We start from the raw sequence: 54,875 nt of genomic DNA on the forward strand, positions 1-54,875 counted from the left end.
TGCTGCTCAAGCGGCTGGCTGAGGAGCGCGGCGGCCTCGTCATGGGCCCCGACTGCGGAACCGCGGTGATCGGCGGGGCGGGGCTGGGGTTCGCCAACGTGCTGCGACCAGGACCCGTCGGCGTGGTCGCCGCGTCGGGCACCGGGGCGCAGCACGTGACCTCGCTGCTCGACCTGGCGGGCGTCGGCGTGAGCCACGTGCTCGGCGTCGGAAGCAGGGACCTGTCCGCCCAGGTGGGCGGCCTCTCGGCGATCCGGGCGCTGCGCCGGCTCGACGACGATCCGGGGACCGAGCTGATCGTGCTGATCTCCAAGCCGCCCGCGCCCGAGGTGGCGCGGGCCGTACAGGAGGTCGTGGACAAGCTGCGGACGCCCGTGGTGTCGGCGCTGCTCGGCACCTCTGGCGGCGACCTGACCTCCGCCGCGGAGAGCGCGCTGGGCCGGCTCGGTCTCGACCCGCCCGAGTGGCCTTCCTGGAGCAGACCGATCGCGCGCGGCTCCGTCCGGGGGCTGTACTCGGGCGGCACGCTCTGCACCGAGGCGTCGCTGATCACGCCCGGCGGCTTCGTCGACTACGGCGACGACGTCTTCACCAGGGGCAGGGCGCACCCGATGATCGACCCGACGCTCAGACTCGAGGCCCTCACCAAGGTCGAGCCTGGCGAGGTGGCGCTGATGGACGTGGTGCTGGGCCACGGCGCCGACCCCGACCCGGCGTTGCGGCTCGCCCCCGCGATCGAGGCCGCGGTCGGCAGGGGCGTCCAGGTGGTGATCGCCCTGGTCGGCACCGATGGCGACCCGCAGGGGCTGCGCCGCCAGGCCGCGGAGCTGTACGAAGCGGGCGCGGCGGTCTTCACCTCCAACGCCCAGGCCGCCCGTCACGCCGCAGGGAGCGCCACGTGAGCCTTCTGCCCGTCGATCCGCACGTCATCACGGTCGGCGCCGACCTGCTCGGCGAGGCGCTGGACGCCCAGGCCGTCGCCAGGACCGCGGTCGACTGGCGGCCTCCGCTGCCCGGCACCGCGTCCGCCCTGGCCGCGGTGCTGGCCGACCCGCGCAGGACCGCCGCCAACGAGCTCGCCGTCGGCCGCCTGCTGAGCGCCCGCCCCCAGCTGGTGGACGTACGGCCGGCCGCCGACGCCCTCTGCCTCGACAGGGGGACGTTCCTGCACGCCGGGCCGCCGATCACCTGGGAGCGGGCCTCGGGCCCCATGCGCGGCGCGTTGATCGGCGCGATGCTCCTCGAAGGCCTGGCCGCCACGGTCGAGGAGGCCGAGCGCGCCCTGGCGGCAGGCGAGGTCTCGCTCGACTCCTGCCACCACCACCGCACGGTCGGCCCGATGGCGGGCGTGGTCAGCCCGTCCATGTGGCTGTTCGAGGTGCGCGACGCCGAGCACGGCGGCACCGCGTACTGCTCGCTCAACGAGGGCCTCGGCAAGGTGCTGCGCTACGGCGCCTACGGCCCCGAGGTGCTCGACCGGCTGCGCTGGATGGGCGAGGTGCTCGGCCCCGCCCTGCGCGACGCGCTGCGGATCAGCGGCCCGATCGACCTGCGCGCCCTGATCGCTCAGGCGCTGCAGATGGGCGACGAGCTGCACAACCGCAACCGCGCCGCCACCTCCCTGTTCCTTCGCGAGCTGGCTCCCGCGCTGGTCGAGGCGGCTCCCGGGCGCGCCGCCGAGGTGCTGCGCTTCGCCGGGGGCAACGACCACTTCTTCCTCAACCCCGCCATGGCCGCCGGCAAGGCCAGCACCGACGCCGCCCGCGGCGTGCCAGGCTCCTCCCTGGTCGTGGCCATGGCCCGCAACGGCACCGACTTCGGCGTGCAGGTCTCCGGCCTGGGCGACCGCTGGTTCACCGGGCCCGCGGGCGTCCCCGACGGCCTCTACCTCGGCGCGTACGGCCCCGGCGACGCCAATCCCGACATCGGCGACTCGACGATCACCGAGACGTCGGGGCTGGGCGGCTTCGCCATGGCCGCGGCGCCCGCCATCGTCAAGTTCGTCGGCGGCGAGGTCGGCGACGCGATCACGGCCACCCGCTCGATGTACGAGATCACGCTCGCCGAGCATCCCGCCTACCAGATTCCCGGGCTCGGCTTCCGCGGCACGCCCGTCGGCATCGACGTGGCCCTCGTCGCCAGGACGGGGCTGCTTCCCGTCGTCAACACCGGCATAGCGGGCAGGGTCCCAGGAACGGGACAAGTGGGTGCGGGACTGGTGAGTCCGCCCGCCGAGGCCTTCATTGCCGCGCTCAACGCGCTCGCATTCGATAAGTGATCAATTAGCAGTTTTCGCGTTCTCACACGTCAACCGCAAGTTGCCACTCGTTCGATTACGTTGATCGCGCGTCGACTTCCGTTTACTAATCGCATGCCGATATGGTGTCGAACCTCGCAATTCGGCATAGGGAATAGGGGGCGGGAGATGTCTGACCGCTTGCTCGGAAAGGTCCCTGCCGAGGGACCTGGCGTGCCGGGGGGCGCCGAGAGCCAGGGTCGTTTGATCGGACGCAGGTACAAGTTGTTGTCCCCTGTGGGCAGGGGCGGCATGGGCATGGTGTGGCACGCGCACGACGTGCTGCTCGACCGGCCCGTCGCGGTGAAGGAGCTGATCCTTCCCTACGGCCTCGACCACGCGGGCAAGCAGGTGGCGCACCGGCGCATGATGCGCGAGGCCCGCTCGGCCGCGCGCCTCGGCCACCCGGGGATCGTGACCGTCCACGACGTGGTCGAGGAGGACGGGCGGCCGTGGATCGTGATGGAGCTGGTCAGAGCGTGGTCCCTGGAGCAGGCCGTACGGCAGAGCGGACCGCTGCCTGTCGTCCAGGCCGCCGAGATCGGCGTCAGGGTGCTCGACGCGCTCAGGCACGCGCACGCGGCGGGCATACTCCACCGCGACGTCAAGCCGGGCAACGTCCTGCTCACCGCCGACAGGGTCGTGCTGACCGACTTCGGCATCGCGGCCATCGAGGGCGACGTCACGATCACGCAGACCGGGCTGCTGATGGGCTCGCCTGCCTACGTCCCGCCTGAGCGGCTGTCGGGACAGCCCATCACCCAGGCGGCCGACCTGTGGTCCTTCGGGGCGACTCTCTACGCGGCCGTGGAGGGGCGGCCGCCGTACGAGGGGCCTGACGCGATCGCCGTGCTCGGCGCGGTGCTGACGCAGGACCCGATCAGGCCGCAGCGGGCCGGGGCCATGCTTCCGGTCATCGAGGGACTGCTGCGCAAGAACCCCGCCGAGCGGATGAACGCGGCGCAGGTCGCCGACCTGCTCGAACGGGTACTGGCCAGCCACGGGGGCGGCTCGCCGCGGTCGACGGGGCCCATTCCGACGCCGTCGAACTCGACGCCCGCGCACCTGCTGCCGCCGCTCGACCCGCCGTCGGGGCCGCTGCCTTCGCGGATCGTGGAGACGCCTTCGGGCCCTGTGCGGGTGCCCTACGACCCGTTGACCAGCCCATCAGGCGGGATCGCGAGCCCGTCCGGCGCCCACCTGCCGCCCTCGCAGGGTTTCGACGCTTTCGGCAGCTCGTCGGGCGGCCTGACCAAGGGAGCTTCCGATGCGAAGGGCGGATCTGACGCGATGAGCGGCCCTGGCAGCTACGACTCACTCGGCGGACCTCGCAGCTACGACTCGGTGGGCGGCTACGACTCGGTCACCGGTCACGGCTCTGCCGCCGGTTACAACTCTGGCGCCGGTCACAGCTCGGCTGGCGGTTACGACTCTGCCGCCGGTTACGACTCGGCAGGCGGCTACAACTCGGTCGGCGGCCCTGACTCCGTCGGCGGCTATGACTCCCTGGGCGGGGCGTCTGGACCGCATGGCTACGACGCCCTGCGCAGCTCGTCGGACCCCCGAGGCTACGACGCGCTCCGCAGCTCCTCCGATCCCCGCGGATTCCCATCCGACCCGCTGGGACCTCCCTCATCGGATCCCGGCGCCTTCCACGCCGGATCCGGCGCTCCCCCACCCGGGCACGGCTCCTCTGCCAACCCCACGGGCCCCGGCGCCTTCCGGCCAGGACCAGGAGCTCCCCCACCAGGACCAGGCTCCTCCCCTGGGGGACCCGGCGCCTTCCGTTCGGGACCCGGCGCTCCCCCACCAGGACCGGGCTCCTCTGGCACCCCTGCGGGGCCCGGCTCCTACCCCGCCGCGCCCGGTGCCGGGCGGGGCATGCCCGAGCCGCAGCCGATCCTGCCGCTGACCGACAGCCTGCGCGCGGGCTCCCCCGCCCCCGCGCCATGGCCGCTGAGCCCCGACGGCGAGCCGAGGCCCGCCAACCGTGACGACCCCGCGGGCCCCGGACGCAGGCGGAACGCGGGAGACGGCAACGGGTGGACGCGCGATGGCCGTCCCACCCCGCGTCTGATCATCACCGTGGTCGCCGCCATCGGCGTCGCGGCGGCCGCGATCGTCTTCCTCACCACGGGCGGTTCCCCGTCCGAGCCGGGCGTCGTCGCCACCACCGCGGCCTCGTCCGAGCCGGTCAAGGAACCGCTGGCGGCGGTCGCCGTACCCGAGGGGTTCAAGGAGCACACCCCTGAGGGCTTCACCGCGGCCGTCCCCGCGGCGTGGAAGGTGTCCGGGTCCGGCGGAGAGGCGATCTTCACGGGCCCCAAGGACTCCGGCATGAAGATCACCGTTGAGCAGGTCTCACCGCAGAAGGACGGCGGGCTCGCCGAACTGAGCGGCAAGGAGGCGGACGGCGGGGTCGACGGGTACATCCAGGTCCAGCTTCAGGAGGTGAAGTACCGCTCCTGGAAGGCGGCGGACTGGGAGTACCAGTACACGCAGCCCAACGGCGTGCCGATGCAGACGCTGACCCGCTACGTCACGCTGGACGACAAGGACGCCTTCCAGATCACGTTCACGACGCCGCAGCTGCAGTGGGCCGACCAGGCCGAGACCCGCAAGGTCTTCCTGGACACCTTCCGCCCCACCTCCTGACGCCGCCCCCGCCACCCGCGATCCCACGCCCTGTGCCCCTCACCACCCACCGAGGGGCACAGGCCCCCGGCCACCTCGACGAATGAGCGTGACCCTCCACGACCCACCCGCCGAGCCTCCACAGCTCGCCGGCTCCCCCGCCCGACGCCGACGCCTCCCGCCTCGCCCACCGCCCGATGGCCTGGCCTCGCACACCGCCGATGAGAGTTGAGGAACATCTCTGCAGGATCGTGCGCTAAGCCGCGTCGTCCCTGGTCAGCTGGTGGCTGTCGTTGATCGGTGCGAGGTTCCTGAGGTCTTGGCGCAGATAACGGCCTCGGCCCCGTTATCTGCGGCAAGGGGGCGGCGTGGCCGAACTCGTGACGTTGCCGACCGGTGGCACGGCCGGGAGGAGCCTGACGGTGATCGCGTCGGCCGACGCGTTCCTCGGCTCGCTACGCAATCCGAACACCGTGCGCAACTACGGGATTGGGATCGGCAAGACCGTCGAGCGACTGGGCGAGACGCGGCCGCTGATGTCGGTGGCCGACGAGGAGATCGGCGAGGTGCTGGAGCTGCTGTGGGGCAGCGCCGCGGTCAACACCTGGAACGCGCGCCGGGCGTCGGTCGGTGCCTGGTTGGCGTGGTGCCGCGAGCGTGGACACGACGCTCCGGTCGTTCCGGTCTGGGTCAAGCGGCTGCCGTGCGTCTATCACACGTTGTGAGCGGGTGCCGGGGAGCCCGGGTCTACGGCGCCTCGACAGTGCCGGTGGTCGTGGTATCGCGCGTTCGGCGCTGTGCGCTCAGTACAGAGTCGAGCAGGCCGGGGAACAGTGCGTCGAGGTCCTCTCGCCGCAGCCGTACCAGCCGGGATCGGCCCTGCACCTTCGTCCACGTCACGCCGGCCTCGCGCAGCACCCGGTAGTGGTGCGACAGCGTCGTCTGATGCACGTCGATTTCGGCGCCGATCGCGTTGCAGAAGTCCTCGCCCATCCGGTCGAGCCGCAGGACTAGGTCCAGCCGCACCGGATCGGCCAGAGCGCGCAGCACCTCCACCAGCCGGATGGCCTCGGTCGCCGGTTGTGACACCTCACGCATCGCCGCCCCCTGTGTTCCGCACACCCGCCACGCTACCAACCTATGGATACATGGACAAGTATCCATATATTGCCTAGGGTTCCCCTCGGTACTTCTGAGGTTCCTCTGGAAAGGTGGCACCACCCGGTGTTGAAACGACTTCTTCCGCTGGCCCTGGCGACCTTCGCCGTCGGCACCGACAGCTACGTCATCGCGGGCCTGCTCCCGGCCATCGCCACCGACCTGCAGGTCTCCACTCCCGCCGCCGGGCAGTTGGTGACGGTGTTCGCCCTCGTGATGGCCCTGTCGGCGCCCGTAATGGGCGCGCTCACCAGTGGACTGGACAGGCGGACCGCGCTGCTGACCGCGTTGAGTATCTTCGTGGTCGGCAACGCTGTCACCGCCCTGGGCACCAGTTACGAGGTGGTGATGATCGCCCGCATCGTCACCGCGGTCGGGGCCGGAATGATCAACTCCGCCGCCTCCAGCACTGCGGGGGCTATCGCACCCCCCGAACGCCGAGGCAGGGCTCTGGCCTTCGTGATGGGCGGCCTCACGTTGGCGACGGCGTTGGGTCTTCCTCTCGGCACGCTGATCGGCCGTACCGACTGGCACATCACCCTGTGGGCCGTCGCCGGGATCGGCCTCGTCGCGGCCCTCGGGATCGCCGCCGGCCTGCCCAAGGTGACGCTCCCCGCTGCCTCACTGGGCGACCGGCTGCGCCCGCTCAAGCAGGGCCGGGTCCTCGCGCTGCTGGCCGTCACCACGCTGGTCTTCCTCGGCGCCTACACCCTCTACACCTACATCGGCCCGGCCCTACAGGATGCGACCGGCGGCTCCGAATCGCTGCTCGCCGTCATCCTGCTGGCCTGGGGAATCGGCGTCCTGGCCGGAAACATCATCGCCGGACGGCTGGTCGACCGGCACGACCCCGCGCACGTGTTGACCGGTCCCCTCACCATCGCCGCCGTCGCCCTTGCCCTCACTTCGATGGCGACCGCCACGCTCGTGTCCACCCTGGCATGGGCCGCGATCTGGGGCGCGGCCCTGGGCGTCATCGTCGTGCCCCAACAGCACCGACTCATCGCCCTCAACCCGGCCGCGGCACCGGTTCTGCTCGGCCTCAACTCCTCGGCCATCTACGTCGGGATAGCCCTCGGCGGCGGCCTGGGCGGACTGGCCCAGAAGTGGTTTGCCATCGTGCCCGCCGCGCTGGGGCTGCCAGCCGCCGGTGTCACGACCTTGGCGCTGCTCTACCACCTGACAACCGCACGCCACCATGCGCCCGCAGCACCTCAGCCGACTCCCTCCACCCCTGAGAAGGCCGAGGCGTAACGCCCCTGCTGGGGCCCGCCACGAGCCCCGGAGCGTTGCCGGTTCCGAGGCTCGTGCGCTACCGGTCTACTCACGGCACGGGACTTGGCGGGCGGAGCCCGCCGGGCATCTCCGGGATTCGCGTCGTCCACGCTCGCGCGTCCACCCACGCGCGCAACTCGTCCTCGGCCTCGGCGAAGTCCCGCCAGCCCCCAGCCTGCTGGATCTCCCAGGCATGCGTGCGGGCTGTGCCGTCCCGCTCCCCGTACAGCTTCAGGCGCGACGGGTCCTCGATCTCCAGCTGCTCGGCCAGGTCCTCGGCCACCTCCACCGGCACCTTCCGAGGATCGGGCAGGAACCGCCCCAAGAACCGCACGCTGGTCAGCTGGACCGCGAACCCGAGCAGGTTGTGCGCCCGCCGCTTGCCCTCCACCAGCTCCCGGTCCGCATCGAATGTTCCTCAACCACCGGCACGCCGCGACGGGGCACGCCGCGAGGCGCGCCCCGTCGGTGGAGCGGTTCGTGGGAGACCCGAGGTCAGGCGCTGGTGAGCCGGTCCGCCCCGGCTCCAGGACCGGCTGCCCCGGTCCCCCGCATGTCCCCGCCGCCAGTGTCCTGCGACGGCGGCGGCGGTGCGGCGGCCGCGGCCTGGAGCCTGCTCTTCTCGGTCCGGTACAGCAGGTAGGCGCCCCAGAAGCCCGTGAGAGCGATCACGATCATGACGGCGATCACCGGCCACTGCCACGGCTCGGGCACGTGGAGTGCGAGGAACCAGACCTTGGCCTGCGACCCACTGAGCTTGATGCCCAGCGGCGCCAGGCCCTGCGGGAACAGTCCGAGGATGCCCACTGCCATGGCGGACCACATGACGGTCTGACGTTTGCCCGACATCGTCGCGAACGGGGACTTGCCGGCGTCCTCGCCCAGCTCCTCGGCGGTGGACGTCGCCTTGCCCGACCGCATCAGGTGCAGCAGCTCGGGGCCCTTGTCCCTCAGCGTCCTCGCCGCCACCGAGCCGAGCTTCACATGGCAGAGCACACCCGTGAGCAGGGCGACCGGGACGCTCGCCCACAGCAGGGCGGGAAGGTCGAGGGCGTGGCCCGCCCAGGCGACCCCGAGCGCGGGGCACATCGCGAGGGCGACCAGGAAGAACACCAGGAACGACTGGCCGGTGACGTCACCGTGGTCCATCGGCGAGTTCTTGCTCTTGTGCGGGTCCGGGCCGGGCACCAGGGCGACGACGGACACCCACACCAGCAGACCTGAACCCCCGCCGAGCGCGGCGAGGGTGCCGGCCAGCGCCCACGGCACCAGGGAGGCGTCACCATGCAGCAGGCAGCCGACGAGCGTCAGCGCCAGCGTCAGCGGGCCGAAGACGGTCAGCCAGGCGAGCTGGCGGGCACGGACGTCGGCCTTCTCCTTGCCCGGCACCGTCAGGGTCAGCCAGAGCGCGGTGCCGTCTTGCCCGTAGAGGTTGGCGCAGGTCGCGGCGGCCATCAGCGCGCTGGCCGCGCCGACGAACGGGAATCCGGCGGTGAAGCCGAAGATCAGCGGGAACAGCGCGGTGATGATCGAGAAGGCCGGGCCCATCACGATGCCCTGGGTGCGCACCGGGTCACGCCACCAGGTGCGCAGTTCCTTGAGGTAGGCCGCCCCCTGATCGCCACGGAACAGCGGGCCCCGCCGGACGGCCTGCTGCGCGGAGGAACCGCGGACCACCGGGCGGGCGATCCGTTGCGGTCCGAGCAGAGCGCTCCACGCCAGGAACAGCGCGACCACCACCGCGGCCAGGGCGACCAGCGGTCCCACGGCCCACAGCCAGTCGCCGCGGCCGGCCGCCTCGACGGCGATCAGGCCCCAGCTGGACGGCAGCGCCCGCACCACCGTGGAGAAGGTGGGCGGGAATCCGTACTCCAGCAGTAGGGAGACCCCGATGATCAGGACCCAGGAGAACGAGCACAGCGAGACCATCGCGGCGGTGACGGTCGCGGTGACGACCCCTCCGAGGCGGGACTTGGCCAGCATGCGGAACAGCAGCGTGACCACTCGGGACAGCAGCACCACCAGCAGCAGGAGCAGCACCACTGCGGGCACCGACACCACGACGGCCACCCAGCTCAGCCGGACGGCGAAGACGATCAGCGCGCCGAAGGCCACCAGCGTGATGGCGGTGGTGGCGGCGACCAGGGCGGCGGCGAGCAGGCCCATGGCCAGGGTGCGGCGCGGGATCGGCTGGCGGTGGAAGTGCTCCCCGTTGAGCGCCGGTTCGCCCGCGAAGATCGGGCCGACCATCCAGCCCAGCGCCCACAGCGCGAAGGTCACCGCGAGCAGGTCCATCAGCAGCCGCGGGTGGGAGAAGTCGAAGGACGCCAGGACGAGGGTGGTGACGGCGAGGCAGATTCCGGCGGTCCAGCCCAGGCCGCTGAGGGCCATCTTGGCGTCAGTCGTGCTGTGGCGCAGCACGGCCAGTTTCATCCGGATCAGGACGCCAACCATGACAGTCCCTCCCCGCCGCCGATCTTGACGCCGACCAGGTCGACAAAGGTGTCCTCCAGCGAGCGGCTGCCGCGGACCTCGCCGAGGGGGCCTTCCGCGACGACGCGTCCCCGGGCCATCACGCCGACGGTGTCGCAGAGCTCCTCGACGAGTGCCATGACGTGGCTGGAGAGCAGCACCGAGCCGCCGCGTTCCACGAATCTCTTGAGGATCTTCTTGATGGTTGCGGCGGAGACCGGGTCGACGGCCTCCAAGGGTTCGTCGAGCACCAGTACTTTGGGGGCGTGCAGCAGCGTGGTTGCCAGGCCGATCTTCTTGCGCATGCCGGTGGAGTAGTCCACGACCAGGGTGCGTTCCGCGGAACCGTCGAGTTCCATGACGGCGAGCAGTTCGTCCGCCCGCCGGTCGACCTCCTCCACGCTCAGGCCGTGTAGCTGTCCGAGGTAGGTGAGGAGTTCACGGCCGGTGAGCCGCTCCGGCATGGCCAGCCCATCGGGCAAGACGCCCATCAGGCGGCGCGCCCGCAGCGGCTCCTCCCACACGTCGATCCCGTGGACCAGAGCGCGTCCCTCGTCCGGCCTGAGCAGACCGACGGCCATGGACAGCGTGGTGGTCTTGCCCGCTCCGTTCGGCCCGACCAGGCCGTAGAAGGATCCTTGGGGGACGGTGAGGTCGACGTGGTCGACGGCAATCTTCTCGCCGAACGTCTTGGCCAGGCCGGCGATCTGAAGTGCGGGGGTCATGGTGTCTTTCTGGCCGCGAGGGTGAAGAGGGTGGACAGTTCGGAGGCGTGACGCTGCAGGTCGAAGTCCCGATTTTTCAGAATCTCGGATGGTGTGGCGTCGATAGCCCCCCTGATGGCGATGGCCATGGTGCGCAGGTCGAAGTCGCGGAACTCGCCGGACTGCTGGCCCCAGGCCAGGACCTGCTCGAGGTCGGTGAGTGCCGTTTCGTTCTGCTCTGTGTAGGGGCTCGGCCCGCCGTCCTCAGCGCGGCCGTGAGAGATGATCTCCACCAGCGCCAGCAGGGGCTGCTGGTGGAGGCGCATGAACTCCAGGTTGGTCGTGAGGTAGGCCCGCAGAGCCTCGCTCGCCGTGGGCTGCGCGACGATCTGCGGGATCATCATGTCGACCGCGAGCTTGGTCACGTGGGCGACGATGGCCTTGATCAGCTCGTCCTTGTTCCCGAAGTGATAGGAGATGACCCCGGTGCTGATCTTGGCCAGCTTCGCGATCTTCGACATGGACGCCTGGCTGTAGCCGAGCGTCGCGATGGCCTGGATCGCGCACTCAATGATCTGCGCTCGGCGCGCTTCTTCGATGAACGTGCGATTTTCTGAAGGCACGTTCAAAATTTTAGATGCTTGTGTGAATTTGCGCAAAATGTCCACCTGGCAGACAAGGACGGCGGCCGGAGACGGCGGCATCACCCGCCGCCCGAAACGGTGCACGAGACCTTGGGCCCCCGAGATGCGGGCCTGGCGCAACGCATAGTCGTCGCCGCCCTCACCTGGGCTCCAAACCCCTCGCCACCAGCTGGGTCAATGGCGCCAGCGGCGAATCTCTCTCCGGCTCTTCCGTCTCCGAAGCCGCTCCGCTGCCGCACTATCACTCAGCCTGGTCGAACGCCGTCGGCGGGCCCCAGCGGATCACACCCAGAAGCTCGCGGCCGGGAGTCGGCTTGGAGGCAACATCCATCCGGTCCCGCCCGGGCAAGGGGTGGGACAGCAAACACAATCCCTGTTTCATGGACGGTCGCCTATGAGACACAGGGCACAGTCTCGATCGTCCTGGGCGGGATCTGTTTCATAGGTTGTTGCGTGCCCGTTCAGCCAGGAGATCTAGGGCGGGGCCAGGACCAGGTGGCACCGTCGCGTGCGCTACCGTCACGCCATGAGGTTGGCGAGCATCCATTTCTATCCGGTCAAGTCCACCGCAGGTCATGACGTCGCCGAGGCCGAGGTGGAGCCATGGGGGCTGAAGGACGACCGCCGCTACATGGTCGCCACCCCTGACGGCGAGATGGTGACCGCGAGGGAAGAGCCCAGACTGCTGGCCTGCAGGGCGGAGTTGTCCGACGGACGCCTGACGCTCACCGGCCCCCACCGCCCGCCGCTGCTCGTGACCCCCACCTCCGAGCTGAGCGACACTCAGGTGTGGCGCACGCGGGTGAAGCTCACCGACTGCGGCGACGACGCCGCCGAGTGGCTGTCCGCGCTGGTGGGCAGGCCCGTACGGCTGATGTGGCTCGACGACCCGACCCGCCGCCCGGTGAATCCCGAGTACGGCACGCCGGAGGACCGGGTGACCCTCGCCGACGGCTACCCGCTACTGCTCGCCTCCACCGCCTCCCTCCGCCAGCTGAACGACTGGATCGCCGAAGGAGCCGTCGAACGCGGCGAGGAACTGCCCGAGCCGCTGCCCATGCGCAGGTTCCGCCCGAACGTGGTCGTGTCGGGGGCCGAGGCGCCGTTCGTCGAGGACGGCTGGAAGCGGGTGCGCATCGGCGAGGTGAGCTTCCGCATGACCAAGCCGTGCGGCAGGTGCGTCCTGACCACGATCGACCCCGACACCCTCCAGAAGGGCAAGGAGCCGCTCCGCACGCTCGGCAAGCACCGCAGGATCGACAAGCAGCTGCTGTTCGCCATCAACCTCATCCCCGACGGCCCCGGCACCATCCGTGTCGGCGATCCCGTCACCGCCTCCTGACCGCCATCTCACCGACGCGACGCCACCCACCGCGCCCGGCCTGAGGCACTCACCCACACCCTGCGCTCTCCCGCGTGCACCCCGGGGTGACTCTTGGGCGTGCCCGCCGGCGCTCTCCCGCGTGCACGCCGGGGCGCTCTTGGGCGTGTACGCGGGCCCTCCCCCCGGTACACGCCGGGGCTCGCCCGTGCCCTGGTCCCACATCACCGACCCGGCCGCCACGTCCCGAACGCCTCACTTCTGGACCGGTCGGCGATCCCGTCAAATCGTCCGCGTACCGAGAACCAGAACCCCCGAACATCTCACCGGGGAGCACCCTTCGTCCGCTTTGGGGTGATGTTGGAGGCTATGCGAGACTTCACCGGTGACCACCAGCCCCACGAAGCCTGAAGTATCGTCAGTCGAGGGTGTGCAGCGCCGTACTCTCGCAGTCCTGTCCGCCGCCCAGATCACCGGCGGCGTCGGTGTGGCCGTCGGCTTGGCGCTCAGCTCCCTCGTCGTCTTCGAGCTGTCGGGCTCCGAGGCCATCAGCGGCCTGGCCGGCACGGCTACCGTGCTCGGGGCCGCGATCCTGGCGCTGCCCGCCGCGAAGGTCTCGGGCAGGGGCGGGCGCAGGGCCGGACTCGGCCTGACGTACGTGGCGGCGCTGACCGGATGCCTGATCTCGGTGCTGGCGATCACGATCGCCTCGTGGCCCCTGCTGCTGGCGGGGCTGGTGCTGGTCGGCGGCGGCAGCGCGGGCAACCTGGCCGCCCGCTACTCGGCCACGGACCTGTCGCCGAAAGGTCGCGCCGCCACGCACCTGTCGCTGGTGGTGTGGGCCGCGACGATCGGCTCGGTGGCAGGGCCCAACCTGGCCGCGCCCGCCGACAGGATCGGCGCCGATCTGGGGCTGGTGCCCACGGCGGGCCCCTTCGCGTTCGCCGCGATCTCTTTCGCCGTCGCCCTGCTCATCATCGTGGTCGGCCTCCGCCCCGACCCGCTCGTGCTCGCCAGGCAGCTCAGCGGCACCGCGGCCACGGCCGGCGCGGGGTCCAGGACGATCAGGGACGCCTGGGACACCCTGCGCGCCACCCCCGCCGCCCGCAGGGCGCTGCTCGCGATCGCGGTCAGCCACACCGCGATGGTGTCGGTCATGTCGATGACGCCCGTCCACCTGCACCATGAGGGCGCCGACCTGAAGATCATCGGACTGGTGCTCAGCCTGCACATCGCGGGCATGTTCGTGCTGTCGCCGGTGGTCGGGTGGGTCGCCGACAAACTGGGCAAGGTCCCCGTGCTGGTGCTCGGCATGGCGCTGCTGCTGGCGGCCGCCGCACTCGCCGGTACGGCGGGCGAGCACCACGTCGGCCAGGTGACGGCCGGGCTGATCCTGCTGGGCGTCGGCTGGTCGTGCGGCCTGGTCGCGGGCTCGGCCATGCTGTCGGAGTCGGTCGCCATCGAGCGCCGCCCCGCCGTCCAGGGCCTGTCGGACCTGCTGATGAACGTCTGCGGTGCGACCGGCACCATCGTCGCCGGCGCGATCGTGGGGGCTCTTTCGTACGGCACGCTCGGCCTGGTCGTGGGCATCATGGTCACGATCACCGGCCTGCGGCTGGCCTTCCGAGGCCGATCGGCCCACCTCCCCCAGACCCCCTGACCGGCCCCGCCCCCAGACCTCTCCACCGGACCCCCACCTCACGAACCCCGCCCTCGCCGAACCCCGGCCCCCGAGACCCTGAGGCCACCGACCCCGGAACCCCCGACCTGGACCTTCTTGACGCCGTACGGTTCGCGTAGTCACGTGAATCTCGTTCACCTGATCCGCTGATTCGGGCGGGAACGCAACCCGCGTGCTCCCGCGTCACCGCCGTGGGGTGCGGAGGTGGATGCGTTCGCCCTGCTTGCCGAAGAGGCTGAGTACTTCGACGCCGCCGCGTCCGGCGGCGCCGAACCAGTGCGGAATCTGGCAGTCGAACTCGGCTGCTTCGCCGGCTCCCATGACGAAGTCGTGGTCACCCAGTTTCACGCGGAGTTGTCCGCGGAGCACGTAGAGCCATTCGTAGCCCGCGTGGGTCCGCAGGTGGGGCTGTTCGTCGTGCGCTGGAATGGTCATCTTGTACGCGCGCGGCTCTCCCTGATGTCGCGACAACGGGATCAGCACCCGGCCGCCTTTTCTGGTGGGCTCCTGCGGGACGCGCGGATCGAGTATCCGGGGCGCGGCGACGATCTCGTCGAGGGGGACGCCCAGCGCTGCGGTGATCGGCAGGAGTAGCTCGAGGCTGGGCTTGCGCTGAGCTGATTCCAGTCGGGACAGCGTGCTGGTCGAGATGCCAGTGGCTCGCGCGAGGTCGGCCAGGCTGATGCCCTTCTTCTCGCGCGCGCGTCGCAGCCGAGGAGCGATCTGCTCTATCACGGCACCGACGCTCGGTTGCTCGTCCATGGGATGCAGTCAATCAATGTGTCCCGGAATCAGCAACGGAGTTTGTTGTTTGCGGGCAGGTCTCCCGATCCTCTCAGTGGAGGTGATCCGAATGGACGCGACAACGGATTCAACGAGCGGATCGGGGTCAGAGGTGCTGTGGGACGCGATCATCATCGGCGGTGGGGCCGCCGGTTTGTCGGCCGGGGTCGTGCTCGCGAGAGCACGGTTCGCGACTCTGGTCGTTGATGGCGGTGCGCCCCGGAACGGGCCCGCCGATCATATGCACGGGTACCTGACCCGGGACGGCATGGCGCCGAGAGAGTTCGTCGCGACCGGGCAGGACGAGCTCACCCGTTACGGCGGGACACGTACGCAGGCGTCGGTGATCGACGCGCGGCGCGCCTCGGACGGCACGTTCGAGCTGCGGCTCGACGACAACCGCGCCCTGCGCGCTCGGTCGGTGCTGGTCGCCACCGGGCTGACCGACGAACTACCCGACATCCCGGGACTGTCCGAGCGGTGGGCATCCGAGGTGCACCACTGCCCCCACTGCCATGGCTACGAGGTGCGGGGGCGCACCATCGTCGTGATCGGCAGCACGATGGCGGCGGCATCGACACATCTGGCCGCGCTGATGCGCCGCTACAGCTCCTCGGTGACGTTCTGCATCAACGGCGCCGAGGTCAGCACCGCCCAGCGGCAGCGCCTCACGGCCTACGGCGTGCGCCTGATCGACGCGCGCGTCACACGGGTCGCGACGAGTGCCGACACCGCGGGCGGGGACCCGGTCGCGATCGAGCTCGACAACGGCGAGACGGTCGCGTGTGAGGCCATCTTCGTGGCACCTTGCCCAGTGCCCCACGACGCGATCCTGACCGCGCTCGGCACGGGCAAGGACCCGGCGAGTGGACTCGTCGCCGTCGATTCCCAAGGTGCCACGAATGTCCCCGGGGTCTGGGCTGCCGGGAATGTGGTCAACCCCCGGGCGCAGGTCGTCGCCGCCGCGGGCGCGGGTTCCACCGCCGCCATCAACATGACCGGCTGGCTGCTCGAACGGGAGCTGTCCGCTGCCGTCTCTCCTGACGGACTCGACGTCGGGGGTGCGATCTGATGGCCGGCATCACCGCGGAGACGTCCCGGAACACCCCCTCCGACAGGTTGCCTGCCGGCGTGTACCTGCTCGGTTTCAGCCTGTTCGCGATGGGAAGCGCAGAGTTCCTGTTGGCCGGCGTACTGCCGGCGGTGGCCGCCGATCTGGACGTCACGCTCTCCTCAGCCGGGTTCCTGATCACCGCGTTCGCGCTGGGTGTCGTGATCGGCGGGCCACCGTTCGCCGTGCTCAGCCTGCGTTGGCCGCGCCGCACCGCGCTGGTGGCGACCCAGGTCCTCTTCGCGGCAGGCATCGTCGTCGGGCTGCTGGGCGACTACCAGGTCTTGCTGCTGACGAGAGTGGTTTCGGGTATCGCCTACGCGGGCTTCTTCGCTGTCGCGTCGGTGACCGCGATCAGCCTGGTGACGCCGGACCGGAACGCCCGCGCCTCCGGGGTCGTGGTCAGCGGGCTCAGCGTGGCAATGGTCGTCGGCGGTCCCGCGGGCACGCTGATCAGCCACTTCATCCAGTGGCGCGGCGGATTCTGGGCCGTCGTGGCACTGACGGTCGCCGGGGTCATCGGCTGCCTCCTCGGACTCCCCGCCGCCGACTCGGACAGCAAGCGGCCCACCGAGCCGAGTGTTGCGCGGGAGCTCGCCACCATACGGACGCCGATGCTCTGGGGCATCTACGCGATCACGATCCTGACCACTGCGGCGTACATGATCACGTTCAACTACCTGGCAGCCATGCTCGCCGACATCACCGCCATTCCCGAGGTCTGGATCCCGGCGATCCTCGCGCTCTTCGGGGTCGGGGCCTTCGTCGGTCTGTCCATCGGCGGCCGCGTCTCCGATCGGCGCCCTCACCTCGCACTCCTCACGGGCGCATGGGCGATCGTGATCCTGTCGGTCGTGATGGCTGTCGCGATCCAGCAGGTCTGGGCGGTGGTGCCAACGGTTTTCCTGATCGGCATCGCCGCGTTCGTGCTGAACCCCGCCCTCTACGGACGCGTCTTCGCCATCGCAGCCGACGCGCCGACCCTCGCCGGCGCCACCACCGTGTCGGCATTCCAGCTGGGCATCAGCATCACCCCCGTCCTGGCAGCCGCCTCACTCACACAAGGGGCCGCTCTCACATCGGTCAGCTTGATCGGGGCCGCCCTCGCCGCGGCTGCCGTACCCCTCATTCTCCTGGACCGGGCACGACAGGCCCGCCCAACGCGACGCGCGGCGGCTGAAACGACCTCGGCCGCCGTCCGCTCGGCTCACGACGAGGTCGCCACGGCCCGGGCGAATCGCACCAGCGGTGACCCATCTGAATGAACCTCGACCCCACACCACAGCCCGGACGACCCCCGCCCGGGTGATCGAACAGATCGATGCCTGGGGGCGCGAGCACAAGTGGTCCGCCCAACGGATCACCGCTACGCGCCCCCGAATCCCCGGGTGCCACGAACCGACCGGCTCCGGCCTCGGCCCGGACCACACCACGGCACGGAGGTCACACGCCGGAGCGACCGAACGCCCGGGGATCGCCGGGGCCGACGGGGCCGAAGATGGTCAACCGAGGGTCGGCGGTGGCGAGGGCAGGGGAGTCGAGCCGATCGGGCGCGGTGGCGTCACTTGGCGTCGGCGTAGCAGGAGACGGTTACCGCCTCCATCGGGAAGCGCACCGGCGTCGCCCCGAACAGCAGCCGCGTCGCCGACGTCGCCGCCGTGGCGATCGCGGCGGTCACCTGCTCGGCCTGGTCGAGCGGGCAGTGCACCATCACCTCATCGTGCTGGAAGAACACCAGCCTGGCAGGCTCGGGCAGCAGCCCCCGCAGCACCGCCATCAGCGCCAGCGCCCACTCCGCGGCCGTCGCCTGGACGACGAAGTTGCGGGTGAAGCGCCCCCTGTCGCGGGCCGCCCGAGCCCCGTCGGGCCCCGAGACCAGGTTCTTCCAGGACTGGGACGGCGGCGGGCTGGTACGGCCGAGCCACGACCTGACGAGCCTGCCCTCCTCCCCCGCCTTGGCCGCGTCCTCCACGAACCGGTAGGCGCGGGGGAAGCGCTCCCGCATCACGGCCAGCAGCTTGGGGGCGTCGCCGCTGGTCCCGCCGTACATGGCGGACAGCATCGCGATCTTGGCGTGGTCGCGCTCACCGCCGAAGGCCTTGGCCAGCGCGGAGTAGAGGTCGATCTCCCCTGCGGCGGTGGCCAGGCCCCTGTCGCCCGCCATGGCGGCCAGCACCCTCGGCTCCAGCTGGGCGGCGTCGGCCACGATGAGCGCCCAGCCCTCGTCGGCCACCACGACCTTGCGCATCACCTTCGGGATCTGCAGCGCCCCTCCACCGCTGGTCGCCCAGCGGCCCGAGACGACGCCGCCGACGACGTACTCCGCCCTGAACCGCCCCTCGCGCACCCACTGGTCGGCCCACACCCAGCCGTGGAAGCTGTAGAGCCTGGCCAGCTCCTTGTAGGCCAGCAGCGGCGCGACAGCCGGGTGGTCGATCTGCTCGAGCTCCCTCGACCTGGTGGTCTTCAGCGCCACCCCCGCCGACTTGAACGCCTTGACCAGCTGCTGCACGGAGTCGGGGTTGACGGGGTGGCCGAACGCCGCCGACACCTGGTCGGCCAGCGCCTGCAGCTTGGCGGGCCGCATGCCGTGGACGGGCCGCGGGCCGAGCAGCTCGGTGAGCAACTCCTCGTGGACGTCCCTGCGCCACGGCATGCCGTCGTGGCCCATCTCGGCGGCGATCAGCGCGCCCGCCGACTCGGCCGCGACGAGCAGCCTGAACCTGCCGGGGTCGGGCAGCGCCTCGATCCTGGCCAGCTGGTCGGCCAGCACCTCGGCCAGCGCGTCCGCGCCGAGCTCGACCCGTTCGGGCTCGAACAGCGTGTCCTGCCTGGCCGTCGGCTCGCCGCCGTCCTCGGGCACGGGCAGGCCGTGGAGCCTGGCGTGGGCGGCCTCTGCCGAGCGCGGCTCGCCGTACCTGCCCTCGTGGGCGAGCAGCAGCCCCTCGGTGAGCGCCAGGTCGTGGCAGCGCGCCACCCGCACGCCGGCCGCCAGCAGCACGGGGTAGACCTGCCGGGCGTCGGCCCAGACCCAGCGGGGACGGCGCGGCTCCAGCTCCTGTACGGCGGCGGCCAGGTCGTCGACGCGGCGGGCCTGGCCCTCGAGCGGGCGCAGTGTCCCGCCGCCCGAGGAGTCTGAGGTCAGGGCGACGTACACGCCTCCAGCCTGCCAGGCTCCACCGACATTTCCCCGGGGACGCCAGGTGGCCTCACGGGGTCAGGGAGATGGTCACCTCGTCCTCCAGCGGCGGGTCGAGCTCCTGCGGCAGGCAGCCCGTCGCCGCGAAGCACCGCAGGGTCACCGCCGCGGGCGTCACCTTCAGGTGCAGGAAGCTCTTGAAGAACGGCGGCGTGTCCCAGTCCGACAGCTCCGACAGGTACCGGTGGAAGACCCTCCCGACGGGTAGCCGCAGCGGCATCGGCCACGCGCCGAGCACGCGCGCCGCCCACCGCATCCTGCGGGTGATCGTCACGTTGGGGTCGACCTGGCGGATGGGGGTGTTCTTGATGCGGCCTGCCATGATGCACGCCGCCTCGCTCGGCGTCAGGTACAGCCACCGCATCCGCAACCGCTTGGCGTACAGCTGGCTGTAGAACGACAGCGAGTCGCCGCGCAGCGGGTAGCACTTGAAGTCGTCCTCGTGCACGCCCGCCACGTCCACCCGCTCGATCGTGTGCGTGGCGTGCATGAACGCGCCCGCCCCTCCCGAGACCACGTACTGGATCACCCGGTCCCCCACTCTGACCGGGTACCGCTGGTAGTTGTGCACGTCGCCGCCGATCGCCGCGACGTAGCGGTGCGCGGGGTCGCGGACGATGTCGTCGATCGTCCCTCCGCCCTCCAGCGGCGAGGGCTTGTAGACGTTGCGCGTGTAGATCGGCTTGCCGGTGACGAGGATCTTGGGCCTGGGGTCGAGCGAGGTACGGCGCAGCCACGCGGCCTGCTCGCTGTCGATCAGGCCGTCGATGCCGGTGTCGACCCCGACGATCAGCAGGCTCTCGCTCTCGATCGCCCAGTAGGAGGCGGGCTGGACGGCCCGCTGCGTCGGAGCGTCGCGTAACCTGCGGGCCTCGGCGAGCGCCGCCTCGTCGATCGGCTCGGGCCTGCGCCACAGCAGGCCGCGCAGTCCCCTGTCCGGCTTGGGCTTGAGCGGGGGCGCGTCGCAGAAGACGCGCATGAACCCGCCGAGCCCGTCGTACCAGTCGTGGTTGCCCGGGACGGCGTAGATGGGCGCCTGGTAGTCCTTGTACGGCCGGAAGAATTTGCGGGGGTAGTCGTCGCCCGCGCCCGTCGGGTAGATCACGTCGCTGGCGATCACCCCGAACGAGGTGTCCTCGCCGATCGCCAGCAGCCCGGGCACCACGGCGTACTGTGAGGCGTCGCCCTCGCCCGGGTCGCCCATGAGCAGGAAGCTGTAGCTCTTGCCGAGCCCCCGCCTGATCCTGAAGTCGCCGTCCACGCCACGCTCGCGCTGCGCCTCGACCCAGCGCCGCCGCACCTCTCCCGAGGGGTCGCCGAGCAGGCCGGAGAGGACCTCGTTGCGCGAGCGCCAGAGCGTGCGGGGATGGAACCAGGAGAAGGAGTCGCGGTCGGGCCGCAGCTCCCTGAAGCTCCCGATCTGCTGGCAGCGCCATCCGGCGCCCTCCTCCGAGGTGCGGGAGGAGGTCCGCTTTCCACGTTCCGCGGCGACTTCGACCATGACCATATCTTTACCTGATCTCTCGCCCCTGTCATCGAGCGACCACGTGCGGTAGCCTTCACCCCCAAGCAAGCGGTTGTCGATGCTGCGGGGGGCTGGGGATGGCCCGCACCGGTTCAGGGGATGGAATCAGCGCCGACGCCGTCGAGGGGCTGCTCGCCTATGCCGCGACGCAGCGGGGGTTCGACGGCGGGGCGATGAAGAGCGTTGAGAGGGCGATCGCGGACGCCCGCGTGCTGGCGGCCCGCGATCCGGTCACGCACGCGGGGCTGCTGGCCAGGGCGCTGCGGACGGGCGCCAGGCATCTGATGTCCCGCGGCAGGCCCGCGAGGGCGCTGCCGCTGGCGGAGGAGGCGCTCGGGCTGGCCAGGAGCATCGGCGGCGCGCCGCTCGTCATGGCGCTCGGCTGCACGGCGGAGGTGCTGACCGCCCTCGGCCGCGAGGAGGAGGCGCTCATGCTGCTGACGGAGGCGGAGAAGGAATGAGCACGCCGGGGTTCATGATCCCGGCGGGGTCGAGGCGCTCCTTGACCGCGCGCAGGATCTCGACGCCGAGCGGGCCGATCTCCTCCGCGTAGGCCTCCCTGTGGTCCCTGCCGACGCCGTGGTGGTGCGAGATCGTGCCGCCCGCGGCGACGATCGCGGCGTTGACCGCCCGCTTGGCGCTCTCCCACTCCTCCAGACCCCGCTCGGTCACCACGGTGAAGTACAGGGACGCGCCCGTCTCGTAGACGTGCGAGATGTGGCACATGACCAGCGGCGTGCCGAGCGCGCCGAGCAGCGCCAGCCGTACCGCGTCGTAGAGCCTGGGCAGGTTCGCCCAGAAGCCCGCGGTCTCCAGCGTCTCGACCGTGGCCCCCGCGGCGAGCAGGGAGTCTCGCAGGTACGGCGCGGCGAACCTGCCGTGCTCCCACGCCTGCCCCGGCTCGGTCCCCAGGTAGGTGCCGCCCGACTGGGCCAGCACGGCGGCCGCGCCCTGGCGGTCCTTCTCGTGGCCGGCGATCAGCAGGCAGCCGGAGTCGCCCGAGCCGATGGCCTCGGGCTTGGCCAGGCCGATCATCGTCTCGGTCTCGTCGGACAACCGCAGTACGGCGGGCAGCAGCCCCGACTGCGCGAGCGTGCGCATCGCCGCCGAACCCGCCGTGAACGACTCGAAGCGCCACCCCTCGTAGACCGTCTCCACGGGGATCGTGCGCACCCGCAGGCGCAGGGAGGTGATGACCCCGAAGGCGCCCTCCGACCCGAGGACGAGCTGCCGCAGGTCGGGCCCCGCGGCGGACTTGGGCGCGCGGCCCAGGTCGAGCGTTCCTGTGGGGGTGGCCACGGTCATGCCCACGACCATGTCGTCGAAGCGCCCGTATCCCGCCGATGCCTGGCCGCTCGACCTGGCGGCCGCGAAGCCGCCGAGCGTGGCGTACTCGTAGGACTGGGGGAAGTGACCGAGCGTGAGCCCGTGCTCGCCCAGCAGCCGTTCGGCGTCGGGCGCGCGCAGCCCCGGCTCCAGCACCGCGACCATCGACTCGGTGTCGACCGAGACGAGACGGTCGAGCCGCGCCAGGTCGAGGGCGATTACGCCGCTCCCGCCGACGAGGCCGCCGACGACCGAGGTGCCGCCGCCGAAGGGGACGACCGCCACGCCGTGCCGACCGCATACCTCGAGGACGCCCAGCACCTCCTCGTGCGAGCCCGGCAGCACGACCGCGTCGGGGGCGTCGGAGCCGTCGCCCGCGCGCATGCGCAGCAGGTCGGGCGTGGACTTGCCGCGGGTGTGCCTGATCCTGGCCTCACGGTCGGAGCGCACGTGGGCCTCGCCCACCACCTCGCGCAGGCCGGCCGCCGCCGCGTCGGAGAGCGAGAGCGGCGGGAGCAGCACCTCGTCGAACGCCGCGGCCGCCGAGGGCTCGCGCACCCCCATGAGGTCGTGCAGGAGCTTGCGGATCTGGTCGGGCAGCTCGCGGGCCTCGGCGGGGTCGCCCCAGCCACTCCACAGCATCGGTTCGTTCTCCACGCCTTACACTGTGACACATGACGGCAATTCGTCACAATGACGTCGTTCTGGATGCCGCGCGCGAGTGCGTGCTCGCCTACGGGGTCAGGCGTACGACGCTGACCGACGTGGCACGGCGGGCTGGGGTGTCGCGGATGACCATCTATCGCGGCTGGCCCGACGTGGGCAGCCTGGTCGCGGATCTGATGACCCGCGAGTGGCTGGGCGTGGTGGAGCGTCTGGACCTGTCCGACCCTGTCGCGGCGGTGGTCGAGGGCGTGCGGACGCTCAGGGAGCACCCGCTGTGGCGGAAGATCGTCGAGGTCGAACCCGAGCTGCTGCTGCCGTACCTGACCATGCGCAGGGGCACGAGCCACGACGCGATCATCGCCGTGCTCGAACGGAGCATGAGCCCCGCGCGGGCGCGCGCCGTCCTGCTGACCGCCCAGTCGTTCCTGCTGTCGGCCCACACCATGGGCGACGCTTCGACCCTCGACGCCGAACTGGCGACCCTCCTGGAGAGGTACCTGGCTTGAACACCTCGTTGAACGCCGCCCGCAGGCTCGCCGAGCTGGAGAAAGTACGCCGGGAGACCGTCGACGTGCTGGTCGTGGGGCTGGGCGCGACAGGGGCGGGCGTGGCGCTCGACGCCGCGTCCCGTGGGCTCACGGTAGCCGCGATCGACGCCCACGACCTGGCTTTCGGCACCTCAAGGTGGAGCTCCAAGATGATCCACGGCGGGCTGCGCTACCTCGCCAAGGGCCAGGTGGGGGTGGCCCACGAGAGCGCGATCGAGCGCGGCATCCTGCTCACCCGCACCGCCCCGCACCTGGTCAGGGCGGCGCCGTACCTGCTGCCCCTCACCCCTGCGGTCACGCGCGGGCAGGCGGCGCTGGTCATGACCGGCTACCGCATGGGCGACGGGCTGCGGGCCGCGGCGCGCACGCCGCGCAGGCTGCTGCCCGGGCCCTCGCGCCTGTCCTCCGCCAAGGCCCGGGAGCTGGCGCCTCCTCTGCGCGGGGACGGCCTGCGCGGGGCCCTGCTGTCGTGGGACGGCCGGCTGGTCGACGACGCCCGCCTCGTCGTGGCGATCGCCCGTACGGCGGCAGGCCACGGCGCGCGGATCCTGACCAGGTGCAGGGCGCTGGAGCTGCACCGCGACGGCGCCCAGGTACGCGACGAGCTGACCGGCGAGTCCTTCACGATCAGGGCCCGCGTCGTGGTCAACGCGGCGGGCGTGTGGGCGGGACAGCTGAGTCCCGACATCAGGCTGCGACCCTCGCGCGGCACCCACCTGGTCCTGCGCGGCGACGCGCTTCCGGGGTTGCGCGCCGGGCTTCACGTGCCGATTCCAGGGGAGAGCAACCGGTTCGCGCTGGTCCTGCCCCAGCACGACGGGCGCGTCTACGTCGGCCTGACCGACGAGCCCGTGGACGGGCCGGTGCCCGACGTGCCCGAGGTTCCAGAGGAGGACGTGAGCGCGCTGCTGGCGGTGCTCAACACGGTGCTGGAGGCCGAGGTGGACCGGGGCCAGGTGGCGGGCGCCTACGCGGGCCTGAGGCCGCTCCTGGAGGCCGAGGGCCGCACGGCCGACCTGTCACGCAGGCACGCGGTGCTGACGTCGCCCGACGGGGTGATCACCGTCACCGGCGGCAAGCTGACCACCTACCGGCGGATGGCGCAGGACGCCGTGGACGCCGCCGTCCGGCTGCGAGACCTGCCCGCGGGCCCCTGCGTGACGCATCGGGTGCCGCTGGTGGGCGCCGAGCCGCAGGGAGGCCCCTCGGGGCTCGTGCAGCGGTACGGCGGCGAGGCCGCGGCTGTCCACGAGCTGGTGAAGCTGCACCCCGAGCCGGTCGGGGCGGGCCGCGCCCTCGGCGAGCTGGTGTGGGCGGTCAGGCACGAGGGCGCGCTCGACGAGGCCGACCTGCTCGACCGCCGCACCAGGATCGGGCTGATCCCCGAGGACAGGGAGGCGGCACTGGCCGCGGCCCGGCACGCGTTCACCCTCTGAATCGCGTGTCAGCCCCACGCGCACCCTCCCCAAACCGTTAGGTTAGTCTTACCTAACAATCGATGGGGAAGGTGACGCATGGCCAAGGGGTGCGACCATCCGGTCGGCTGTCACACCGGTGACGTGCCGACCCTCGCCAGCGCGACGGTCGGCGCACGCCTGTGGCTGCTCATCGAACACGACGGCCCCTGGGCCTCGCATCTGGAAAACTGCGAACTTCCTGAAGAGATCGCGGAACTCGTGCGAAGAGCCTCCGAACGCGGTATCAGGCCCCAGTTGATCCGCCGTCCAGGCCGCCGGACCCGGCGGCGGGACCAGCACATCCGTGTGCTAGTCGGCTACGCGGCGGGCCGGAACCCCTGGTTGGCCAGCGGTGTCATCGCAGGTCCAGACGATCTTGACTTGGACGCCGTGTTGGCCGGAGTGGTCCCAGAGTCCTGCATACTTGAAGACGAGCCGGTATTTCTGGTCTGCACGCACGCCAAGCGCAATGCGTGTTGCGCCCGCATTGGACTACCCCTCGCTCGACGGCTGGCAGAAGTTTTGCCGGACAGAGTGTGGGAAACCTCACATGTTGGCGGCGATCGCTACGCCGCCAACCTCGTGTGCTTGCCACACGGAATTTTCTACGGCAGCATGTCTCAGGCTGCTGCGATCGCAGCGGCCAACGCGTACCGGTCCGGCGAGGTGATTCTCGACCGTTTCCGGGGACGCGCAGGCATCCCTGAGCCATTGCAGGCCGCCGAACATTTCGCCCGTGCCCACACGGGTGAGCTGTCGGTAGGCGGAGTGGCCGTGGAATCCTCTAGGTCGGACGGCGACGTCACCGAAGCCATCGTGCGCTGCGGTGATGTCCGGTTCCAGGTTGTGATCGAGCCATCGGTGTTCCAAACACCGTGTGGTACGGCTTGCGCCGAGACGATCACCACCTACCGGCTGGTCTCGCTGGACAGGCTCACGCCTGTGCGGTACGCCACGCCCGCCCTCACCTGATCACGGGAACATCACGGCGTACTCCTGCGTTGGAACAGTGACGCCGAAACGTCCAATGCGGCTCAATCACTGAAATACCTCTCACGAAGGTGGTTTTCTCATGTCTCAGGTACGTCGGCAGATCGCCCGCCCGCGCCCCAGCTGGGGTTGGCAGGATGATGCCGCGTGCCGAGGTGAGGACCTCGTGCTCTTCTTCGGTCCCGATGGCGAGCGGCAGCCCGAGCGTGACGTCCGCGAGCGGAAGGCCAAGGCGATCTGCGCCCAGTGCCCCGTTCGCGCCGAGTGCCTTGACTACGCGCTGTCCCGGCCCGAGAAGTACGGCACGTGGGGCGGTCTGAACGAGGACGAGCGCGCCTCCGAGCGTCGCCGTCGTATGCGCCGCGCGGCCAGCGCAGGCATCTCCGCCGCCTGAGTTCCACCCCGGCAGCGTCCAGGAACAGCGTGATCACGCAGTTGTCCCGATGACCAACTCGAACCCGGTCGGGACAACTGCCTGATCAAGCAACACCGGCATCCGCTGAGTACCGAGCCCCTTCCGAGGGCAGTACCGCGATGCCCGAAGCTTCAGGCGATCAGGTCGTCGAATTCCCCGTCCTTCGCACCGAGCACGAATGCGGTGATCTCCGCCTTGGTGTAGATGAGCGCGGGGTCGTCGGGAAAGCGGGAGTTGCGCACCGCGTACTGACCTGACGGCAGAGCGGCCACCTCCACGCAGTTGCCGTTGGGGTTGCTGCGCCTGCCCTTGCGCCAGGCCACCGCGAGGTTGCTCGCGGTGATGCCGTTGGGAATCTCCCCCATGGTTCCTCCTCGTGCGTGCTAATGCACGTGCATCGGTGCTTGCAGGGCACGAGGATACGACGAACTAGAAGATCTTGCGCAATCGCTCCAGAAAGCGCCTGCTTTCGGCAGGAGTGTCCGCTTGCACGCTGAGCCGGTCCATGACCTTCATGTAGTGCTCGGACTCGCCCAGCTTGTCCAGGTAGAGCGCACTCGACAGCTGCTCCATGTAGACCACGTCGGGCAGCTCGGGCTCTGGGAAGCGCAGGATCGTGAAGGGCCCGCCCGCCGCGGCGTGGCCGCCCCTGTCGAACGGCATGACCTGCACCGTCACGTTCGGCAGGTCACACGCCTCGATGAGGTGGTCGATCTGGCCACGCATGACCTCGGCCCCGCCGAGCATGCGGCGCAGCACCGCCTCGTCGAGCACCGCCCACAGCGCGACCGCCCGGTCGCCGCTCAGCCGCTCCTGCCTGGTGGTCCTCAGCAGGACCCGGCGCTCCATCTCGTCCTTCGGCGCCTTGTCGTGCGCGAGTGAGATCACCGCTCGGGCGTACTCGGGTGTCTGCAGCAGGCCGGGGACGAACTGGTTCTCGTAGGTGCGGATGATCGAGGCCGCGCCCTCCAGGCCGATGTAGACCTCGAACCAGTTCGGCAGCAGGTCGCTGTACTTGTGCCACCAGCCGGGCTGGTTGGCCTGCCTGGCCAGCTCGAGCAGCCTCGCCCGGTCGTCGAGGTCGCTCACGCCGTACATGGTGAGCAGGTCGGCGACGTCGCGCTCCTTGAAGCTCACCTGGCCGAGCTCGAGACGGCTGATCTTGGCGTGCGAGGCCCTGATCGCGTAGCCGGCGTCCTCCCTGGAGATCCCCTTGGCGGTGCGCAGCCTCCTGAGCTGGGCGCCGAGCAGGATGCGCAGAACCGTCGGGCCGCCGCCCTTGGTGGAGCTCAGGGGTAGCACGTTCTCCGCCGATTCCACGCGCCGTCTCCTTTCAAGGAAAGATCACAGTGTGACACGGATCGTGGGAAGAATCGGCCCTCCCGCACGTGCATTTGCGACTTGCATCCGTAAAACACGAAAAGTCTTGCATCCGTAAGCCCTCGCCGTAAATATGGTCACTTGGACCGCGCGAAGTATCCGAGCCCCGGGGATCTCCATGACCACTTCCGCAGCACCATGGCACGCCGCCACGGGCACCGCACCGCCCGAATGGCTGGGGGCCCTGCTCTCGGGCAGCCCGCCAGGCGACGCGGCGGCGGTGCTCGACTTCTCCATGCCCGCCGACCCGGCCGTCGTGGGGGAGGCCAGGTCGTTCGTGCGCACCACCTTCACCGGCTGGGATTGCGATGACGCGGTGTTCGACGCTCAGCTCGTCGTCTCCGAACTGGTGACCAACGCCATCAGGCACGGCGGGGGCGCCAGGTCACTGAGGCTGGTGTACTCACGACGTCGGCTGGGCTGCGCGGTGCGCGACTTCAGCGGCGCGGTGCCGGTGACCGCGACGTCGGGTTTCCTGGCGGAGTTCGGCAGGGGGCTGCCGCTCATCGAGGCGCTGACGACCGCCTGGGGGTGGCTTTATCCCGTCGGCGGCGGCAAGTTGGTCTGGGCCGCTCTCACCTGAGGCGGCATGCTTCACCCCTGCGACAGCAGCGCCAGGACGTCCGCGTCTCTCAGCTGCTCGAAGCTCCCGTACCACTGCCCGACCGCGTGGAAGTCGGGCGGCGTGGCCAGCACCACCACCTCGTCGGCCTCGGCGCGCAGCGCCCTGACCGTCTGCGGCGCCCCGACGGGTACCGCGAGGGTGAGCCTGCCCGGCTTGGCCGCGTCCACGAACCTGAGCGCCGCCCTCGCCGTACCGCCCGTGGCCAGACCGTCGTCGACCACCACGACGTCGCGGCCCGTCAGCGAGGGCAGCGGCCTGTCCCCCCTGTAGACCCGGACTCTGCGCTTCAGTTCGGCGCGCTCGCTCTCGATCACCTTCTCCAGGTCGGCGCGCGTCAGGCCGAGACCGGCCATCAGCCGCTCGTCGAACACCGGCTCCCCGTCCTCCGCCATGGCGCCGACGCCCAGCTCCGGCTGGGCCGGGTAGCCGATCTTCCTGGTGACCAGGACGTCGAGCACGCCGCCGAGCCGCCGCACCACGGGCACCGCGACGGCCACCCCGCCGCGCGGCAACGCCAGCACGACGGGGTCCTTCAGCCCGCGCAGCCGTTCGGCCAGCAGGGCGCCTGCCTCGGCTCTGTCGGTGAACAGATGCCCCATGCCCGAGTGATACCCGCCCCCGCCGCCTCCTAGCGTCGTGGACGCACCCAGGTATGGCTAGGGGCGGTTACGGCCTGACCTGCGCATCTCCTTGTGAATGAGCTTCCATTTCTGCTGCTGCTCCTTGCGCAGCCTGGCATCGGTCCTGCTCGCCATCCACGCGGCCTCGCGCTGGAGCTTGAACCAGCTCTCCAGCCTGCGCTCGGGCAGCTCGCCCGACTCCATGGCCGCGAGTACGGCGCAGCCGGGCTCGCCGTCGTGACCGCAGTCGCCGAACCTGCACGACCGGGCCAGTTCCTCGATGTCGGCGAAGACCAGGTCGACTCCGTCGGTCATCTCGTAGAGGCCGACGCGCCTGATGCCGGGTGTGTCGATGATCAGCCCGCCGCCTGGCAGCGGGATGAGCTCCCTGTGGACCGTGGTGTGCCGCCCCCTGCCGTCGGCCGCGCGGACCTGCTGGGTGTCCATGACCCCCTCCTCGACCAGCGCGTTGACCAGCGTGGACTTGCCCGCTCCCGAAGGACCGAGCACCACGGCGGTACGTGAGCCCTCGAGGTGGTGGCGCACCAGCGAGACCCCCTCGCCCAGCAGGGAGGAGACGGCGTGCACGGGCACACCGGGCGCCGCCGCCGCGACGTCGGCCAGCAGGTCGTCCAGCCCCTGATCGAACAGGTCGGCCTTGGTGATGAGGACGACGGGCGTGCCGCCGCTCTCCCACGCCAGGGCGACCAGCCGCTCGATGCGCCCGAGATCGGCGAAGTCGGTGGCGTGCATGGAGGGCTCGGCCACGAAGACGAGGTCGACGTTGGCGGCGAGCACCTGCCCCTGGCCGTCGCCCGACAGCCCGCCGCGCGAGACGCGGCTGACGCCGCCTCTGACGAAGGCGGTACGGCGCGGCAGCACCTCGTCGAGCTCGTAGCGCCCTTCGGGCAGCGCCTTGAGCGCCACCCAGTCGCCCACGCAGGGCAGCGCGACGGGGTCGTCGGCGGAGGCGCGCCGTACGCGGGCGCCGTACTTGACGTGGTGGTGCCCATCGGCGGCGATGACCTCGGCGGCGCCGCGGTCGACCCGCGCCACCCGCCCTGGGATCGTGTCGATGGGTAGCTCGGCCGCCAGCGAATCGGTCCAGCCGAGCAGGGAAAGATCGTACGAAGTCACGCTTGGGTAACCCTTCGGAAAGCCGGGCCCCGCAGCGGAAAGGTCAGGCGGGCACCCAGAGGTTTTGGGACAGCGAGCAGCTCAGAAAGACCCGCATGCTCCCCACCTCCCTCTGTGTCGTGGCCATCTGCCTGCGGGCAGGCTATCACGGCGCCTGGAGCGACGATCGATCATTTCCGCGTCTCCCCTGGTCGCCCCGCCTTCAGCGCGGCCCTCACCCGATCATGGCGGCGATCCCGTCGAGGACCCGCTGGAGCCCGAACTCGAAGTCGTCGCCCAGCTCGTCGTAGGCGCCCACGTTCCACAGTCTGGTGATCAGCGGGAAGCGCGCCTGGTCGAAATAGGTGTCCCAGAAGCCGGCGCGGGCTCCCCACCACTCCTCGGTGGAGACGCCGCTGACGCGCTCCGCCTCCGCGGCCTCGACGGGACGCCGCACGGCGCCCCTGACGTAGGCGTCGATGAGGTTGACCGCGCCGAGGATCTGGGCGGGCGTCAGTCCGGTGCCGTCGAGGGCCTGCAGCACAGCCGCGGACCCGCCGATCACGTTGGGCCCGAGCACGGGCCTGTCCACGACGATCAGCAGCGTCCACGGATGCCGGGTGTACAGCTCGCGTCCGCGACCTCGATGGCGGCCCTGACGATCGACTCGACGGTCAGGCCCGGCTTCGGCCCCTGGTCGGCGGCTCCTGCACGCCCCACAGGAGTCGGAGTCCGCGCTCGTGGTCGCTCTTCTCGTTCGTCGTAGACGCCTCATCCTCGAAGTGAGTACGGCGTACGCTGTGGAAGGATTCCGGGAACGATTGAACCCGCCGCCGAGCGGGGCGCGTACTGCCTGCCGTAGGACCATCCGCGACGCAGGGATCGGGCGATGACGCGACAGACCACCTGTCCCCCTCAGGGAGCCGAACCCGTGACCGGCCCGCGCTCCTGGCTCAGGCGCTTACGCCCGGTCAGGGATCCCGACGACGAGCTGGTCATGGCCAGGCTCTACGAGGACTACCACCGCCCGCTGCTCGCCTTCGTGCTCAGGCTGACCGCGGGTGACCGGCAACTCGCGGAGGACGTGGTGCAGGAGACGATGATCAGGGCGTGGCGCAGCGCGGACACGCTCGACCCCGGCGCCGTGTCGCTCATGCCCTGGCTGGCCACGGTCGCCAGGCGTATCGTGATCGACGAACGTCGCCGCAAGGACGCGCGCCCCCAGGAGACAGGCGAAGGCCCCCTGGAGAACGTGCCGCTCCCCGACCAGATGGAGGACCTCCTGCGCCAGGTGGTCGTGTCAGACGCGATGCGGTCGCTGTCGGCGGCCCATCGGGAGATCCTCAACGAGACCATCCTGAGGGACCGCTCGGTCAACGAGGCCGCCGAGGCCCTCGGCATTCCCGTCGGCACGGTCAAGTCGCGGGTCTACTACGCCGTCCGCGCGCTGCGCGTCGCTCTGGAGGAGAGAGGGGTGACGGCGTGACCTCGAGGATCGAGCACACCGACGTGGGCGCCTACGCTCTCGGCCTGCTGGAGGAGGACGACAGGCGCGCCTTCGAGGCGCACCTGTCCTCGTGCCCCTCCTGTACGGCGGAGCTCGCCGACCTGTCGGGGGTAGCGCACGCGCTGACCGGGATGGGCCCGGTGGTGGAGGAGGAGCCGGCCCCCGAGGAGATCGTCGACCTGCTCAACCGGAAGAAGGCGCGCGACCTGCGCAATCGGAGGGGCACGCTGGTCATCGGCGTCGCCGCGGCGATCACGCTGGTCGCCGGCGGGGTGACGGTGGGTTCGGCGATCGGCGGCGGCACGCCTTCCGTGCACGCGGGCCATGACATGGGCCCCGCCGAGTCCTTCTACGCCATGGGCAGCCCCATCACCGGCACGAGCACGGCGGGCGCCAGCGGCGGCCTGGTGCTGGAGGACAAGGGCTGGGGCACGCACGCCGCGCTCATGCTGGCGGGGGTGAAGGGCCCACTGGAGTGCGAGCTGCTCGCCGTCTCCACGACAGGCGAGCGCCGGGTCATGACCGGCTGGTCGGTGCCGCCGTCGGGGTACGGCGTGCCAGGCTCGCCCTCGCCGCTCTACATGCACGGCGGCAGCCCGTTCCCCCGCGGCCGGATCGACAGGTTCGAGGTCGTCACCACAACGGGTAAGACATTACTTACCTTCGACATCTGAAAAGGCCCCCTCGCCGCCGCGAGGGGGCCTTTTCATGCCCTCTTACCAGGTGAGAGGGCTTTTCGCTTGTGTGTACTTTTACCGGTTCCCGCGGTGAACCCGCCGTCGGCAGGGGCCCGTACTACTGCCCGAATGACGGAACGATTCCCCTGAGAGGTTCACCATCATGGTCAAGCGCATTCTCGCCACCGGCCTCCTCGCCGCCGCCGTCCTGCCGGTGCTGCCCGCCCTCGGCGCCCACGCCGATGCCCGGCGCTCCGACGACGACGTCTACCTCGCCGCCGGGTTGCGGGGCGCGAACGAGGTCGGCGTCAAGGGCGACGCCGACGGCCGTTCGACCGTCGTGCTGCGGATCAGCGGCGACCAGGTCTCCTTCGCCATCCGGTGGAACGGCGTGGACGCCCCCGGTGCCGCCCACGTCCACCTCGGCGCCAAGGGCGCCAACGGCGACGTCAAGGTCGAGTTCTTCACCAAGCCGCTGCCCGCGGGCGTGCTCGGGGTCACCGGCACGGTCGCCGTCGAGGACGAGACCGTGCTGCGGTCACTGGTCGACGATCCCGGCGGCTTCTACGCCAACCTGCACAACGCCGCCTTCCCCAAGGGCGCCGTGCGCGGCCAGTTCCACCGGCTCGCCAGGCCCGTCGACCTCAACGGCGTCCTGCACGGCAGCAACCAGGCGGCCCTGGCCTCGCGTGCCGACGGCGCCCAGGAGGTCCAGGCGTCCGACGGCAAGAAGCGCGGCGACGCCGACGGCAAGGCCACCTGGTGGCTGCGGCCGAACGGCGCGGCCATCGCCTACACCGCCACCTGGTCGGGCGTCGCGGCGCCGACGAACGGCCACCTCCACAAGGGGGTCAAGGGCAGGAACGGCGAGGTGGTGGCCGACCTGTTCGCCGCGGAGAAGGGGCTGCCCGCCAACCTCACGGGCATCGCGGGCGAGACCCCCGTGAAGCGGGCGATCGTGAAGCGGATCGCCGCCGACCCCTCGCGCTACTACTCCAACCTGCACACCGTCGAGTTCTCCGGCGGCGCGGTGCGCGGCCAGCTGTCCGGCGGCGGGTTCGGCCACCCGCGCGCGGTCACCGCCGCGGTCACCAAGGGCGCCCAGCTCTACGCCTGCACCGAGCAGCCCGGCGGCGGCCACGCCTTCACCCAGCTCGGCGTGACGGCCAAGCTGCAGCGCGGCATCAAGCACTCGTTCGTGACGCCCGCGGCCGGACCGCCCCAGTGGATCGCCCCCGACGGCAGCGCGGTGCGCGGCAAGGTCGCCGGCAAGCGGCCGAACGGCGAGGGCGTCATCCCCGAGCTCGTCCTCGACGCCGCGCAGGCGGGGGCACGCCGCGGGCTGCTGGCCCACACAACGCAGATCCTGCGCCTGAACACCGTCGGCGGCGCGGCCCCTGCCGGGGCCTGCGACCCGCGCAAGCAGCCCAGGATCCAGGTGCCCTACGGCGCGGACTACATCTTCCTCGGCTGACCGGCCTTCCCTCCCCCGCAGGTCCCCGCCGCCCTCCCCCCGGCCGCGGGGACCTGCCCTTTGCCGGGGGACTGACGCGAAGCCCTCAATCGGGGCGGGATCCACCTCGCCCGGGGTGCGGTGGCCCGGTTTCCCGAGCCACCGTCATGGTCATGCCGGTTCGTCGACGAGCGCCAGCCAGCGGTCGGCGATCGCGCCCCACAGGGCGATCAGCGCGGGCTCGGCCTCGGCGATACGGCCGAGCATGGCGGGGACGTCCAGGCCGAGCGCCGCCAGCTGGGGCGATTCTCCCGCCGCCCACTCCGATGCCGAGCCCAGCAGCACCTCGGGATGGAACTGCACCCCCCAGGCCCTGCGGCCGAGCCGGAAGGCCTGGTGCGGAAAGGCGTCGTCGCGCAGGAGGGGGACGGCTCCCTGAGGCAGCGCCGTGATCTCGTCCCAGTGCCACTGGACGGCCTGCCCGTCATCGGGGAAGCCGGCGAACAGCTCGTCGTCCGAGGCCGAGGGGTAAGGGCTGACGGGGTGCAGGCCGACCTGGGCGGCCGCGGCGACGGCGACCGTACCGCCACAGGCCGTGGCCAGCAGTTGGCCGCCGAGGCAGACCCCCAGGACGGGAACCTCGTCGCGGACGGCCTCGCGCAGCAGTTCCTCCACCGCGGGCAGCCACGGGGCCAGGGCGACGTCATACGTGCCAGGGGTCCCGCCGAGCACGACCAGGCCGTCATGGCCTGACAGGTCCGCGGGCAGCGGCTCCCCCTGGTACGGGTGTCGCAGGTCGAGCTTGAGCCCGGCCGCCTCGATCCGCTCCCCGATCAGCCCGGGGCCAGTGCCGTGCTCATGCTGGATGCCGAGGATCACAGGCGGCCCGCCTCGATGATGGACTTCAGGAACATCCGCGTACGCTCCTCGCGTGGTTCGGTGAAGATCTGCTCAGGTGGCCCCTGCTCCAGCAGGCACCCCTGGTGCAGGAAACAGACCCGGCTCGCCACCTCGCGGGCGAAGCCCATCTCGTGGGTGGCCAGCAGCATGGTCATCCCTTCGGCTGCCAGGTCCCTGACGATGCCCAGGACCTCGGCGACGAGCTCGGGGTCGAGCGCCGAGGTGATCTCGTCCAGCAGCAGCACGCGAGGCCCCATGGCGAGGGTGCGCACGATCGCGACCCGCTGCTGCTGCCCGCCGGAGAGCCGGTCGGGGTAGGCGTCGGCGCGCTCCTCCAGGCCGACCCTGCGCAGCAGCTCCAGCGCGCGCTCGCGGGCCCTTTCCCGTGGGAGCCCGCCGAGCCTGACCGGCGCGAGCGTGATGTTGTCCAGCACGCTCATGTGCGGGAACAGGTTGTAGCTCTGGAAGACCATGCCGACGTCCCTGCGCAGCAGGTTGACGTCCACGCCGGGACCCGAGACCACCTCGCCGTCCAGGCGGACGGCGCCCGCGTCGATGGACTCCAGCGCGTTGACGCAGCGCAGCAGCGTGGACTTGCCGCTGCCCGAGGCGCCGATGAGGCAGATCACCTCGTGCCGTGCCACGGACAGGTCGATGCCCTTGAGCACCTCGTGGCCGCCGTAGCTCTTGCGCAGCCCTTCGAGCTCCAGGAAGGCCATCACTTGCTCCGATCGCGGGTGACGAGGCGGTCGACGAAGCGCGCCTGCGGGATGGTGATCAGGATGAACAGGACCGCCACGACCGTGACCGACGACAGGTTGAAGTTGTTGGACGCGAGGATCTTGGCCTGGTTGAAGGCGTCGATGCTGCCGATGACGTTCACCAGCGCGGTGTCCTTCTGCAGGCTGATGAAGTCGTTCAGCAGCGGTGGGATCACCCTGCGCGTCGCCTGCGGCACCACCACGTGCCGCATGGTGGCCAGGTAGGAGAAGCCGAGCGATCGGGAGGCCGCGATCTGGCTGGGGTGGATGCTCTCGATGCCGGCGCGGAAGACCTCGGCGACGTAGGCGCCGTAGACCACGGTCAGCGCCAGGATCGCGTACCAGGTCTGGTCCAGCCCGCTGAGCAGCGGGACCTGGGCCAGCGGGAGGCCGAAGCCGATCAGGTAGATCACGATGATCGCGGGGATGGCGCGGATCGCGTCGATGTAGAAGGTCGCGAGCATCCTGATCGGCCGCCCCGCCCGGCCGGGCGCGAGCCTGGCCAGTGCCAGGACGAGGGCCCAGGCGAGCACCAGGACCTGCGCGACCACGGCGATGAGCAGGTTCGTCCCGAACGCACGGGCGATGTCGGAGACGCTCGCCCACATGAGCGGGCCGTCGAGGAAGGTCTTCTGGACGGCCGCGTCGTTGGCGAGCACGAAGACGACCACGCCCAGCGCGCACAGGACGGCGAACGCCGCGCCCAGCGCCGTCCAGGTCGACTCGCGGCCGCGCGCGGCCAGGCGACGCGCCGCCACGAGGTCGGGGGCCGCCAGCGCGGCGGCGCAGGCGCTCGCCGCCCGCCAGGCGTCCCACGCGGGCCTGAACACGGCCAGGACGGCCAGCGCGCCCGCGACCGCGACGGCGCCGAGCACCCACAGCCAGGGACCTGGCGCGGCCGTCGTGACCAGCTCGGCCGCCACCGCCCAGGTCGCGAGCGTCGCGAGCGCCGCTCCGGCCAGGCCGGTCAGCGCGAAACCGCGTCCCGGGGCGGGGACGGGCTGGGTGCGGGCCCGCGGGGTCGCCTCTCCCTTGAGGAGGACTCGCTCGGTGGTCACGACGCCTGCCAGAGCGGCACCGCGGCGGGGTCGCCGCCGAACACCTTGGACAGGTAGGCGGCCGACAGCTTCGCGAACGTCCCGTCGGACGCCATCTGCTGGATGATCTTGTTGAGGGTGTCCGCGTTGGGCGAGCCCTTCGGGTAGAGCGCGCCGTACGACTCGCCTGTGGAGTACTGGCCGACCACGGTCAGCGCGCCCTGCGAGTTGGCGGCGGTGCCCAGCATGATGGCCACGTCCTGGAGCGCGGCGTCGATCTGCCCCGCCTTGACGGCGGCGGCCATCTCGGGGTCGTTGGGGAAGACCTTGGGCTGCCGCTCGGGCTTGAGCACATTGGCCACGAAGTCGGCGCCCGTCGTCCCCTGCTTGACCCCGAGGCGCAGCGTGCGCAGGTTGTCGCCGGTCACGGTCGCGCCCTTCTTGGTCATCACCCCGATGTTGGAGGCGAAGTAGGGCGCGGAGAAGGTGACCACCTTCTTGCGCGCGTCGGTGATGGAGATCTCGGCCAGCGCCAGGTCGAAGTCCTTGGTGTGGCCGGCGACCAGGGCGTCGAAGGGCGCGTTCTCGATGGTGAGCTTGGACAGTCCGGCGCGGTAGGCGATGGTGGCCGCCATGCAGTACTCGAAGCCGTCCTTGATGTCGGCCACCGTGTCGCCGTTCCACCAGCCCTTCGAGGGCAGGTCGCCCTGCACCGTGAGCGTGTCCTCCGTCACGGTCGCGAGCGTGAACTCGCCGCGCTTGCCGGTCACGGCGCAGTCGCCGTAGCCGGTGCCGCTGGACTCCGTGGTGCTCGAGGTGGAGGATCCGCAGCCTGCCGCGAGGAGCAGGGCGGTGAGGCCGGCGGCGGCGAAGCCGGAGCGGGTTCTGGTCATGGCGCACTCCTGAGTGGTTCTGGGGTACGCCACGGTTGCAAAAACGCTTTGGCTGCGTCAATGGGCGTTGCCAAAACGTTTTCTCAAACGTCGATAGGATCAAGCCATGAGCTCACGCGCCGGTATCCGCGACGTCGCCACCGCCACCGGGTTGTCGATCACGACGGTGTCGCACGCCCTCAGCGGCAAGGGCCGCGTCTCCGAGAAGACCAGGGCGATCGTCCTCGCCGCCGCTCAGGAGCTCGGCTACCAGCCCGACCCGATCGCCGCCGGCCTGGCCTCCGGCAGGGTCGGCGTGATCGGCGTTCCCGTCGTCCACCTCGACTCGCGGCACTGGGGCCACACCTACCGCCCCTACTACGCCGCGTTCACGGGCGGCGCCACCATGCTGGCAGTCGAACGCGAGCACGCCCTGGTCGTCGTGCCCGCGGCGCCCGACTCGGGGATGATCCGCCGGGTCCCGCTCGACGGCATGATCGTGGTCGATCCCGAACCGAACGACGCGATCCTGGCCGACTGCCTTCGCAGGGGCATCCCCGTGGTCGCCGACGGAGCCCCGCTCGACCCGGGCCACGGCGACGTCCCCGTCGTCCACAGCGACGCCGACGACAGCCTGCGCACGTTGCTCGGCCGGCTGCGCGCCACGGGATCGCGGCGCGTCGCGCTGCTCACCGGCACCGAGGCCGACTCCTACACCCTCGACACGGGCGCCGCCTACCGCGAGTGGTGCGCGGCCACGGGCAACCCGCCGGTCGTCGAGGCGCTCCAGCCCGACGAGGTCCCCGAGGTGGCCGCCGAGCGGCTGCTGTCGGGCGCCGACCGCCCCGACGCGGTCCACGGCCTCAACGAGACCTACGGCGAGGCACTGCTGGCCGCGGCCAGGAGACTCGGGCTGTCCATCCCCGGCGACCTGCGGGTGACGATGATGTGCGAAACCTCCGAGGACAAGCACTGGGAGGTGCCGCTCACCGTGATCAGCCTGGAGGCCGCCGCGCGGGGAGCGGTCGCGGCGGGCGCGCTGATCGACATTCTCGCCGGGAAGGAGGTGGGACGGCTGCACGTCCCCACCCGCCTGGTGTTCCGCGCCTCGACGGGCGCGTAGCCAAGCCCCGCCGCACCACGTGCGGCGGGGCGGCCGTACCCGGATCTAGGACAGACCGGGCGCGGGGAACTGCGCGGTGAGCTCGGAGACCTCATGGTGCACGCGGGTGATCACGTCCTCGGCGTCGCCCTTGGCCAGCGCGGTGACGACCTCGTCCATCCACGCGCCGATCTGCCGCATCTCGGCCTCCTTCATGCCACGCGAGGTGACGGAGGGCGTGCCGATGCGGATGCCGGACGGGTCGAACGGCTTGCGGGTGTCGAACGGCACCGTGTTGTAGTTGGTCTCCAGACCCGCCCTGTCCAGGGCCTGGGCGGCCGGCTTGCCGCCGATGCCCTTGGGCGTCAGGTCGAGCAGGATCAGGTGGTTGTCCGTGCCGCCGGAGACCAGGTCGAAGCCGCGGCTCGACAGCTCCTCGGCCAGCGCCTTGGCGTTGGCGACGACCTGCGCGGCGTACTCGCGGAAGGACGGCTGGGCCGCCTCGTGCAGGGCGACGGCGATCGCCGCGGTGGTGTGGTTGTGCGGCCCGCCCTGCAGGCCGGGGAAGACGGCCTTGTTCAGCGCGGTGGCGTGCTCGTCGGCGGAGGCCATCAGCATCGCGCCGCGCGGGCCGCGCAGCGTCTTGTGCGTGGTCGTGGAGATCACGTCGGCGTGGCCGACGGGCGACGGGTGCGCGCCGCCCGCGACGAGGCCGGCGATGTGCGCGATGTCGGCGGCCAGGACCGCGCCGACCTCCTTGGCGATCGAGGCGAAGCCCTCGAAGTCGATCGTGCGCGGGATCGCGGTGCCGCCGCAGAAGATCAGCTTGGGCCGGTGCTCCAGCGCCAGCGCGCGGACCTCGTCCAGGTCGATACGGCCGGTGTCCTGGCGCACGCCGTAGCGGACCGGGTTGAACCACTTGCCGGTGGCGCTGACCGACCAGCCGTGGGTCAGGTGGCCGCCGAACGGCAGGCCCATGCCCAGGACGGTGTCGCCCGGGTTGAGGAAGGCCATGTAGATGGCGAGGTTGGCGGGCGAGCCCGAGTAGGGCTGGACGTTGGCGTGCTCGACGCCGAACAGCGACTTGGCGCGGTCGATCGCCAGGGTCTCGATCTGGTCGATGACCTGCTGGCCCTCGTAGTAGCGCTTGCCCGCGTACCCCTCGGAGTACTTGTTGGTGAGAACGGTGCCGGTGGCCTCGAGGACCGCCTTGGACACGTAGTTCTCGGACGCGATGAGCTTGACGGTGTCGGCCTGGCGGCGTTCCTCGGCCTGGATGAGCTCGGCGAGCTGCGGATCGACGTTGGCGAGAGAACTCATGACTCCCCTGTCATCATTGACAATGTGCGAAGACCCAGGCGCTCGGCCTTCGCCCCTTCCGCTCCCCGGTGGTCAACCACCCAATGCGCCAGTCGCGACGTCCTAGACGATATCGGATGTCAGGAGGCCGCACGGCTGGCCCTCGTCGCCCCCTCCCCCGGCCACAGCCGGTCGACCTCGGCGTTGAGGATGGCGCCGATGAGCACGGCGAGCGCGGTGATGTAGAGCCACAGCAGCACGGCGATGGGCGCGGCGAGCGAGCCGTACACCGAGACGGGCGAGAACCACGAGGCGAAGACCGCCCGCAGCACCATGGCGCACAGCAGCCACAGGAACAGCGCGAGCACCGCTCCGGGCAACTCCCTGTACCACTTGGTCCGCACGGGGACGCTGACGTGGTAGAGCATGGTCAGGAACAGCACGGAGCCGATGATGACGACGGGCCAGTAGAGGACGTCGACCAGCACCGCGTAGTCCTTGATCGTCGCTCGCAGCAGGTCGGGCCCGATCAGCATGACCGGCATGACGATGACGCCGATGAGCAGGGCGACGATGTAGAGGCCGAAGGACATCAGCCTGGTGCGGATGATGCCGCGTTCCTCGCCGAGGCCGTAGGCCACCGAGATGAGGTCCACGTAGACGTACAGGGCCCGCGATCCCGACCAGAGCGCGAGCAGGAAGCCGACCGAGATCAGCGGCACGGTGTTGTTGCTGTTGAGCACGTCGTCCAGCAGCGGCTTGATGACCTGGTCGATCGCGTTGTTGGTGAAGATGAGGTGCGCCTGCTTCTCCACCTCCTCGCGTACGGTCTCGACGGTGTCGGGGCCGAGCACCGAGCTGAGCTGGGCCAGGACGGCGATGATGCCGAGCACGAACGGCGGGAGCGACAGCAGGGCGAAGAACGCGGCCTCACCCGCCAGGCCGGTGACCCTGTAGTTGACCCCGGCGTCCACGGACGCGCGAACGATGGCCCACGACCGGGTGTCCAGCACCCAGTTGAGCCGCTCCCTCGCGCGGCTCATGCTGAGCCGCGGCCCGCGCCGTTTGGAGCGAGGCGGTGCGTCGGTGGACGTCATGGCAACCAAAGGTATTCGCTGTCACAGGTCACTTCCCCGCATGACCTGTGACAATCGGATCTCGTGTCAGGATTCGACGATACGCGCGCCGAGCGGTAGCAGCGAGACGGGAATCATCTTGATGTTGGCCACGCCCAGCGGGATCCCGATGATCGAGACGAACAGCGGGATGGCGGTGAGCACGTGCCCGAGCGCGAGCCACCAGCCTGCGAAGACGAGCCAGATGACGTTGCCGATGGTGGACAGGGCGCCCGCGTCGGGGTCGCGCTCGACGGTCCTGCCGAACGGCCACAGCGCGTAGGCGGCGATCCTGAACGAGGCGATGCCGAAGGGGATCGTGACGATCAGGATGCAGCAGATGACGCCGGCGATCACGTATCCGATCGCCAGCCATACTCCGGCGAGTACCAGCCAGATGACGTTCAGAATGGTCCGCATAGTCAAAGCATGTCAGCGCGCGCCTAAAACGATCATCCGGAATCGCCCTGAATCTCCCCTGAGGGAGCCCTGCCCTTCCCCGGCGGCCCCGCGAACGCCTGCGCGATCTCCATCCACGCCCGCGCGCTCTCGCCCGTCACCTCCAGGCGCAGGTCGTCCAGGTGCCGCCGCTGGGTGACCAGGAGGCAGAAGTCGAGCATCGGCCCGCGCACCACGTCCCGCGCTTCGGGTGCGCCCGCCGTCCACGGGGTGCCGTCCGGCATCGCCAGCTCCACCCGGACGGGGTCGGAGGGCACGGGCCTGCCCCTGACGGCGAAGCCGTACGGCATGGCGCGCACGCCGAGCGTGGCGACATGCCTGAGCCTGGCGGTGGGCGTCCTGACGACGCCGAGCGCGTCGGCGACGTCCTGGCCGTGCGCCCACGTCTCCATCAGCCTGGCGGTGACGAAGGAGGCGGCCGACATGGGCGGGCCGTACCAGGGCACGCGCTGCCGAGGATCGAGCGTGGCGAAGAGCCCCAGCATGCGGGCGCGTGCCTTACGGAACCACGCGTGCACCTCGGCCGCGGGCAGCGCGCGCGCCTCGGCCACCAGGTCGTCGACGAAGCTCTCGCTGACCCCCTCCCGCAGGGAGCCGGGGTCCGTGACGGCCCTGACGGCCGCCTCGTCGAACCATGCCAGGTGGCTGACCTGGTCGCGGATCGCCCATCCTTCGGCGGGCGTGGGGAGCTCCCAGTCGGCGCCGTCCAGGAGCGCCTCCAGGTCGGCGGTCTCGGCGCGCAGGTCTGCGAGCAAGGTCGGGAAGAAGTCCACGGTGAATAATCAAGAGGTGATTTGCGAGAAGTGCAAGGACAAACTCCACGAGGAGTGCCCCGGCGGATCATGGTGCGACTGCCAGCACCAGAGCGCGGAGACGCCCAAGGAGTCCGAGCTCGACTGGCCCAGGCAGGGCTAGATCGTCCAGACTGTGGACCCGGTCTTGGACATGCCAGACCACCGAGGTATGGTTCGAGGTATGCCAGCGGACCCGATGCTCGTCGTGCGACGTCACGTCGACCTTCAGCGTGTCCGTAGTGCCATCTGTAGCGACGCCCGCTAATTCTTCCCCGTTTTCTCTCTGAAACGACGCGCGCGTCGCACACCCCGGTCCCCTGCACTCGACGATGAGGCAGGAGGAGGCCGGCGCGCGCCCACGACTCAAAGGACGCGCTATGACCACCCCTGCCAGCCGGCATCACAAGCGCCCGCGCGGCGAAGGTCAGTGGGCTCTCGGTTATCGCGAGCCGCTGAACAAGAACGAGGAGAACAAGAAGAACGATGACGGGCTGAACGTTCGCCAGCGCATCATCGACATCTACTCCAAGCGCGGCTTCGACTCCATCGACCCGGCCGACCTGCGTGGACGCATGCGCTGGTACGGCCTGTACACCCAGCGCAAGCCCGGCATCGACGGCGGCAAGACCGCCATCCTCGAGCCGGAGGAGCTGGACGACCGCTACTTCATGCTGCGCGTCCGCATCGACGGCGGCCAGTTGAGCATCGAGCAGCTGCGGGTGCTCGCCGACATCTCCAACCTGTACGGCAGGGGCACCGCCGACCTCACCGACCGGCAGAACATCCAGTACCACTGGATCGAGATCGAGGCGGTGCCCGACATCTGGGAGCGCCTGGAGGCGGTCGGCCTGTCGACGACCGAGGCCTGTGGAGACACGCCGCGCGTGATCCTCGGCTGCCCGCTGGCCGGCATCGACACCGAGGAGGTGCTCGACGCCACCGGGCAGATCCGCGAGGTGCACGACCGCTTCATCGGCGATCCTGCCTACTCCAACCTGCCGCGCAAGTTCAAGACGGCGATCTCCGGCTGCCCGGCGCACTGCACGGTGCACGAGATCAACGACGTGGCCTTCGTCGGGGTCGTCAACGAGCAGGGCGAGAAGGGCTACGACCTGTGGGTGGGCGGCGGCCTGTCCACCAACCCGATGTTCGGCAAGCGGATCGGCGTGTTCGTCCGCCCTGACCAGGTGGGCGACGTCTACGGCGGCGTGATCGGCATCTTCCGCGACTACGGCTACCGCAGGCTCCGGCACAGGGCCAGGATCAAGTTCCTGGTCAACGACTGGGGCGCGGAGAAGTTCCGCGACGTGCTCCAGACGGAGTACCTCAAGGAGGACCTGCCCGACGGGCCCGCTCCGGTCCAGCCGCGCGACAGCCGCCGCGACCACGTGGGCGTCCACCCGCAGAAGGACGGCAACTTCTACGTCGGCTTCGCGCCGAGGGTCGGCCGCGTCGACGGCGACAAGCTGCACCTGATCGCCGACCTGGCCGAGCGGCACGGCTCGGCGAGGGTCCGCACGACCGTCGAGCAGAAGATGGTCATCCTCGACGTGGCGCCCGACCAGGTCGACTCGCTCGTGGCCGCGCTCGAGGCCAACGACCTGCAGGTCACCCCGTCCACCTTCCGCCGCCAGACGATGGCGTGCACCGGCATCGAGTACTGCAAGCTGGCCATCGTCGAGACCAAGGCCACCGCCTCCCACCTGATCGACGAGCTGGAGAAGCGGCTGCCGACCTTCGCCGAGCCGCTGACCATCAACGTCAACGGCTGCCCGAACTCCTGCGCCCGCATCCAGGTCGCCGACATCGGCCTGAAGGGCCAGCTGGTCGTCAACGACCAGGGCGAGCAGGTCGAGGGCTTCCAGATCCACCTGGGCGGCTCGCTCGGCGTCAACCCGGGCTTCGGCCGGAAGGTCCGTGGCCTGAAGACCACGGCCGAGGAGCTGCCCGACTACGTCGAGCGGGTCCTGACCCACTTCGAGGACCAGAAGAAGGACGGCGAGTCGTTCTCCGACTGGGTCCAGCGAGCCGACGAGGGGGACCTCAAATGAGCGAGCGCGCGGTCCCCTTCCACTGCCCCTACTGCGGTGACGAGGACCTGGAGCCGTACGAGGGCGACGGCGGCTGGTACTGCAGGGCGTGCGCCCGCGCCTTCAAGCTGAAGTTTCTCGGGATCGGAGTGAAGATATGACGCTCGTGGACATCGAGGTGACGTTAAGAGAACAGCGCGGCACGCTCGACCTGCAGTCCATTGTCGAGTCCGCCGCCGTGTTCCTGGAGGACGCGCCCGCCAGGGAGATCATCCGCTGGGCGGCCGCGACGTTCGGCGACCGGTTGTGCCTGACCTCCTCCATGAGCGACGCCCTGCTGATCGATCTGGTGAGCAGGGTGAAGCCGGGCGTTGACGTCCTGTTCATCGACACGGGCTATCACTTCGCCGAGACGATCGGCACCCGTGACGCGGTCCAGCAGGTCTATGACGTCAATGTGATCAACGTGCAGCCTTCGCGGACGGTCGAGGAACAGGAACGCGACCTCGGCCCCCGCCTGTTCGGCCGCAATCCCGACCTGTGCTGCTACCTGCGCAAGGTGGAGCCGCTGAACAGGGCGCTCGAGCCGTACCTGGCCTGGATCTCCGGCATCCGCCGCGACGAGTCGCGCACGCGCACGGGCACCAAGGTCGTGGAGTGGGACGCCAAGCGCCAGATGGTCAAGGTCAACCCGATCGCCAGGTGGACGCAGGACGACGTCGACAACTACATGGCCGACAACGGCGTTCTGATCAATCCGCTGCACTACGACAACTACCCGTCGATCGGCTGCGCTCCCTGCACCCGCCAGGTCGCCGACGGGGAGGACCCGCGCAGCGGCCGCTGGGCGGGCATGGGGAAGACCGAATGCGGCATTCACCTCTGATCTCGGCGTCCGTGGCCTCCGCCGGTCGGCATCCGGCGGGTGAGGGGACGCGCCTTGGCAGGGGCGCGATCCCGTTGGTCGCGGTGGCGCACGGGTCACGCGACCCGCGCGCCGCCGCGACCGTGGAGGCGCTGCTCGACAGGGTCAGGCAGGCGCGGCCCGAGCTGCCCGTCCGCTCGGCCTATCTGGATCACGGCCCGCCCACGCTCGCCCAGGCGCTGTGCGGGCTGCGCGAGGCGGTCGTGCTGCCGCTGCTGCTGACCGAGGCCTACCACAGCAGGGTGGACCTGCCCGCCGCGCTCGCCGAGGCGCGCGCCCGCGACGCGCGCCTGCGCGTGCGCTACGGCACGACGCTCGGCCCGCACCCGCTGCTGCTCGACGCGCTCGAGCGGCGCATGGCGGAGGCGGGGGTCGTCGCCGGCGACTCCGGCACGGCCGTCGTGCTGGTGTCCGCGGGCTCGAGCGACGCCCGCGCCAACGCCGTCGTCGCCGAACTCGCGCGATCGTGGGGCGAGCGGTCGGGGTGGTGGGCCGTGACGCCCGCCTACGCCTCCGCCGCGGGACCCACCCCGGCCGAGGCGGTCGCGGCGCTGCGGGCCGCCGGAGCGCCGCGCGTGGCCGTCGCGCCGTACCTGCTGGCTCCGGGGTTCTTCGCCGACAAGGTACGGCGGAGCGCCGGCGCCGACGTCGTCGCGGACGTGCTCGGCCCCGCGCCCGAACTGGTCGAGGTGCTGCTGGAACGCTACGAGCTCGCGCTGACGGCCGATACCGCCATGGCCTCGGCCTGATCCGGCGCGGCGGACGCGCCGCGCCGGATGTCAGTCGCGGCCCAGACCACGCTGCTCGCCCCACGTCTGCTCGTGGCCGAGCCCGAGGTGCTCGCGCCACGCCGCCCAGCCGCGCTTGATCGGCTTGGCCCGCGAGTCGCCGACGACCTTCACATCGCCCATGACGGCGTAGGCGTGCACCCGCACCACGGGGACGTTCATGCCGGGCGCGGCCTCCAGCACGTCGACCTTCTTGTCGCCCATGATGGCCATGCCGTCGAGGTCCACGTCCACGCCGTCGGGAACGATGATCTTGACGTCGCCCATGACGGAGACCGCCGTGACGTCGATCGTGTTCGTGCGGACCTCCGCCTCGCGCAGGTCGAGCACGACGTCGCCCATCACGGCCACGGCGCCGAGCTCCTGGTCGATCCGCCACTTGCCGCGACGCTTGGTGTCCCCCATGATCGCCACGAACCAGCGCCGCTTGCGCGAGGGCGCCTCGGCGGGAGCGGGCGCCGCCATGCCCCCGGCGGGCAGGTCCTGGGTGATCAGGGCCAGTTCGGCGTGCGTGGTCGCCTTGTAGGCGGCCTCCGTCCTGTCGGTCAGCTCGACCAGCGTCAGCCTGCCCTCGACCGAGGCCACACGCAGCCGCTCGACGACGGCCTCCCTTTCGACGTCTGAGGCGCGCAGTCCCCCCGGATCACTCATAGTCGCAACATATCGCGTTTTGCCGGACTTGCGGAGGACCGACATCCCGCTCCACTGGAGCCGGGCGCTCAACCGGAGACGCTAGGGTCCTGTCATGCATGAGGAACAGCTCTACCGGGCGGCGTTGAACGGCGACCTGGAGACCGTGGCCGAGCTGCTGGCCGCAGGAGCCGACCCCAACGTGGTCAGCCAGGGCGAGGAGGAGGGACTCCCGCTGTGCGCGGCGGCCGCGTGGGACCGCGTGGCCGTGGCCGGGGCGCTGCTGGCCGGGGGCGCCGACGTCAACGGCCGGGAGAACGGCGGCTGGCGGGCGCTGGCGTGGGCGGCGGCCAACGGCCACTCCGAGACCGCCGAGGCGCTCATCGGGGCGGGCGCGGAGGTGGACGCGGCCAACGACGACGGTGACACCCCGCTGACGCTGGCCGCGCGGCGTGGCGCGCTCGGCGTGGTGCGGGTGCTGCTGGAGGCGGGCGCCGACGTCGAGAAGTCCGACGCCGACGGCGACACCCCGCTCGACATCGCGGTCGACTGGGTGGGCGTCCACCTGGAGAGCGCGCTGCTCGACCAGATCGGGCAGGAGGGCTGGGAGTACGTCGTGGCCCGGCAGTACGCCAAGGACGGCACCGAGCTGGTCACGGTGGCGGGGCAGTCGCCCGACGGCGAGGAGCGCGAGCAGATCCAGGCGCAGCGCGGCCACGCGGCGATCGCCACGCTGCTGGAGGAGGCCGAGGGCGTCTACATCCCCGTCGACCAGCTGGTCGCCAGGGCGCTGGCGCACCGCGACACCGACGAGGACGCCGAGACGTGGTGGATCGTCGCCGACACCCTCGGCAAGCGCGGCGACGACGAGACCTACGAGGCGCTGTCCAGGCTGTGCGTCAGCGAGGACGCCCGCGAGCGCGAGTTCGGCGTGGACGCCATCGCGCAGTACGGGATCACCGAGGACGGCGACAAGCCGTACCTGGAGCGGACGCTGCCCCTGCTGCGCAAGATGGCCACGACCGAGGGCAACTCGCAGGTACTGCGGTCGGTGCTGGCGGCGCTCGGCCACCAGGGCGACCACAGGGCGCTGCCCCAGGTGCTCGACATCATCGCGCGCCCGGAGCACAAGCGGACGATGACGGACGCGATCGCGCTGGCCGACGTGCTGCCCGGCGACCCCGAGCTGCTGCGCGGGGAGCCGGAGGCCGGCGTGGAGCGCGACCTCTGGAGCGAGGGGCTGTCACTGCTGGTCGAGATGTCGCGGGACGACGAGGAGGAGGTCCGCGACTGGGCGACCACGGGCATCGCCAACCTCGACGCCGACACCTCGGAGATCCGCGAGGCCCTCGCGGCCAGGCTGGACGACGGCGACCTGCACACCGTGGCGGAGGCGGCCCGCGGGCTCGCGCTGCGCAAGGACGACAGGGCCGCGCGGGGGATCGAGCGGGTACTGGCCGGCAGCGACGACGACTACGCCCGAGAGGTGGCCGAGGAGGCCCGCAGGACCCTGGAGGGCTGAGCGCGCGGCACGTGACTCCGCCACGCCGCCGGTGCGCCGCACCTGGGCGTGGTGGAGTCGCCGGGCGAGTTTCGCCGAGGAGATGTCACGGAGAGCGATCACACGCTAACGTTCCGGTGGCCACTTGTCACCCGACGTAAGGACCGCGTGTGCGCATCGGACTCACCGTGGCGACCGTGCTGTTCGTCGCCTGCCTGCCGGCTCCGACGGGCCACGCGGCCGAGGGCCACGCGCCGGCGCGGCCCGACCAGTGCGCGGTCGACAGCGACAGGGAGATCGCGGCGCAGCTGGCCCGCCATCCCGGCGGCACCAGAGTCGACTCCAACACCGTCTCCTACGACGGCGGCGCGCTGAGCGTCAACGTCTTCCCCTCGACGTGCGAGAGTTTCGACGGGCTCGGCGACTGTGACTCCGGCGTGGCCTGCTTCTGGGCCCGCTCGCGCTACCAGGGCACCCAGTGGGTGCTCAGCGGCAAGGACAGGTGGGTCGACCTGCGCCTCGGCCGGTTCGGCTCGACGCACAACAACCACACGGGCGACCTGCTGCTGCGCGGCGCCCGCGAAGGGACGACCGTGAAGGTCTTCCGGCCCGACACCGGCAGCGCCGACACGCTGCCCCGGGGCGCGCGCAGACCGGTCGGCGGGCTCGACTGGGCCTGTCTCAGCACGCGGTCCTCGCGCGGCTGCGCCTGATCCGCCCCTGCGCGCGAGCCGCGTGCAGGGTCCGCGACCACCCGCCGGGCGCGGGCGATCAAGGGACACCAGCGGGATATGTTGGGGCTTTCCAGCGAAAGGACATCGCCATGGCGACCACTCGTACCGCCACCACGCAGTGGAAGGGCGCCCTGCTCGACGGTTCAGGCCAGGTCTCGCTCGACACCTCGGGCGTCGGCACCTTCGACGTCTCCTGGCCCTCGCGGGCCGAGGCGGCCAACGGCAAGACCTCCCCCGAGGAGCTCATCGCCGCCGCCCACTCCTCCTGCTTCTCGATGGCCCTGTCCCACGGGCTCGCGCAGGCGGGCACCCCGCCGCAGACGGTGGAGACCAAGGCCGACGTGACGTTCCAGCCGGGCGAGGGCATCACGGGCATCGTGCTCACCGTACGGGCCCAGGTGCCGGGACTCACCGCCGAGCAGTTCCAGGAGGCGGCCGAGACGGCGAAGGCCAACTGCCCGGTCAGCAAGGCGCTGACGGGCACCACCATCTCGCTCAACGCCGAGCTGCTCGGCTGACCCCTCCCGGTCGACGTCGACCCCGCGCCCCCGCTCGGGCGCGGGGTTCAGAGCATAGGGATCTCCCCGATCCCCAGAGCGGAACGGCGACGGCACACCTGGAGCGGGGGCTCCGGGTCGGATCGTGCAGTCGCCATAGCGACGGAAAGGCGGACACGTGCGACAATTGGGCCACATGCGAGAGGTCTGGCCGGGCGAGCCCTATCCACTCGGCGGCACCTGGGATGGCGTTGGAACCAGCTTCGCGGTGTTCTCCGAGGTCGCCGAGCGAGTCGAGCTGTGCCTGTTTGACGACGACGGCTCCGAAGAGCGCCTCGACCTGCCCGAGGTCGACGGCTTCGTCTGGCATGGCTACCTGCCGGGCATCACCCCTGGTCAGCGGTACGGCTACCGCGTGCACGGCCCCTACGACCCGTCGCACGGCTACCGCTCCAACCCCGCCAAGCTGCTGCTCGACCCCTACGCCAAAGCGATCGAGGGCGAGCTGCGCTGGAACGAGGCGGTCTTCCCCTACCACTTCACCGACCCCTCCAAGATCAACACGGTCGACAGCGCCCCCTACATGCCGAAGAGCGTGGTCATCAACCCGTTCTTCGAGTGGGGCAACGACCGGCCGCCGCACACGCCGTACCACGAGACGGTCATCTACGAGGCGCACGTGCGCGGGCTCACCATGCGGCACCCCGCGGTCCCCGAGGAGCAGCGCGGCACCTACGCGGGCATCGGGCACCCCGCGGTCATCGACCACCTGCTCTCGCTCGGGGTCACCGCGGTCGAGCTGATGCCGGTGCACCACTTCGTGCCCGAGCACTTCCTCGTGGCCCGAGGGCTGACCAACTACTGGGGCTACAACACGATGGCCTACCTGGCCCCGCACGGCGCCTACTCCAGCGCGGGCCAGCGCGGCGAGCAGGTGCTGGAGTTCAAGGCGATGGTGCGGGCGCTGCACGAGGCGGGCATCGAGGTGATCCTCGACGTGGTCTACAACCACACCGCCGAGGGCGACCACATGGGTCCGACCCTCGGCTTCAGGGGCATCGACAACAGCGCCTACTACCGCCTGCACGACGGCGACAGGCGCTACTACCTCGACTACACCGGCTGCGGCAACAGCCTCAACGTGCGCTCGCCGCACGCGCTGCAGCTCATCATGGACTCCCTGCGCTACTGGGTGCTCGACATGCACGTCGACGGGTTCCGCTTCGACCTGGCCTCCGCGCTGGCCCGTGAGCTGCACGACGTCGACCGGCTGAGCGCCTTCTTCGACCTCATCCAGCAGGACCCGGTGATCTCCCAGGTCAAGCTGATCGCCGAGCCGTGGGACGTCGGACCCGGCGGCTACCAGGTGGGCAACTTCCCGCCTTTGTGGACGGAGTGGAACGGCAAGTACCGCGACTCGGTGCGCGACTTCTGGCGGGGCACGGGGTCGGCGCTGCCCGAGTTCGCCTCCCGCCTGGCCGGCTCCGCCGACCTGTACGCCTCCTCGGGCCGCCGCCCCGTCGCCTCCATCAACTTCGTCACCTGCCACGACGGCTTCACCCTCAACGACCTCGTCTCCTACAACCGCAAGCACAACGAGGACAACGGCGAGGACAACCGCGACGGCACCGACGACAACCGCTCGTGGAACTGCGGCGTCGAGGGCCCCGTCGAGGATCCCGAGATCGTCCGGCTGCGCCACCGCCAGCGCCGCAACTTCCTGACCACGCTCTTCCTGTCGCAGGGCGTGCCCATGCTCTCCCACGGCGACGAGCTGGGCCGCACGCAGCGCGGCAACAACAACGCCTACTGCCAGGACAACGAGATCGCCTGGGTCGACTGGTCGATGGCCCACACCGAGGAGAGCCTGCTCGACTTCGTCCGCTCGCTGTCGAGGCTGCGCCGCGAGCATCCCGTCTTCCAGCGCCGCCGCTTCTTCCGCGGCCGCACGCCCGACGACGGCAAGCGCGATCTGGTGTGGCTCACGCCCGCGGGCGCGGAGATGACGGCCGGCGACTGGCACACCGGCTACGCCAAGTCGATGGGCGTCTACCTCAACGGCGAGGCCATCACCGAGCCGGGGCCGCGCGGCGAGCGCATCGTGGACGACTCCTTCCTGCTCCTGATCAACGCCCACCACGAGGACATGACGTTCACGCTGCCCGGCGCGGAGTTCGCCGACTCGTGGATCACCGTGCTCGACACCGACGACGAGGGTCCGGGCGACGAGGCGCTGTCCGGCGAGCAGTTGCCGCCGGGCGCGCGGGTGGAGGTCACGGCGCGCAGCATCCAGGTGCTCCGCCACCCGATGCCCGCTCCCCAGCAGGCGAGCCTCTAGCGCAGGCGGGCGGTGACCTCGATCTCGATGCGCATGCGCGGGTCGGCGAGGCGGCAGCCGATCATCGTGGCGGCCGGCCGTACCTCGTGGAAGGCCTGGCGGAGCACGGGCCAGCAGGGCTCGAAGTCGGCCGGCTCCGGCAGCATGTAGGTGACCCTGACGACGTCGGCCAGCGACGAGCCCGCCCGGTGGAGGGCGTCGCCGATGTTGCGCAGGCACTGGGCCGCCTGTTCGGTCACGTCGTCGGAGATGGTCATCGTCGCGTAGTCGAAGCCGGTGGTGCCCGAGACGAAGACCCAGCCGTCCTCGACGACCGCGCGGGAGTAGCCGATGGCGTGCTCGAACGTCGAGTCGCTGGAGATGAGCGTGCGTGCTGTCATGGCGTGCATCCTCACAGGGGTCTGAGCGATATGTCCAAGACTTCGTCTGGGCGGTCCTGATATCTCTGGAGATATGGAACGCCCCGAGCTGGACCTCAGGCAGTTGCACGCGTTCGTGGTGCTGGCCGAGGAGCTGCACTTCGGAAGGGCCGCCGAGCGCCTCGGCGTCGCGCAGCCGCCGTTCAGCCAGCAGATCAGGCGGCTGGAGGAGCGGGTGGGCCATCCGCTGTTCGACAGGGCCGCCCGCGAGCTGACGGCCGTGGGCGCGGAGCTGCTGCCCGCGGCCAGGCGGGCGCTCGACGAGGTGGCCGACGGGCTGGAGGGGGCCAGGCGGGTGGGGCGCGGCGAGGCGGGGCGGCTGCGCGTCGGGTTCCCCGCCTCGCTCGCGCTCACCGTCGTGCCCGGCGTGCTCGCCGCCTTCGGCAGGGAGCGGCCGGGGGTGCGGGTGGAGATGCGCGAGCTGACCACCACGCGGCAGCTCCAGGCGCTGCGCGGCGAGCGGATCGACGTCGGGCTGCTGCGCGAGACAAGGGAGGCGGAGGGGCTGGACGTGGTGCCGCTGCTGGCCGAGGAGGTGGTGGCCGTGCTGCCCTCGGCCCACCGCCTCGCGTCGCGGCGGCGGATCGAGGTGGCCGACCTGGCCGCCGAGCCGTTCGTGTTCTTCCCCCGCGAGCACGGCCCCGGCTTCCACGACAGGCTGCTCGGGCTGGCCAGGGCGGCCGGCTTCGAGCCGAGGGTGGCACAGCGGGCGGTGGAGTGGCAGACGGTGGCAGGCCTGGTCGCGGCCGGTCTCGGCGTGAGCCTCGCTCCCGCGGGGGTGAGCTCGGTACGGCCCGCGGGCGTGGTCTACCGGCGGCTGGCGGGCGCGCCGACGACGACGGTGGCACTGGCCTGGCGGCACGGCATCAGGGACCCGTTGGTGGAGGCCTTCGTCCGCCTGGCCGTCGCCTCCGGGGCGGCGCTCAGCTGATCGACGAGGCGGCCAGCAGCACCAGGACGAACGTGGTCACGCCCACCACCCCGTGCGCCAGCACGGCCAGCAGCGGAAAGCGCTGCTCGGCCCCCCTCGCGTGGCGGCCGGCGCCGAGCCACCTGGTGAACATCGTGAAACCCAGCAGCGCGGAGACCCCCAGCACTGCGAAGGCCAGCCAGGCCAGCAGCCGCTGCCCGGTCACCAGGTGCGCCACCCAGCAGGCCAGGGCGGAGACCGCGAGCGCGGGGTGGGAGAAGATCAACGTCACGGGGAAGCGGGTGACCTTCGTCGCCTGCTGCCGCAGGCCGCCCCCCGACAGCCACAGGTACAGCAGATAGAAGCCGATCAGAGCGTTGAGCACCCACGCCGCGACCGCGACAAGATCCATCCGGCCTCCCCTGCGTCCCCATCCCTGCCGCCACGGTATGCACAAAGGGCCACGTACGTCCCCTGATACATCAAACTGCTTATAACGCCCCTCACCCCGGATCGTCGGTGGCGTGTGCCAAGGTAGAGGAGTGCGTCGCATCCATCCCGACACAGCAGACGAACCAGACATCTCACAGGCCTACGCCTACCCCGAGCGGCGGCCTTGGCTACGCGTCAACATGGTCGCCAGCGCCGACGGCGGCACCTGGGTCAAGGGGCTGTCGGGCGGCCTGTCCAGCAAGGGCGACCGGCGGATCTTCGGGATCCTGCGCGGCCTGTCCGACGTCGTCATGGCGGGCGCGGCCACGGTCAGGACAGAGGGGTACGGCCCGGCCAAGCCGAGGGAGTCGTGGCAGCCGCTGCGCGAGGGCCGCCCCGCCGCGCCGCCCATCGCCGTGGTGACCCGGCGCCTCGACCTCGACCTGGGCAGCCCGCTGTTCACCGACGCCGAGCCCTACGCCCGGACGATCGTGATCACATGCGCGTCGGCGCCGCAGGACCGCCGTGCCGAGGCGGCCGAGCGTGCCGACGTGATCGTGGCGGGCGACGACAGGGTCGACCTCGGCCAGGCGGTCGCGGCGCTGCGCGAGCGCGGGCTCGACCGGATCCTGTGCGAGGGCGGGCCGCGCCTCAACGGCCAGCTGGCCGCCGCGGGGTTGATCGACGAGCTGTGCCTGTCGGTGAGCCCGATGCTGATCGGCGGCGGCGCGGCGCGCATCCTAAACGGCGAGGCGGCCCAGGTCGGCCTGAGCCTGGCACAGGTGCTGGAGGAGGAGGGCTTCCTCTTCTGCCGATACATCAGGGAGTAGCCATGGACGACGAGCTCGAGCTCCAGCTTGACCTGCCGGTGCTGCCGCCGGTGGCGCCGATGCTGGCCAAGGCGGTCAAGGGCATGCCCAAGCAGAACGGCTCGCTGTTCTACGAGCCGAAGTGGGACGGCTTCCGCTGCATCATCTTCCGCGACGGCGACGAGGTGTTCCTCGGCAGCCGCAACGAGCGGCCTTTCACGCGCTACTTCCCCGAGCTGGTCGAGGCGGTCAAGGCCGAGCTGCCCGACAAGTGCGTGGTCGACGGCGAGATCGTGCTGCGCAGGGGGCAGGAGCTCGACTTCGAGGCGCTGCAGCAGCGCATCCACCCCGCCGCCTCCAGGGTGAAGATGCTCTCCGAGCAGACCCCCGCCTCGTTCGTGGCCTTCGACCTGCTGGCACTGGGGTCGGAGTCGCTGATGGCGACACCGTTCGCCGAGCGGCGGGCGCGGCTCGAGGGGCTCTTTCCCGAGGCCGGCGGCTCGATCAGGCTCACCCCGGTGACCGACAGCGACGAGCGGGCGGCCGAGTGGTTCGAGATGTTCGAGGGGGCGGGGCTCGACGGCATCATCGTCAAGCCGGGCGACCAGCCGTACGTCCCGGACAAGCGGACGATGTTCAAGGTCAAGCACGAGCGCACCGCCGACGTGGTGATCGCGGGCTACCGCGAGCACAAGACGGGACCGATCGTCGGGTCGCTGCTGCTCGGCCTCTACGGCCCCGACGGCAAGCTCCATCACGTCGGCGTCGCCGCGTCCTTCCCGATGGCGCGCAGGGCCGAGCTGGTGGAGGAGCTCAAGCCGTACCTCGCCCAACTGGGCGAGCACCCGTGGGGGGAGTGGGCCGACCAGGCGCTGCTGCGGACCGGGCTGCCCGCGGCGACCCCGTCGAGCGGGGGCCAGCGGATGCCGGGGGCGGTGTC

56 protein-coding genes, 1 pseudogene and 1 riboswitch (2 of these 58 only partly in view) are annotated in these 54,875 nt (G+C 70.8%); of the genes and pseudogenes, 32 read left to right on the forward strand and 25 right to left on the reverse strand.

Annotated features, from left to right (window positions below; genetic code table 11):
* The 4 genes from AB0B45_RS38825 to AB0B45_RS38840 all read left to right on the forward strand — a co-directional run.
* On the forward strand, positions 1–902 hold the 3' portion of the coding sequence (locus AB0B45_RS38825; protein ID WP_358141514.1) for an FdrA family protein. Its footprint begins 451 nt before the window's first position; only the last 902 of its 1,353 coding nucleotides appear in the window; the start codon falls outside the window, past its left edge; its stop codon occupies positions 900–902.
* Positions 899–2,278 carry a DUF1116 domain-containing protein gene (locus AB0B45_RS38830; protein WP_358141517.1) on the forward strand — a complete coding sequence of 460 codons (1,380 nt, stop codon included), beginning with the start codon at positions 899–901 and terminating at the stop codon, positions 2,276–2,278. Before AB0B45_RS38825 ends, AB0B45_RS38830 begins: the two co-directional genes overlap by 4 nt.
* 243 nt (positions 2,279–2,521) lie before the next feature.
* A complete protein-coding gene (locus AB0B45_RS38835) occupies positions 2,522–4,951 on the forward strand; it encodes a protein kinase (RefSeq protein ID WP_358141520.1) in 2,430 nt (809 codons plus the stop codon).
* Positions 4,952–5,298: 347 nt separating this feature from the next.
* Positions 5,299–5,655: a hypothetical protein gene (locus tag AB0B45_RS38840; protein WP_358141523.1), complete on the forward strand. Its 357-nt coding sequence runs from the start codon at positions 5,299–5,301 to the stop codon at positions 5,653–5,655.
* Positions 5,656–5,677: 22 nt separating this feature from the next.
* Here the strand turns inward: AB0B45_RS38840 and AB0B45_RS38845 are convergent, their stop codons facing one another.
* On the reverse strand, positions 5,678–6,028 hold the full coding sequence (locus AB0B45_RS38845; RefSeq protein WP_358141526.1) for a helix-turn-helix domain-containing protein: 351 nt from the start codon (positions 6,026–6,028) through the stop codon (positions 5,678–5,680).
* A 126-nt stretch (positions 6,029–6,154) separates the two neighbouring features.
* Between AB0B45_RS38845 and AB0B45_RS38850 the strand changes: the two genes are divergently transcribed.
* Positions 6,155–7,342, forward strand: a complete 1,188-nt coding sequence (locus AB0B45_RS38850) for an MFS transporter (RefSeq protein ID WP_358141529.1) — start codon at positions 6,155–6,157, stop codon at positions 7,340–7,342.
* Positions 7,343–7,412: 70 nt separating this feature from the next.
* Here AB0B45_RS38850 and AB0B45_RS38855 read toward each other — a convergent pair.
* The 4 genes and pseudogenes from AB0B45_RS38855 to AB0B45_RS38870 form a co-directional block, all read right to left on the reverse strand.
* Positions 7,413–7,760: pseudogene (locus AB0B45_RS38855) on the reverse strand (DUF4158 domain-containing protein); the annotation flags it as partial.
* Between the two features lie 98 nt (positions 7,761–7,858).
* Entirely contained in the window at positions 7,859–9,817 is a 1,959-nt protein-coding gene (locus AB0B45_RS38860; protein WP_358141532.1) for a hypothetical protein, read from the reverse strand.
* Positions 9,802–10,560, reverse strand: coding sequence for an ABC transporter ATP-binding protein (locus tag AB0B45_RS38865; RefSeq protein WP_358141535.1), 759 nt, complete (start codon positions 10,558–10,560; stop codon positions 9,802–9,804). The genes AB0B45_RS38860 and AB0B45_RS38865 overlap by 16 nt, the downstream gene beginning before the upstream one ends.
* Positions 10,557–11,267: a TetR/AcrR family transcriptional regulator gene (locus AB0B45_RS38870; RefSeq protein WP_358141538.1), complete on the reverse strand. Its 711-nt coding sequence runs from the start codon at positions 11,265–11,267 to the stop codon at positions 10,557–10,559. The genes AB0B45_RS38865 and AB0B45_RS38870 overlap by 4 nt, the downstream gene beginning before the upstream one ends.
* 442 nt (positions 11,268–11,709) lie before the next feature.
* On the opposite strand from AB0B45_RS38870, the gene AB0B45_RS38875 reads away from it, so the two are divergent.
* On the forward strand, positions 11,710–12,525 hold the full coding sequence (locus AB0B45_RS38875) for an MOSC N-terminal beta barrel domain-containing protein (protein WP_358141541.1): 816 nt from the start codon (positions 11,710–11,712) through the stop codon (positions 12,523–12,525).
* 409 nt (positions 12,526–12,934) lie between these two features.
* Positions 12,935–14,164, forward strand: coding sequence for an MFS transporter (locus AB0B45_RS38880; protein WP_358141544.1), 1,230 nt, complete (start codon positions 12,935–12,937; stop codon positions 14,162–14,164).
* 204 nt (positions 14,165–14,368) lie between these two features.
* On the opposite strand, the gene AB0B45_RS38885 is transcribed toward AB0B45_RS38880, so the two are convergent.
* On the reverse strand, positions 14,369–14,947 hold the full coding sequence (locus AB0B45_RS38885) for an XRE family transcriptional regulator (protein WP_358141547.1): 579 nt from the start codon (positions 14,945–14,947) through the stop codon (positions 14,369–14,371).
* Between the two features lie 91 nt (positions 14,948–15,038).
* Between AB0B45_RS38885 and AB0B45_RS38890 the strand changes: the two genes are divergently transcribed.
* The gene (locus tag AB0B45_RS38890) at positions 15,039–16,040 is read left to right on the forward strand and encodes an NAD(P)/FAD-dependent oxidoreductase (protein WP_358141550.1); all 1,002 of its coding nucleotides are present in this window, start codon (positions 15,039–15,041) and stop codon (positions 16,038–16,040) included.
* A complete protein-coding gene (locus AB0B45_RS38895; RefSeq protein WP_358141553.1) occupies positions 16,040–17,344 on the forward strand; it encodes an MFS transporter in 1,305 nt (434 codons plus the stop codon). Before AB0B45_RS38890 ends, AB0B45_RS38895 begins: the two co-directional genes overlap by 1 nt.
* Positions 17,345–17,640: 296 nt before the next feature.
* Here the strand turns inward: AB0B45_RS38895 and AB0B45_RS38900 are convergent, their stop codons facing one another.
* Positions 17,641–19,236, reverse strand: a complete 1,596-nt coding sequence (locus AB0B45_RS38900; protein ID WP_358141556.1) for a bifunctional 3'-5' exonuclease/DNA polymerase — start codon at positions 19,234–19,236, stop codon at positions 17,641–17,643.
* 52 nt (positions 19,237–19,288) lie between these two features.
* On the reverse strand, positions 19,289–20,779 hold the full coding sequence (locus AB0B45_RS38905; protein ID WP_358141559.1) for a metallophosphoesterase: 1,491 nt from the start codon (positions 20,777–20,779) through the stop codon (positions 19,289–19,291).
* Between the two features lie 101 nt (positions 20,780–20,880).
* Between AB0B45_RS38905 and AB0B45_RS38910 the strand changes: the two genes are divergently transcribed.
* Entirely contained in the window at positions 20,881–21,264 is a 384-nt protein-coding gene (locus AB0B45_RS38910) for a hypothetical protein (RefSeq protein WP_358141562.1), read from the forward strand.
* Here the strand turns inward: AB0B45_RS38910 and AB0B45_RS38915 are convergent.
* Entirely contained in the window at positions 21,233–22,771 is a 1,539-nt protein-coding gene (locus AB0B45_RS38915; protein WP_358141716.1) for an FAD-binding oxidoreductase, read from the reverse strand. The two genes, AB0B45_RS38910 and AB0B45_RS38915, sit on opposite strands and share 32 nt — an antisense overlap.
* 32 nt (positions 22,772–22,803) lie before the next feature.
* Between AB0B45_RS38915 and AB0B45_RS38920 the strand changes: the two genes are divergently transcribed.
* From AB0B45_RS38920 to AB0B45_RS38935, 4 genes are all read left to right on the forward strand, one after another.
* On the forward strand, positions 22,804–23,301 hold the full coding sequence (locus tag AB0B45_RS38920) for a helix-turn-helix domain-containing protein (RefSeq protein WP_358141565.1): 498 nt from the start codon (positions 22,804–22,806) through the stop codon (positions 23,299–23,301).
* Positions 23,298–24,779, forward strand: coding sequence for a glycerol-3-phosphate dehydrogenase/oxidase (locus AB0B45_RS38925; RefSeq protein WP_358141568.1), 1,482 nt, complete (start codon positions 23,298–23,300; stop codon positions 24,777–24,779). Before AB0B45_RS38920 ends, AB0B45_RS38925 begins: the two co-directional genes overlap by 4 nt.
* Positions 24,780–24,857: 78 nt before the next feature.
* Complete coding sequence (locus tag AB0B45_RS38930) at positions 24,858–25,772, forward strand: sucrase ferredoxin (protein ID WP_358141570.1); 915 nt, start codon at positions 24,858–24,860, stop codon at positions 25,770–25,772.
* A gap of 100 nt (positions 25,773–25,872) precedes the next feature.
* Positions 25,873–26,184, forward strand: coding sequence for a WhiB family transcriptional regulator (locus tag AB0B45_RS38935; RefSeq protein ID WP_192773819.1), 312 nt, complete (start codon positions 25,873–25,875; stop codon positions 26,182–26,184).
* Between the two features lie 152 nt (positions 26,185–26,336).
* Here AB0B45_RS38935 and AB0B45_RS38940 read toward each other — a convergent pair whose 3' ends face one another.
* Entirely contained in the window at positions 26,337–26,570 is a 234-nt protein-coding gene (locus AB0B45_RS38940; protein ID WP_358141573.1) for a DUF397 domain-containing protein, read from the reverse strand.
* Positions 26,571–26,634: 64 nt separating this feature from the next.
* The gene (locus AB0B45_RS38945; protein ID WP_358141576.1) at positions 26,635–27,525 is read right to left on the reverse strand and encodes a helix-turn-helix transcriptional regulator; all 891 of its coding nucleotides are present in this window, start codon (positions 27,523–27,525) and stop codon (positions 26,635–26,637) included.
* A gap of 178 nt (positions 27,526–27,703) precedes the next feature.
* Here AB0B45_RS38945 and AB0B45_RS38950 point away from each other — a divergent pair, with 178 nt between their 5' ends.
* On the forward strand, positions 27,704–28,168 hold the full coding sequence (locus AB0B45_RS38950) for an ATP-binding protein (RefSeq protein ID WP_358141579.1): 465 nt from the start codon (positions 27,704–27,706) through the stop codon (positions 28,166–28,168).
* An 11-nt stretch (positions 28,169–28,179) separates the two neighbouring features.
* Here the strand turns inward: AB0B45_RS38950 and AB0B45_RS38955 are convergent, their stop codons facing one another.
* From AB0B45_RS38955 to AB0B45_RS38965, 3 genes are all read right to left on the reverse strand, one after another.
* Positions 28,180–28,809 carry a phosphoribosyltransferase family protein gene (locus AB0B45_RS38955; protein ID WP_358141582.1) on the reverse strand — a complete coding sequence of 210 codons (630 nt, stop codon included), beginning with the start codon at positions 28,807–28,809 and terminating at the stop codon, positions 28,180–28,182.
* 57 nt (positions 28,810–28,866) lie between these two features.
* Complete coding sequence (gene rsgA, locus AB0B45_RS38960) at positions 28,867–29,967, reverse strand: ribosome small subunit-dependent GTPase A (RefSeq protein WP_358141585.1); 1,101 nt, start codon at positions 29,965–29,967, stop codon at positions 28,867–28,869.
* 214 nt (positions 29,968–30,181) lie between these two features.
* On the reverse strand, positions 30,182–30,814 hold the full coding sequence (locus tag AB0B45_RS38965) for a TetR/AcrR family transcriptional regulator C-terminal domain-containing protein (protein WP_358141588.1): 633 nt from the start codon (positions 30,812–30,814) through the stop codon (positions 30,182–30,184).
* 129 nt (positions 30,815–30,943) lie between these two features.
* Here AB0B45_RS38965 and AB0B45_RS38970 point away from each other — a divergent pair, with 129 nt between their 5' ends.
* The 3 genes from AB0B45_RS38970 to AB0B45_RS38980 all read left to right on the forward strand — a co-directional run bounded on the left by AB0B45_RS38970 (position 30,944) and on the right by AB0B45_RS38980 (position 33,604).
* Entirely contained in the window at positions 30,944–31,432 is a 489-nt protein-coding gene (locus tag AB0B45_RS38970) for a sigma-70 family RNA polymerase sigma factor (RefSeq protein ID WP_358141718.1), read from the forward strand.
* Complete coding sequence (locus tag AB0B45_RS38975; protein ID WP_358141591.1) at positions 31,429–32,127, forward strand: zf-HC2 domain-containing protein; 699 nt, start codon at positions 31,429–31,431, stop codon at positions 32,125–32,127. The genes AB0B45_RS38970 and AB0B45_RS38975 overlap by 4 nt, the downstream gene beginning before the upstream one ends.
* 166 nt (positions 32,128–32,293) lie before the next feature.
* Positions 32,294–33,604 carry a CHRD domain-containing protein gene (locus AB0B45_RS38980; protein ID WP_358141594.1) on the forward strand — a complete coding sequence of 437 codons (1,311 nt, stop codon included), beginning with the start codon at positions 32,294–32,296 and terminating at the stop codon, positions 33,602–33,604.
* A 150-nt stretch (positions 33,605–33,754) separates the two neighbouring features.
* Here the strand turns inward: AB0B45_RS38980 and AB0B45_RS38985 are convergent, their stop codons facing one another.
* Genes AB0B45_RS38985 through AB0B45_RS39000 form a run of 4 tightly spaced genes read right to left on the reverse strand, consistent with a single transcriptional unit; the run spans position 33,755 to position 37,174 of the window.
* On the reverse strand, positions 33,755–34,462 hold the full coding sequence (locus AB0B45_RS38985) for a type 1 glutamine amidotransferase (RefSeq protein WP_358141597.1): 708 nt from the start codon (positions 34,460–34,462) through the stop codon (positions 33,755–33,757).
* Positions 34,459–35,202, reverse strand: coding sequence for an amino acid ABC transporter ATP-binding protein (locus tag AB0B45_RS38990; RefSeq protein ID WP_358141600.1), 744 nt, complete (start codon positions 35,200–35,202; stop codon positions 34,459–34,461). Before AB0B45_RS38990 ends, AB0B45_RS38985 begins: the two co-directional genes overlap by 4 nt.
* Entirely contained in the window at positions 35,202–36,302 is a 1,101-nt protein-coding gene (locus AB0B45_RS38995) for an amino acid ABC transporter permease (RefSeq protein ID WP_358141602.1), read from the reverse strand. The genes AB0B45_RS38990 and AB0B45_RS38995 overlap by 1 nt, the downstream gene beginning before the upstream one ends.
* Entirely contained in the window at positions 36,299–37,174 is an 876-nt protein-coding gene (locus AB0B45_RS39000) for an ABC transporter substrate-binding protein (RefSeq protein ID WP_358141605.1), read from the reverse strand. Before AB0B45_RS39000 ends, AB0B45_RS38995 begins: the two co-directional genes overlap by 4 nt.
* Positions 37,175–37,280: 106 nt before the next feature.
* Between AB0B45_RS39000 and AB0B45_RS39005 the strand changes: the two genes are divergently transcribed.
* Positions 37,281–38,276 carry a LacI family DNA-binding transcriptional regulator gene (locus tag AB0B45_RS39005; RefSeq protein ID WP_358141608.1) on the forward strand — a complete coding sequence of 332 codons (996 nt, stop codon included), beginning with the start codon at positions 37,281–37,283 and terminating at the stop codon, positions 38,274–38,276.
* Positions 38,277–38,321: 45 nt separating this feature from the next.
* Here AB0B45_RS39005 and glyA read toward each other — a convergent pair whose 3' ends face one another.
* The 4 genes from glyA to AB0B45_RS39025 all read right to left on the reverse strand — a co-directional run bounded on the left by glyA (position 38,322) and on the right by AB0B45_RS39025 (position 41,901).
* A complete protein-coding gene (gene glyA, locus AB0B45_RS39010) occupies positions 38,322–39,575 on the reverse strand; it encodes a serine hydroxymethyltransferase (RefSeq protein ID WP_358141611.1) in 1,254 nt (417 codons plus the stop codon).
* Positions 39,576–39,600: 25 nt separating this feature from the next.
* A riboswitch (ZMP/ZTP riboswitch) is annotated at positions 39,601–39,677 on the reverse strand.
* Between the two features lie 17 nt (positions 39,678–39,694).
* Complete coding sequence (locus tag AB0B45_RS39015) at positions 39,695–40,651, reverse strand: YihY/virulence factor BrkB family protein (protein WP_358141614.1); 957 nt, start codon at positions 40,649–40,651, stop codon at positions 39,695–39,697.
* A 66-nt stretch (positions 40,652–40,717) separates the two neighbouring features.
* The gene (locus AB0B45_RS39020; protein ID WP_358141617.1) at positions 40,718–41,089 is read right to left on the reverse strand and encodes a YccF domain-containing protein; all 372 of its coding nucleotides are present in this window, start codon (positions 41,087–41,089) and stop codon (positions 40,718–40,720) included.
* 32 nt (positions 41,090–41,121) lie between these two features.
* Complete coding sequence (locus tag AB0B45_RS39025) at positions 41,122–41,901, reverse strand: TIGR03084 family metal-binding protein (protein WP_358141619.1); 780 nt, start codon at positions 41,899–41,901, stop codon at positions 41,122–41,124.
* Between the two features lies 1 nt (position 41,902).
* On the opposite strand from AB0B45_RS39025, the gene AB0B45_RS39030 reads away from it, so the two are divergent.
* The 6 genes from AB0B45_RS39030 to AB0B45_RS39055 all read left to right on the forward strand — a co-directional run bounded on the left by AB0B45_RS39030 (position 41,903) and on the right by AB0B45_RS39055 (position 45,626).
* Positions 41,903–42,043, forward strand: coding sequence for a hypothetical protein (locus AB0B45_RS39030; protein WP_358141622.1), 141 nt, complete (start codon positions 41,903–41,905; stop codon positions 42,041–42,043).
* Positions 42,044–42,103: 60 nt separating this feature from the next.
* Positions 42,104–42,187: a putative leader peptide gene (locus AB0B45_RS39035; RefSeq protein WP_350655632.1), complete on the forward strand. Its 84-nt coding sequence runs from the start codon at positions 42,104–42,106 to the stop codon at positions 42,185–42,187.
* Positions 42,188–42,299: 112 nt separating this feature from the next.
* The gene (locus AB0B45_RS39040) at positions 42,300–43,973 is read left to right on the forward strand and encodes a nitrite/sulfite reductase (protein ID WP_358141625.1); all 1,674 of its coding nucleotides are present in this window, start codon (positions 42,300–42,302) and stop codon (positions 43,971–43,973) included.
* On the forward strand, positions 43,970–44,113 hold the full coding sequence (locus AB0B45_RS39045; protein WP_185077756.1) for an Insertion element protein: 144 nt from the start codon (positions 43,970–43,972) through the stop codon (positions 44,111–44,113). The genes AB0B45_RS39040 and AB0B45_RS39045 overlap by 4 nt, the downstream gene beginning before the upstream one ends.
* The gene (locus tag AB0B45_RS39050; protein ID WP_358141628.1) at positions 44,110–44,838 is read left to right on the forward strand and encodes a phosphoadenylyl-sulfate reductase; all 729 of its coding nucleotides are present in this window, start codon (positions 44,110–44,112) and stop codon (positions 44,836–44,838) included. The genes AB0B45_RS39045 and AB0B45_RS39050 overlap by 4 nt, the downstream gene beginning before the upstream one ends.
* Entirely contained in the window at positions 44,820–45,626 is an 807-nt protein-coding gene (locus AB0B45_RS39055; RefSeq protein WP_358141631.1) for a sirohydrochlorin chelatase, read from the forward strand. Before AB0B45_RS39050 ends, AB0B45_RS39055 begins: the two co-directional genes overlap by 19 nt.
* Before the next feature lie 30 nt (positions 45,627–45,656).
* Here the strand turns inward: AB0B45_RS39055 and AB0B45_RS39060 are convergent, their stop codons facing one another.
* Positions 45,657–46,316 carry a DUF1707 domain-containing protein gene (locus AB0B45_RS39060; RefSeq protein ID WP_358141634.1) on the reverse strand — a complete coding sequence of 220 codons (660 nt, stop codon included), beginning with the start codon at positions 46,314–46,316 and terminating at the stop codon, positions 45,657–45,659.
* A gap of 94 nt (positions 46,317–46,410) precedes the next feature.
* On the opposite strand from AB0B45_RS39060, the gene AB0B45_RS39065 reads away from it, so the two are divergent.
* The 4 genes from AB0B45_RS39065 to glgX all read left to right on the forward strand — a co-directional run bounded on the left by AB0B45_RS39065 (position 46,411) and on the right by glgX (position 51,365).
* A complete protein-coding gene (locus tag AB0B45_RS39065) occupies positions 46,411–47,817 on the forward strand; it encodes an ankyrin repeat domain-containing protein (protein ID WP_358141637.1) in 1,407 nt (468 codons plus the stop codon).
* A 149-nt stretch (positions 47,818–47,966) separates the two neighbouring features.
* Entirely contained in the window at positions 47,967–48,509 is a 543-nt protein-coding gene (locus AB0B45_RS39070) for a hypothetical protein (protein ID WP_358141640.1), read from the forward strand.
* Positions 48,510–48,619: 110 nt separating this feature from the next.
* Positions 48,620–49,048 (forward strand): OsmC family protein, encoded by a 429-nt coding sequence (locus AB0B45_RS39075; protein ID WP_358141643.1) that lies wholly within the window; start codon positions 48,620–48,622, stop codon positions 49,046–49,048.
* 175 nt (positions 49,049–49,223) lie between these two features.
* Positions 49,224–51,365: a glycogen debranching protein GlgX gene (glgX, locus tag AB0B45_RS39080; RefSeq protein ID WP_358141645.1), complete on the forward strand. Its 2,142-nt coding sequence runs from the start codon at positions 49,224–49,226 to the stop codon at positions 51,363–51,365.
* On the opposite strand, the gene AB0B45_RS39085 is transcribed toward glgX, so the two are convergent.
* Complete coding sequence (locus tag AB0B45_RS39085; RefSeq protein ID WP_358141648.1) at positions 51,362–51,745, reverse strand: RidA family protein; 384 nt, start codon at positions 51,743–51,745, stop codon at positions 51,362–51,364. The two genes, glgX and AB0B45_RS39085, sit on opposite strands and share 4 nt — an antisense overlap.
* 73 nt (positions 51,746–51,818) lie before the next feature.
* Here AB0B45_RS39085 and AB0B45_RS39090 point away from each other — a divergent pair, with 73 nt between their 5' ends.
* Entirely contained in the window at positions 51,819–52,715 is an 897-nt protein-coding gene (locus AB0B45_RS39090) for a LysR family transcriptional regulator (RefSeq protein ID WP_358141650.1), read from the forward strand.
* On the opposite strand, the gene AB0B45_RS39095 is transcribed toward AB0B45_RS39090, so the two are convergent.
* The gene (locus tag AB0B45_RS39095; RefSeq protein WP_358141652.1) at positions 52,708–53,106 is read right to left on the reverse strand and encodes a hypothetical protein; all 399 of its coding nucleotides are present in this window, start codon (positions 53,104–53,106) and stop codon (positions 52,708–52,710) included. The genes AB0B45_RS39090 and AB0B45_RS39095 overlap by 8 nt on opposite strands.
* Before the next feature lie 130 nt (positions 53,107–53,236).
* Between AB0B45_RS39095 and AB0B45_RS39100 the strand changes: the two genes are divergently transcribed.
* Together AB0B45_RS39100 and AB0B45_RS39105 are read left to right on the forward strand one after the other, a co-directional pair.
* On the forward strand, positions 53,237–53,956 hold the full coding sequence (locus tag AB0B45_RS39100) for a pyrimidine reductase family protein (protein WP_358141654.1): 720 nt from the start codon (positions 53,237–53,239) through the stop codon (positions 53,954–53,956).
* A 2-nt stretch (positions 53,957–53,958) separates the two neighbouring features.
* A protein-coding gene (locus AB0B45_RS39105; protein WP_358141657.1) for an ATP-dependent DNA ligase crosses the window boundary here: on the forward strand, positions 53,959–54,875 show its 5' portion. 208 nt of this gene lie beyond the right edge of the window; 917 of the gene's 1,125 nt are visible here — the first part of the coding sequence; it begins with the start codon at positions 53,959–53,961; its stop codon lies beyond the right edge, outside the window.

The sequence above is a fragment of the Nonomuraea sp. NPDC049152 genome, assembly GCF_040648355.1.
Lineage (GTDB): Bacteria > Actinomycetota > Actinomycetes > Streptosporangiales > Streptosporangiaceae > Nonomuraea.

What these genes read in the sequence shown, in the direction of transcription:
- AB0B45_RS38935 (WP_192773819.1), top strand. Translation starts at nt 25,873, where the DNA reads ATGTCTCAGGTACGTCGGCAGATCGCCCGCCCGCGCCCCAGCTGGGGT.
- AB0B45_RS38930 (WP_358141570.1), top strand. Translation starts at nt 24,858, where the DNA reads ATGGCCAAGGGGTGCGACCATCCGGTCGGCTGTCACACCGGTGACGTG.
- AB0B45_RS38955 (WP_358141582.1), bottom strand. Translation starts at nt 28,809, where the DNA reads ATGGGGCATCTGTTCACCGACAGAGCCGAGGCAGGCGCCCTGCTGGCC.
- AB0B45_RS38905 (WP_358141559.1), bottom strand. Translation starts at nt 20,779, where the DNA reads ATGGTCGAAGTCGCCGCGGAACGTGGAAAGCGGACCTCCTCCCGCACC.
- glyA (WP_358141611.1), bottom strand. Translation starts at nt 39,575, where the DNA reads ATGAGTTCTCTCGCCAACGTCGATCCGCAGCTCGCCGAGCTCATCCAG.
- AB0B45_RS39015 (WP_358141614.1), bottom strand. Translation starts at nt 40,651, where the DNA reads ATGACGTCCACCGACGCACCGCCTCGCTCCAAACGGCGCGGGCCGCGG.
- AB0B45_RS38920 (WP_358141565.1), top strand. Translation starts at nt 22,804, where the DNA reads ATGACGGCAATTCGTCACAATGACGTCGTTCTGGATGCCGCGCGCGAG.
- AB0B45_RS38940 (WP_358141573.1), bottom strand. Translation starts at nt 26,570, where the DNA reads ATGGGGGAGATTCCCAACGGCATCACCGCGAGCAACCTCGCGGTGGCC.
- AB0B45_RS38915 (WP_358141716.1), bottom strand. Translation starts at nt 22,771, where the DNA reads ATGCTGTGGAGTGGCTGGGGCGACCCCGCCGAGGCCCGCGAGCTGCCC.
- AB0B45_RS39005 (WP_358141608.1), top strand. Translation starts at nt 37,281, where the DNA reads ATGAGCTCACGCGCCGGTATCCGCGACGTCGCCACCGCCACCGGGTTG.
- AB0B45_RS39095 (WP_358141652.1), bottom strand. Translation starts at nt 53,106, where the DNA reads ATGGATCTTGTCGCGGTCGCGGCGTGGGTGCTCAACGCTCTGATCGGC.
- glgX (WP_358141645.1), top strand. Translation starts at nt 49,224, where the DNA reads ATGCGAGAGGTCTGGCCGGGCGAGCCCTATCCACTCGGCGGCACCTGG.
- AB0B45_RS39090 (WP_358141650.1), top strand. Translation starts at nt 51,819, where the DNA reads ATGGAACGCCCCGAGCTGGACCTCAGGCAGTTGCACGCGTTCGTGGTG.
- AB0B45_RS38970 (WP_358141718.1), top strand. Translation starts at nt 30,944, where the DNA reads ATGGCCAGGCTCTACGAGGACTACCACCGCCCGCTGCTCGCCTTCGTG.
- AB0B45_RS38965 (WP_358141588.1), bottom strand. Translation starts at nt 30,814, where the DNA reads ATGGTCCTACGGCAGGCAGTACGCGCCCCGCTCGGCGGCGGGTTCAAT.
- AB0B45_RS39050 (WP_358141628.1), top strand. Translation starts at nt 44,110, where the DNA reads ATGACGCTCGTGGACATCGAGGTGACGTTAAGAGAACAGCGCGGCACG.
- AB0B45_RS38885 (WP_358141547.1), bottom strand. Translation starts at nt 14,947, where the DNA reads ATGGACGAGCAACCGAGCGTCGGTGCCGTGATAGAGCAGATCGCTCCT.
- AB0B45_RS39055 (WP_358141631.1), top strand. Translation starts at nt 44,820, where the DNA reads ATGCGGCATTCACCTCTGATCTCGGCGTCCGTGGCCTCCGCCGGTCGG.
- AB0B45_RS39045 (WP_185077756.1), top strand. Translation starts at nt 43,970, where the DNA reads ATGAGCGAGCGCGCGGTCCCCTTCCACTGCCCCTACTGCGGTGACGAG.
- AB0B45_RS38865 (WP_358141535.1), bottom strand. Translation starts at nt 10,560, where the DNA reads ATGACCCCCGCACTTCAGATCGCCGGCCTGGCCAAGACGTTCGGCGAG.
- AB0B45_RS39040 (WP_358141625.1), top strand. Translation starts at nt 42,300, where the DNA reads ATGACCACCCCTGCCAGCCGGCATCACAAGCGCCCGCGCGGCGAAGGT.
- AB0B45_RS38895 (WP_358141553.1), top strand. Translation starts at nt 16,040, where the DNA reads ATGGCCGGCATCACCGCGGAGACGTCCCGGAACACCCCCTCCGACAGG.
- AB0B45_RS38950 (WP_358141579.1), top strand. Translation starts at nt 27,704, where the DNA reads ATGACCACTTCCGCAGCACCATGGCACGCCGCCACGGGCACCGCACCG.
- AB0B45_RS39065 (WP_358141637.1), top strand. Translation starts at nt 46,411, where the DNA reads ATGCATGAGGAACAGCTCTACCGGGCGGCGTTGAACGGCGACCTGGAG.
- AB0B45_RS39000 (WP_358141605.1), bottom strand. Translation starts at nt 37,174, where the DNA reads ATGACCAGAACCCGCTCCGGCTTCGCCGCCGCCGGCCTCACCGCCCTG.
- AB0B45_RS38980 (WP_358141594.1), top strand. Translation starts at nt 32,294, where the DNA reads ATGGTCAAGCGCATTCTCGCCACCGGCCTCCTCGCCGCCGCCGTCCTG.
- AB0B45_RS38860 (WP_358141532.1), bottom strand. Translation starts at nt 9,817, where the DNA reads ATGGTTGGCGTCCTGATCCGGATGAAACTGGCCGTGCTGCGCCACAGC.
- AB0B45_RS39060 (WP_358141634.1), bottom strand. Translation starts at nt 46,316, where the DNA reads ATGAGTGATCCGGGGGGACTGCGCGCCTCAGACGTCGAAAGGGAGGCC.
- AB0B45_RS38890 (WP_358141550.1), top strand. Translation starts at nt 15,039, where the DNA reads ATGGACGCGACAACGGATTCAACGAGCGGATCGGGGTCAGAGGTGCTG.
- AB0B45_RS39035 (WP_350655632.1), top strand. Translation starts at nt 42,104, where the DNA reads ATGCCAGCGGACCCGATGCTCGTCGTGCGACGTCACGTCGACCTTCAG.
- AB0B45_RS39020 (WP_358141617.1), bottom strand. Translation starts at nt 41,089, where the DNA reads ATGCGGACCATTCTGAACGTCATCTGGCTGGTACTCGCCGGAGTATGG.
- AB0B45_RS38910 (WP_358141562.1), top strand. Translation starts at nt 20,881, where the DNA reads ATGGCCCGCACCGGTTCAGGGGATGGAATCAGCGCCGACGCCGTCGAG.
- AB0B45_RS38990 (WP_358141600.1), bottom strand. Translation starts at nt 35,202, where the DNA reads ATGGCCTTCCTGGAGCTCGAAGGGCTGCGCAAGAGCTACGGCGGCCAC.
- AB0B45_RS38875 (WP_358141541.1), top strand. Translation starts at nt 11,710, where the DNA reads ATGAGGTTGGCGAGCATCCATTTCTATCCGGTCAAGTCCACCGCAGGT.
- AB0B45_RS39075 (WP_358141643.1), top strand. Translation starts at nt 48,620, where the DNA reads ATGGCGACCACTCGTACCGCCACCACGCAGTGGAAGGGCGCCCTGCTC.
- AB0B45_RS38845 (WP_358141526.1), bottom strand. Translation starts at nt 6,028, where the DNA reads ATGCGTGAGGTGTCACAACCGGCGACCGAGGCCATCCGGCTGGTGGAG.
- AB0B45_RS39085 (WP_358141648.1), bottom strand. Translation starts at nt 51,745, where the DNA reads ATGACAGCACGCACGCTCATCTCCAGCGACTCGACGTTCGAGCACGCC.